Genomic DNA, 55,085 nt, shown 5'->3' with positions numbered 1-55,085 from the left:
CCCCAGAAGAACAGGCAGGTGCCGAGGAGGTCGCCGGAGGTGCCCAGGACGGTGCCGACGGCGTTGTGCGAGGGTGCGGGGATCTCCACCAGCAGTGCGAGGTAGCAGACCAGCAGCGCGAGCCAGATGACGTGCCGCCACATGGTGTGCCAGCGGGCGGTCGGCAGGTCCCAGACCTTCTCGTACCCGGTCTGCACCGCCGAGCCGAAGGTGAGGCCGAAGACGGCGAGGGCGGCCAGACCGAACGCGGTGGTCCGCTCCAGCGCCAGGTCCGCTGCCCCGAACAGCATCTCGACCCGCGCCCGTGAGAACTCCGCCACGCCGAGGGCCTGGCCGAGCCAGCGGCCGAAGCCCGAGCCGCTGCCGGGGGAGGCGGCCGCGACGACCACCAGCAGCGGCACGAGGGTGAGGAACCCGAGGGCGGCGAAGCCCATGGCCCGGTGCATCAGCTCCATCTCACGCCCACGGCTCCAGGCCAGCCCGACGTGGGAGGCCTGGAGCCGTTCGTACAGCGTCCGGGGCTTCGGGGTCACGGGCACTGGCCTACCCGGGAGCGCCCCGCGCGCCCCGGTGGACACCGGGTATTAGGCCCGAAGGGGTGGTTTCCCGCGTCCGCGCGGCCGGACGGGCGGTCACGGCGGTGCCGCTCCCGCTCATCGCCTACCGCTTGTTGCGGCGTCGGTACTCCTCGGTCGGGACGCCGCCGACGCCCCAGTCCTCAAGGGCGACCTCGTCGATGAGGACGAAGGTGGTGGCCGGGTCCTTGTCGAGGACCTTGACCAGGAGGTCCGTGACACCGGCGATGATCTCGGCCTTCTGCGCGGCGGTGGCGCCCTCGCGGGTGATCTTCACGTTGACGTACGGCATGACACGTCCTTTCGGGACGAGGAGTGAGGTGAGGGAGGAATGAGGGTGAGGGAGGGGTGGGGGAGCGAGATCAGGAGCGGCCGATGACGTGGCCGCCGTCCACGCGCAGGGCGTGGCCCGTGATGAACTCGGCCTCGGCGAGGTAGAGCACCGCCTCGGAGATCTCGGAGACCTCGCCGACGCGGTTCAGCAGTGCGAGCCCGCCGAAGGAGTCGACGTCGGAGCCCTTGTGCAGGGGGGTGCGGATGATGCCCGGCGCCACCAGGTTGACGCGGATGCCGTCGGCGGCGAGCTCGGCGGCCAGGCTGGTCGTCAGGCCGTGCACGCCGGCCTTGCTGACGACGGGCGCGGAGGCCGGGAAGCCGGCGAGGCCGTGGTCCACCAGGACGGTCCCGATGTTGACGACGCTCCCCCCGATCCCCTGCTCGCGCACGGCGCGGACGAAGGCCTGGGTGGTGATGTAGGTGCCCTTGAGGTTGCCGGTCAGGAAGCCGTCGAGCTCCTCCTCCGACACCTCGGTGAAGGGGCGGGACGCGAAGGTGCCGGCGTTGTTGACGAGGACGTCGAGGCCGCCGAAGCGGTCGAGTGCCGTACGGACGAGGGCCTCGCCGGTGCCGCGGTCGGCGATGCTTCCCGCGACCCGGGCGGTGCGCTCCGGGTGGCCGAGCCCGGCGGCGGCCTTGGCCAGCCGGTCGGCGTCGCGGCCGCTCAGGACCACGTTGTACCCGGCCGCAAGGAACGCGCGGGCGATGTCCAGGCCGATGCCGCTGGAGGAGCCGGTGATCAGGGCGGTGCGGGTGCGTGCGGAGGTGCTGGTGTCGGCCATGGTTCATCTGCCTTTCGGGCTTTGCGAGTTCGGTTCTTTGGTGACACCAGAAACGTAAGAGACCCGAACTCATAACACCACGACGGATTATGAAGCATGAGATAATCCAGCGTTATGGATGTGGATCTGCGCGACCTCGAACTCCTGACCGCGACCGCCGATGCCGGTTCGCTGACCGCCGCCGCCGAGCGGCTCTTCGTGAGCCAGCCCGCCCTCAGCCAGCGGTTGAGCCGGCTGGAGGACCGGCTGGGGATGCGGCTCTTCGACCGGGTCGGCCGCCGCCTGGTGCCGAACACGGCCGGCCGCCGGATGCTGGTCGCGGCACACCACATCCTGGGTGAACTGGAGTCGGCCACCCGCGACCTGCGGGAGTTGCGCGACGGCCGGGACCGCCGGGTGCGGTTCACCGCGCAGTGCAGCACCACCTTCCAGTGGCTGCCTCCGGTGCTGCGCGCCTTCCGGGAGCGGGAGCCGGACGCCGAGGTGCGCATCGAAACGGTCGCCGACGACGAGCCGATCCCGGCGCTGCTGGCCGACCTGGTCGATGTCGCCCTGGTCACCAAACCGGACGCGCAGATGGACCGGGTGGAGCTGACGCCGCTGTTCGAGGACGAGATGGTGGCCGTGGTTCCGGCCGGGCACCCCTGGGCCGCGCGCAAGCACGTCACCGCGGCGGACTTCAACGGAGTCGACCTGGTCCTCTACGACGTGTACGACCAGAACCGCATCCCGTCGATCCCGCTGCCGATCCCCCCGCAGGCGCGCCCCGCCCGGATCACCACCATGCCCCTGGTGACCGACCTGGTGATCGAAATGGCGGCGGGCGGCCAGGGGATCGCCGTCCTGCCGAACTGGGTGGCGGCGCCGTACACGGCGTCGCACGGCGTCGCGCTGGTCCGGATCGGGTCGCGAGCCGCGACGCGCACCTGGTACTGCGCCACGCGCCCCGGCCCCAGGCCGCCCCACCTGGACGTCTTCGTGGAGGAACTGACGGCCCGCCTCACCGGCCCCCTGACCGGCCCCCTGGCTGCCTAGGCTCTGTCGCGCGCCTCCTTGGGCTCGCGGAGGTCCACGAGTCGCTTGATCTTGCCCACCGAGCGTTCCAGCGTCTCCGGGTCGACGACCTCTACTCCGACGGAGACTCCGATGCCCTCCTTGACGGCCCGGACCACGGCCGCCGCCGCGGTCTGCCGGTGGGCGGTACCGGTCTCCCGGCGGGCCTCCACTCGGACCGTCAGGGCGTCCATCCGGCCCTCCCGGGTCAGCCGCAGCTGGAAGTGCGGGGCCAGGCCGGGCGTCCGGAGCAGGATCTCCTCGATCTGCGTCGGGTACAGGTTCACTCCGCGCAGGATGATCATGTCGTCGCTGCGGCCCGTCACCTTCTCCATCCGCCGGAAGGACGGGCGGGCCGTACCCGGGAGCAGCCGGGTCAGGTCGCGGGTGCGGTAGCGGATGACCGGCATGGCCTCCTTGGTCAGCGAGGTGAACACCAGCTCCCCGGACTCGCCCTCCGGCAGCACCGCGCCGGTCAGCGGATCCACCACCTCCGGGTAGAAGTGGTCCTCCCAGATGTGGAGCCCGTCCTTGCTCGACGCGAACTCCTGTGCCACGCCCGGTCCCATCACCTCGGACAGCCCGTATATGTCCACTGCGTCGATGCCGAGCCGCTCCTCGATCTCGCGGCGCATCTCCTCGGTCCACGGCTCCGCGCCGAAGATCCCCGTACGGAGGGAGGTGGTGCGGGGGTCGATGCCCTGGCGCTCCATCTCGTCCAGCAGGGTGAGCATGTAGGACGGGGTCACCATGATGACCTCCGGCCGGAAGTCCTGGATCAGCCGGACCTGGCGGTCCGTCATGCCCCCGGAGGCGGGGACCACCGTACAGCCGAGGCGCTCCGCGCCGTAGTGCGCGCCGAGGCCGCCGGTGAACAGGCCGTACCCGTAAGCGATGTGCACGGTCTGGCCCGGTCTGCCGCCCGCCGCCCGGATGGACCGGGCCACGACGTCCGCCCAGGTGGACAGGTCCCCGTCGGTGTAGCCGACGACCGTGGGCCGGCCCGTGGTGCCGCTGGAGGCGTGGACGCGGCGTACCTCGGAGCGGGGTACGGCGAACATGCCGAAGGGGTACTGGTCGCGCAGGTCGGCCTTGGTGGTGAACGGGAACAGGGAGAGATCGGCAAGCGTGCGGCAGTCGTCCGGGTGGACGCCGGCCTTGTCGAAGGCCTGCCGGTAGTGCGGCACCCGCTCGTAGGCCCGGTGCAGCGTCGCGCGCAGCCGCGTCAGCTGGAGCGCGGCCAGCTCGTCGCGGCTCAGCCGCTCGCTTTCGTCGTGGACATCCGCGAATGCCGTCATGTCGTCACCTCGCCCTTGAGTCAACCGACCGATCATTCGGTAGAGTGCCGGACCTCGGCGGCTAAATCAATGACTCGAACGAGTGATCGCATGATGGGATGGCCCCATGCCGATCTTCGACACCTATGACGGAACCGAACTCGCCTACCACGTACGGGGAGAGGGCGAGCCGCTCATCTGCCTCCCGGGCGGCGCCATGCGGGCCTCGGCCTACCTGGGCGATCTCGGAGGGCTGGCCTCCGGGCGCGGCCTGATCCTCCTCGACCTGCGCGGTACGGGGGACTCCGCCATACCGGCGGACGAGTCGACGTACCGCGTCGACCACCAGGTCGCCGACGTCGAGGCGCTCCGGATCCACCTGGGCCTGGAGCGCGTGGACCTGCTGGCCCACTCAGCCGGCGCCAACCTCGCCCAGCTGTACGCGGCCGCGCACCCCGAACGCGTGCGCCGGATGGTCCTGGTGACCCCGACCGCCTGGGCCGTGGACCTGCCCGTGACCGACGAGCAGCGGCTGGAGGGTGCCCGGCTGCGGGCGGGCGGGGAGCCGTACGACACGGCGATCGCGGCCTACGAGCGCATCCTGGCGGGCGGGACCACGGACGCGGACCTGGACGCGGACTGGGACCTGGCGGCGCCGCTGTTCTACGGCGTGTGGGACGAGAGGGCCCAGGCCGATTACCGGGCGGGCGCGTGGCAGCAGAACGAGAAGGCGGCCGCGGCCTTCGCGGGCCCCGGAGCGTTCGATCCGCCCGCCACCCGGGCCGGGCTCCGGCAGGTCGGGGCCGAGGTCCTGGTGCTGGCGGGGGAGGTGGACGGCAACCCCCGCCCGGCGCTGGCGGCCCGGCTCGCGGAACTCTTCCCGAAGGGCTCGGTGGACGTCCAGGCGGGCGCCGCGCACTTCCCGTGGCTGGACGACCCGCGGTGGTTCGCGGCCCGCGTCGAACGCTTCCTCGCCGACGGAGCCTGACCCACGGCCGGCGGGCTGACGACAGACCACTCAGCGGGCCGGGTCCGCGTCAGCCCGGGTCGCCACCGACTTCGCCCAGCGGTAGTCCGCCTTGCCGCTCGGGGAGCGCTGGATGGCGGAGGTGATGACCAGCTGGCGCGGGATCTTGTACCCCGCCAGCCTGGTGCGGCAGTGGCTCTGGATCTCTTCCAGCGTCGGCTCCGGCGAGCCCGCCCGCAGCTGGACCACCGCGGCCACGTGGCTGCCCCACTTCGGGTCCGGCACCCCGGCGACCAGCGCGTCGTACACGTCCGGGTGGGACTTCAGCGCCTGCTCGACCTCCTCCGGATAGACCTTCTCGCCGCCCGTGTTGATGCACTGCGAGCCGCGCCCGAGGACGGTGACGATGCCCTCCTCGTCCACCGTGGCCATGTCCCCGAGCAGCACCCACCGCTCCGCGCCCTTCTGGAAGAAGGTCTCGGCGGTCTTCGCCGGGTCGTTGTAGTACCCGAGCGGTACGTGGCCGCGCTGCGCGAGTCGCCCCGGTACACCCACCGGCACCGCCTCGTGCGTCACCGGATCCACCACCTGCGTACGGTCGTTGACCACGAGGCGGAAGCCCTTCTCCGGGCCGGCGTCGTCGGTCGCCCTGCCGTTGGAACCGGACTCGGAGGACCCGAAGTTGTTGAGGAGCTGCACATTCGGCACGAGCCGCTGGAACTCGGCCCGTACCGTCTCCGACATGATCGCCCCCGACGAGGAGACGCTGAACAGCGAGGACAGGTCGGTCCCCTTGAGCGGGCCGTTCAGGGCGTCGATGAGCGGCCGGAGCATCGCGTCGCCCACCAGCGACACGCTCGACACCTTCTCCTTCTCGATCGTACGGAGCACCTCCTCGGGCGCGTACTTCCGGTGGATGACCACCCGCTGCCCGTAGTTGAAGGCGATGAACGAGGTCAGCGTCGAGGTGCCGTGCATCAGCGGGGGCGCGGGGAAGAAGGTGAGTCCGGCGCCGCGCGCCGCGACCCGCTCGGCCAGTTCCTCGGGCCGCTTCACCGGTTCGCCCGAGGGCTCCCCGCCGAACAGCCCCGCGAAGAACAGGTCCTCGGCCCGCCACATCACGCCCTTGGGCATGCCGGTGGTGCCGCCCGTGTAGATGATGAACAGGTCGTCGGGGGAGCGGGGCGGGAACCCGCGCGCGGGGGAGCCGGCCGCCTCGGCGTCCGCGTAGGAGAGGGGCGCCACCGAGGGCCGCGGGGCGCCCTCGGAGGCGGACCCGACGCGGATCAGGTGGCGCAGCCCCGGAGTCTGGGGGAGCGCGGCGGCGACCCGCTCCGTGAACTCGCCCTCGAAGACCAGCGCGGCGAGATCGGCGTCGTTGTAGAGGTAGACCAGCTCCTCCTCCACGTACCGGTAGTTGACGTTCACCGGCACCAGCCGGGCCTTCAGGCAGGCCAGCACGGTCTGCAAGTACTCGATCCCGTTGTAGAGGTGCAGGCCCAGGTGCTCGCCGGGCTTCAGCCCGCTGTCCAGCAGGTGGTGCGCGACGCGGTTCGCCGCGGCGTCCAGCTGCGCGTACGTCAGGCGCCGCTCGGCGCCGGTGCCGGGGTGGTCCACGTAGACGAGGGCCTCGCGGTCCGGGACCACGTCCACAACCGACTCGAACAGGTCGGCAAGGTTGTACTCCACCGTTCCTCCTGACCCGAAGTTCCCATGGCTTGACCCCGTGAGTGGTCTGCTCGGCGGTCATTAGAGCGCCGCTCAGCACAAGGGGGAAGGGCGAGGTCCAAGAAATCTGACTGAGTGTCAGAAAACTATTGAACTGCACTCTCCCCTCCTGCAACCTGTTCTAGGTCTTGAGACGGGAGGACGGCAATGGGTGGGACGGAACACCTGACCGTGGAACGCCACGGCGCCACGCTGGTGCTCACCATGAACCGGCCGGAGGCGAAGAACGCGCTCTCGCTGCCGCTGCTGGTGGGGCTGTACGACGGCTGGCTGGAGGCGGACGCCGACGACACGATCCGCTCGGTCGTCCTGACGGGCGCGGGCGGGGACTTCTGCGCGGGCATGGACCTGAAGGCGCTGGCGGGGAAGGGGATGGCGGGCGACCAGTACCGGGACCGCCTCAAGGCCGACCCGGACCTGCACTGGAAGGCGATGCTGCGCCACCACCGGCCGCGCAAGCCGGTCATCGCCGCCGTGGAGGGGTACTGCGTGGCGGGTGGGACGGAGATCCTCCAGGGCACCGACATCCGGGTGGCGGGGGAAGGGGCCACCTTCGGCCTCTTCGAGGTCAAGCGGGGGCTGTTCCCGATCGGCGGCTCGACGGTGCGGCTGCCGCGGCAGATTCCGCGCACGCACGCGCTGGAGATGCTGTTGACGGGGCGTCCGTACTCCGCCGAGGAGGCGGCGCGGATCGGGCTCGTCGGGCAGGTCGTCCCGGACGGGACCGCGCTGGCGAAGGCCCTGGAGATCGCCGAGCGGGTCAACGCGTGCGGGCCGCTGGCGGTGGAGGCGGTCAAGGCCTCGGTCTACGAGGCCGCCGAGCTGACGGAGGCGGAGGGCCTGGCGGCGGAGCTGAGGCGGGGGTGGCCGGTCTTCGACACCGCCGACGCGAAGGAGGGGGCGCGGGCGTTCGCGGAGAAGCGGCCCGCGGTGTATCGGCGCGAGTAGCCGTGCGGGTGCGGGTGCGGCGCCGTCGCCGGGGCGCTGCCCCGGACCCCGCGCCTCAAACGCCGGCGGGGCTGGATTTGCCCGGCGCACAAGCGGAATCAACCCGATCGGAGAGCCACCATGACCGCTGCCTCCCCACCGGAGGTGCTTCGCGCGCCTCTCGTCGTCGAGTTTCCCTTCACCCGGTCCCTCGGGCCCGTGCAGAGCGCCTTCCTCACCGGGCTGCGCGAACGCGTTGTCCTCGGCGTCAGGACCTCCGACGGGAAGGTGATGGTCCCGCCCGTCGAGTACGACCCCGTCACCGCCGAGGAGATCCGCGACCTCGTCGAGGTCGCCGCCACCGGCACCGTCACCACCTGGGCCTGGAACGGCGCCCCCCGCCCCCACCAGCCCCTCGGCACCCCCTTCGCCTGGGTGCTGGTCAAGCTCGACGGCGCCGACACCGCGATCCTGCACGCCCTCGACGCGCCCGGCCCCGAAGCCGTCCGTACCGGTATGCGGGTCCGGGTGCGGTGGGCCGCCGAACGTACCGGGGCCATCACCGACATCGCCTGCTTCGAGCCCCGTGCGGACGAGGCCGGACACCACACGCCCGCCCCGCACGACGGGGTCTTCGCCGACGCCGTCACCGGCATCGTCGCCGAGGCCCGCCTCGACTACACCTACAGCCCCGGCCGCGCCCAGACCGCGTACATCAACGCCCTCTCCGAGCAGAAGACCGTCGGCGAGCGCTGCCCCTCCTGCCGCAAGGTGTACGTCCCGCCCCGCGGTGCCTGCCCCACCTGCGGGGTCGCCACCACCGAGCGGGTCGAGGTCGGCCCGTCCGGCACCGTCACCACGTACTGCATCGTCAACATCAAGGCGCGCGGCCTCGACATCGAGGTCCCTTACGTCTACGCCCACATCGCCCTCGACGGCGCCGGCCTCGCCCTCCACGGCCGGATCGGCGGCATCCCGTACGACCAGGTCCGCATGGGCCTGCGCGTCGAACCCGTGTGGACCGCGGGCAGCCGCCACCCCGACCACTACCGCCCCACCGGCGAGCCGGACGCCGACTACGACGCGTACAAGGAGCTCATCTGATGCCGAGGTACGCCCGTGACGTGGCCGTCGTCGCCTTCGCGCAGAGCGACCACCTGCGCCGCACCGACGAGCTCAGCGAAGTCGAGATGGTCATGCCGGTCCTCCACCAGGTGCTGGCCCAGACCGGTCTGAAGGCCGGGGAGATCGGTTTCACCTGCTCCGGCTCCAGCGACTACCTCGCCGGCCGGGCCTTCTCCTTCACCATGACCCTCGACGGGGTCGGTGCCTGGCCGCCGATCTCCGAGTCGCACGTCGAGATGGACGGCGCCTGGGCCCTGTACGAGGCCTGGGTAAAGATCCAGACCGGCGAGGCCGACACCGCGCTCGTCTACGCGTACGGCAAGTCCTCGCCGGGGTCGGTACGGGACGTCCTGACCCGGCAGCTCGACCCGTACTACCTGGCGCCGCTGTGGCCCGACCCGGTCGCCCTGGCCGCCCTCCAGGCCCAGGCGCTCATCGACGCGGGCGAGACCGACGAGAGCGCCCTCGCCGCCATCGGCGCCCGCAGCCGGGACGCCGCCCGGTCCAATCCGCACGCCCAGCTCAGCGGCGCCGTCCCGCAGGGCGGCTACCAGGTCGCACCCCTGCGGACGGGGGACTGCCCGCCCATCGGCGACGGCGCCGCCGCCGTCGTCCTCGCGGCGGGCGACACCGCGCGGCGGCTGTGCGAGCGGCCCGCCTGGATCACCGGCATCGACCACCGCATCGAGGCCCACGGCCTCGGGCTGCGCGACCTCACCGACTCCCCGTCCACCCGGATCGCCGCCGAGCGCGCGGGCTTCTTCGAGGGCCCGGTGGACACGGCGGAGCTGCACGCGCCGTTCTCCTCCCAGGAGGTCGTGCTCCGCAAGGCACTCGGAATCGCCGAAGGCGACGGCGTGGCCGTCAACCCCTCCGGCGGGTCCCTCGCGGCCAACCCCGTCATGGCCGCCGGCCTGATCCGGATCGGCGAGGCGGCCGCGCGGATCCACCGGGGCGCGTCCGACCGGGCCGTCGCCCACGCCACCTCCGGCCCCTGCCTCCAGCAGAACCTGGTCGCCGTCCTGGAAGGGGACCGAGCATGAGCAAAGAGCCAGTTGCCGTCGTCGGCATCGGCCAGACCAAGCACGTGGCGGCCCGCCGCGACGTCTCCATCGCCGGACTCGTCCGGGAGGCCGCCGTGCGCGCCCTCGGCGACGCCGGGCTGACCTGGGCGGACATCGACGCGGTCGTCATCGGCAAGGCCCCCGACTTCTTCGAGGGGGTGATGATGCCGGAGCTGTACCTCGCGGACGCCCTCGGCGCGGTCGGCAAGCCCATGCTCCGCGTGCACACGGCCGGTTCGGTCGGCGGCTCCACCGCACTGGTGGCCTCCCAGCTCGTCGCCGCCCGCGTCCACCGCACGGTCCTGACCCTCGCCTTCGAGAAGCAGTCCGAATCCAACGCCATGTGGGGCCTCTCGCTGCCCGTGCCCTTCCAGCAGCCGCTGCTGGCGGGCGCCGGCGGCTTCTTCGCCCCGCACGTGCGCGCGTACATGCGGCGGACCGGCGCGCCCGACACGGTGGGCTCCCTCGTCGCGTACAAGGACCGGCGCAACGCGCTCAAGAACCCGTACGCGCACCTGCACGAGCACGGCATCACCCTGGAGAAGGTCCAGGCCTCGCCGATGCTGTGGGACCCGATCCGGTACTCCGAGACCTGCCCCTCCTCGGACGGCGCCTGCGCGATGATCCTCACCGACCGGGCGGGCGCGGCCCGCTCGCCGAGGCCGCCGGCCTGGGTGCACGGCGGCGCGATGCGCAGCGAGCCGACCCTGTTCGCGGGCAAGGACTTCGTCTCCCCGCAGGCGGGCAAGGACTGCGCGGCCGATGTCTACCGGCAGGCCGGGATCACCGATCCGCGCCGCGAGATCGACGCGGTGGAGATGTACGTGCCGTTCTCCTGGTACGAGCCGATGTGGCTGGAGAACCTCGGCTTCGCGGAGGAGGGCGAGGGCTGGAAGCTCACCGAGGCCGGAGTGACCGAACTCGACGGAGACCTTCCGGTCAACCCGTCCGGCGGCGTCCTGTCCACCAACCCGATCGGCGCCTCCGGCATGATCCGCTTCGCCGAGGCGGCCCTCCAGGTCCGGGGCCAGGCCGGGGAGCACCAGGTTCCGGACGCCCGACGGGCCCTGGGGCACGCGTACGGAGGCGGGGCGCAGTTCTTCTCGATGTGGCTGGTGGGGGCGGAGGAACCCGCTTCCTGACCGGAACATCCAGGTGCCGGACCGGTCGCGAGTGACGCACCGTGGCCTGTGCGACACCCACTGCGGTGGTTACCCTGGCCCCCGGACGACGTACCGGGAGGAGCACGCACGTGGCCGAGAGCATGACTTCGCAGCCTCTGGCCGGCTGGGGCAAGCCGGACCTCGATCTCAGCGGGGCGGACTGGCAGTCGAGCAGCCGGGGAGCGGGCGACGTCCAGATCGCCTTCGTCGAGGGGTTCATCGCGATGCGCAACAGCGAGCATCCCGAGAGTCCTTCGCTGATCTTCGCGCCGGACGAGTGGCGCAAGTTCGTGGTGAACGCGCGGGGCGGGGCGTTCGATCTGACATGACATGACATGACATGACATGACATGTGATGGCTGACCGGCCGGACGCGGTGCACCACCGGGCGCGGAGCCGCCGCCCCGGTGGCGCCGCCCCGGAGCCGCCGCACGTCGCCGCTCGACCGGCGGAATACGAAAATCCGGAAAAGCATCTGATCTTTCCCGGCCACAGGCCTTCCCCCGCACCTACTCGGGCGTACGCTGATCCCCCGAACAGGCCTGGGGGGTACCAGCCATGACGGATCGCCGGACCCGCATACGGCGCACGATGTTCGAACGCGAGGCCGAACTCGCCACCGTGGACGAGGCCCTGGACCAGCTCACCGGCGGCGGTACGGGCGGACCCGGCGCCGGCGGCGCCCTGCTCGCCTTCTCCGGCCCGGCCGGCCTCGGCAAGACCACCCTCCTCGCCGAAGTGGGCCGCCGCGCCCACGCCCGCTCCTGCACCCTCCTCGCCGCCCGCGGGGGCGAACAGGAACAGACCCAGCCCTTCCACGTCGCCCGCCAGCTCATCCAGCCCCAGCTCGCCGACCGCTCCGAGGACGAACTGCGCGCCGCCCTCGGCAGCTGGTACGCCATCGTCGGCCCCGCACTCGGCCTGTGCGCCCCGGAACAAGGGGCGCCGCCCGACCACCAGGGCCTGCGCGACGGACTCGACTGGGTGCTCACCCATCTCGCCGTCCGGCGCGGCCCCGTCGTCCTCGTCCTCGACGACGCCCACTGGGCCGACCCCGAGTCCCTCGGCTGGCTCGCCGCCTTCGCACCACGCGCCGAACACCTCCCGCTGCTGCTCGTCGTCGCCTACCGTCCCGACGAACTGCCCGCGCACGCCGACGCCTTCCGTACGCTGCCGGGCCGGGCCGGACAGCGCCCGCTCGCCCTTGCCCCGCTCACCGCCGGTGCCGTCTCCACCCTCGTCCGCGAGACGGTCGGCGAGCACGCCGACGACGCCTTCTGCCGGGAGGCCTGGGCCGTCACCACCGGCAACCCCTTCGAGGCCGTCGAACTCACCGCCAAGGTCCGGGACAAGTGCCTGGAACCGGTCGAGGCGAGCGCACCGCTGCTGCGCGACCTCGTCGCCGCCCAGCGCGGCAGCGGCCTGGTGGCCCGGCTGCAGAGCCTCGGCCCCTCCACCGTCCGCTTCGCCTGGGCCTGCGCCGTCCTCGGCACCGCCATTCCGCAGGACCTCGCCGCCCGCGTCGCCGGCCTCGGCGCCGAGGAGGCCGCCGACTCCACCGCGCGGCTGCGGGACGCCCGTATCCTCGCGGGCACCGCGACCACCACGGGCAGCGCGCGCCCCACGGGCACCACGGACCCCGCCGGGGCGGTGACCGCCACGGGCCCCGCCCTCGCCGCCGTCACCGCGGCGGACACGGACTCCGGGCTGGAGTTCGTCCACCCCCTCATCGCCACCGCCCTCTACCGCTCCATCCCCGACGCCCTCCGGGTCGCCCTGCACGGCCAGGCCGCCGCGGCCGTCGTGGACGCCGGACTCGGCCCCTCCGCCGCCGCCCGGCACCTGCTGGAGACCCACCCCGAGAACGACCCCTGGGTGGTACGGACCCTGCGCGAGGCCGCCGCCGAGAACCTCCGCGCCGGCGCCCCCGAGGCCGCCCGCCGCCAGCTCGCCCGCGCCCTGCGCGAACCCCCGGACTTCGACGAACGCGCCGCCGTGCTCTACGAACTCGGCTGCGCCTCCCTGCTCACCGAGCCCGCGAACACCGTGAACCACCTGCGGGCCGCCCTCGCCGAGCCCTTCGACGACCCGGCCCTGCGCCAGGGCATCGTCATCCGGCTCGCCCAGGTCCTCGCGCACAGCGACCGCCTCGCCGAGGCCTCGGAATCGCTCGCCCGGGAGATCCCCTACACCCAGGACGTACGCGCCCGGCTGCGGCTCCAGTCCGAGCAGTTCATGTGGGACGCCTTCAACGCGTACGAACCCGGTTCCCCGGCCCGCTCACGCCGGCTCGCCAGGCTCGCCGACCGGCTCATCGGACGCGACCTCACCGAGCGGTACGTGATCGGCCTGCGCGCCTGGGACGCCTGCCTGCGCGGCGAGCCCGTGGACACCGTCCTGCACCACGCGCGGCGCGCCCTGGACGGGGGCTTCAGCTGGGCGCACGAGGACCGGGGCTTCGAGGTCCCGGTCCTGGCCGCCCTGGTCCACATGTACGCCGACCGGCCCGGACGCGCGGAGGAACTCTTCGAGGCGGGCACCGCCGAGTTCGAACGGCAGGGCTGGCGCGGGGCACACCTGTCCTTCGCCTACAGTCTGCGCGCGTACATCCGCTACCGGCGCGGACGGCTGGTGGAGGCCGAGGAACTGGCCCGGGCCGGGCTGCGGCTCGCCGAGCGCGTGGGACGACGTACGCCTGTGCACTGGTACGCCATCGCCATCCTGGCCACGACCCTGCTGGCCCGGGGCCGGGTGGACGAGGCCTGGGAACTGGCGCGGGAGCACGAGTTCGCCGAGCCCTTCCCGGCGGCGGTGGTCTTCCCCGACTGCCAGACGGTCTACGCCGAACTGCTGCTCGCCCGGGGCCGGACGAAGGCGGCCGCGATCGAACTGGAGGCCGTGGACCGCAGGCTCACCCCGCGCGGCATCCAGAACCCGTCCTGGTGCCCGTGGCAACTGCACCTGGCCCGGGCGCTCGCCGCCGACGACCCGGAGCGTGCGCGCGCCCTGGCGGCGGACGCGGTCCGCCGGGCCCGCGCCTTCGGCGCCCCCTCCGGCATCGGCCAGGCGCTGCGGGTGGCGGCGGAGGTCGCCGTTCCGGGCGACCGCGCGGGGCTGCTGGGGGAGGCGGTGGAACTGCTGTCGGCCTCCCCGGCGGGATACGAGCTGGCCTGCGCGCTGGCCGCGCTGGGTGCGGAGCTCAGGGACACGGAACTGCTGGCACGCGCGGTGGCCACGGCACGGGAGTGCGGGGCGGACGGCCTCGCGGCGAGCGCGACGCAATCCCTGCTGGGGCTGGGCGGCGCCCCGCCCAGCGGCTCGTCCTGGCAGGGCGCCCTGACGGCGCGGGAGCGGCGCGTGGCGGAGCGGGCGCGCGACGGCGACCCGGTGACGGCGGAGCCGGAACGGGCCGTGCTGTCGTCGGTGTGCCGCAAGCTGGGCACCGACCTCCCCGGACTCGCGGACGCGCTGACCGCATCCGGCCTCAGCCGAACCTGAGGGGCGACCCCCGCCGGCGGGGCAGCGTCCACCGCCCCGGTCCGCCGCACCTGGCGGCCGTCACCGGCGCGGACTCACTCGTCTAGGGGGCGTCCGGTGGGCGGAGCGTGGCGATCGCGGCGCGTTCCGCCGTGCGCAGTGGCGGTACGGTCAGCTGCTGGCGGCGTGGTCCCAGTACGGCGGCCAGCAGCACCGGCGGGGTGAACAGCCGGGCGGCGGGGCGCTCCAGGGTCACGACATCGGTGACGGCGCGGGCGACCCGCCCGTTGCCGGTGCTCGTCAGGAGCAGGCGGCGCACATAGGCCGAGCCGATCCTCTCGGCCAGGGTCGGGCCGCTCTCCGTCGCACCCGGGTAGAAGACGTCGTTGCCGGTGGACAGGGCCCAGGCGGCCCCGACCGGCCCGGAGATGGCCTTCTGGGCGCGGGCGCCGAGACGGGGGGCGGACCACCCGAGACCGCGGACGGTGTCCCGCAGTGCGACGGCGCTCTGCGCGGCCACCGACATGCCGTGGCCGTACACCGGGTTGTAGGCGGCCGCGGCGTCCCCGAGGACGACGAACCGCTCCGGGAGCGCGGCCCGTTCGTAGGAGTGCCGGCGGTTGACGGTCGTACGGGTGACCACCACGTCCGTCAGCGGCTCCGTGCCCGAGATCAGTTCGGCGACGATCGGGTGCCGTACCGACGACCGGGCGAAGGCCTCGAACAGGTCCGGGGCCCCGGTGGGTTCGCCGCCCCGGGTCCCGGAGAGGGTGACGAGCCAGCGGTCGCCCTCGATCGGCACCAGCACCGCCGACCGGCCGGGGCCGGACGCGCGGGGGTCGGCCTGGATGCCCACGATGACGGGGAAGCTGCTCCCGAGGTCCTCGGGGGCGCGGAAGACCCGGCTGGCGTAGACGAGGCCGGGGTCCACCGTCCGTACGGCCGCGGCCGGAACGCCGAACTCCCGCAGCCAGACGGGCGTACGCGAGGAGCGCCCCGACGCGTCGACGACCAGCCCGGCGGCGAGGACGCGCTCCGCCCCGTCGGCGCCGCGCAGCCGGACGCCGGTGACGCGGCGGGAGTCGCCCTCCAGGCCGAGGACCTCCGTCCGGTCGGTGACGGTGACCCTCGGCAGGGCCCGCACGGACCGGCGTACGTGCCAGTCGAGGAGGTCACGGCTGGCGAGGACCACGTGGTGCGACTGCTCCTGCCAGCGGCGGAACCAGCCGACGGGGGAGTAGCCGACCATGTTGGTCGGGAGCGCGATCCTGTGCGCGCCGTCGGCCAGGAGCCGCTCGACGGTGCCGGGCAGCAGGGCATCGATGGCGCGGGCTCCGCCGGACCACAGCAGGTGGGCGTGGTGGGCCTGGGGGAGCCCTTTGCGTGGCTCGGGCCCCTCGGGCAGTACGTCGCGCTCGACGACCACGACGTCGGCGAACTCGGCGAGCGCGGCAGCCGTGAGCATGCCGGCGAGGCTGCCTCCGATGACGACCGCCGTGCGCGGGCGCGGGGAGGAGGGCGATTCGCTCATGAGGTCACGCTCTCTGGGTAGTCGGCCGGCCGCCCGTACCGGGCGCGGTGGGCGTGGACGGCCGGAGAACGGCGCAGGGCCCTGGAGACGGCGACTAGATCCGGGGAACGCATCGCGCCCGCCGGGTCCGTGAGCGTGCCCGGGCCCGCATGTGCGTCTGGTCCGTCTGTTCCGTTCTCGGGTGCTGTTTCGGCGGAGAACTCGATGCCGCGGCGCATGCGGTCGATCGCGGCGATCACCGCCACCGCGTCGGCCGTGGCGGCGGCCCGCGCGGGGCACTCCTCGCGCTCGGCGGCCTCGGCGAGAGCACGCTGCCGCACCCCCGGGTCCATGTAAGGCTGCAGCCGCAGCAGCCCGTCGCTGATCTGTGTCCTGCGCTGGACGAGGCGCCGGCTCATCGGGGACCGCCTCGACAGCCGGAGGCTCCCGGTGTCGAGGGCTGCCAGTTCCTTCACGAACGGCCCGAGGGACCGGTAGTGCCGGAAGTCCGCCCAGAGACCCTGAACCGCCTCTCCGGCGTGGGGGAGGATGAAGCCCACGGCGACGAACACCGCGCAGATGGACGCCAGGGGCGGGGCGACGTACGTACTGAGCCAGTCCAGGTTGTTGCCCGTCCAGCGGCTCACCACCGCGATGAGCTTCACGGTGTCGTAGCCGAGGTTCAGGACGAACCCGATGACCAGCAGCACCAGGCCGGCCCGCAGCCAGCCCGACACCTGGCGCAGCCAGGTCCACGTGACCACGGACGTGATCGCACAGGCCGTGGTGTGGGCGAGCAGGTAGAGCATGATGTGCTCGCGCATCCACGGCGTGTTGGCGTAGTACGTGTCCAGGTCACGCAGCCGTTCGACGGGCACGTCGGCGAGGGCGAAGGTGCCCCAGAGGCCGGCGACGACGGCGGAGTAGATGACGCCGATCGTCCAGGTGGTCCGCCGCACGCGCCGGGGGTCGCCGCCGCGCCAGTGGATGATCATCACCAGGCAGGCCGCGCAGAACAGGGTGAGCACCGTGTACACGACCGGCGCCGCGAAATTGCTGATCCCCGTACCGCGGTTCATCGCGGCGATGGTCTCGGGCCGGCCGAAGTAGAACACGGAGGAGCCCAGGAGCAGCAGCCCACCGACGTTGCGCACGTTGGGATCGTTGCGCCAGAACCTCATCATCACCGGAAGCCGGATCACGAACGCCAGGGTGAGGATCGCGGCGGGGATGAAATAGGGGATGTAGTACTTGTCCGAGGTCACCGTCAGCCGTTCGGTCCGCGATAGCCGAGTGTGTTGCCGATACGCCCGGCGACGTCATCGCGCCGGACGGAGCCGGGGGCGCCGCCGCCGGACAGCCAGGCCCGGCACCTGTCGCCGAGGAGGAGCCCGAACGTCTCGGCCTCGATCTCCTCGGAGTCCTCGTGGTGCGAGCGCGCGGCGACGGCCGCGTAAGTCAGGTCGGGGCCGCCCGGCAGGGACTGGGCCGCCGCGACCGCGCCGGGCCCGTGCGGGGCCGAATGACCGGCCTGCATGTGCCACAACTCGTGCCCGAGGATGACGAGTTGATGGTCGGGGGTGGTGAACTTCTCGACGACGACGATGTCATAGTCCGCCATGTCCAGCCACAGGCCCGAGGTGGTGAGCTGCGAGGGGAAGCGCTCGAAGCGCAGGACGATCGGCCTGCCGCCGCGCCGCGCGCTCATCGCGTCGCACAGCTGCCGGAAGAGCGTGTGCGGCTCGACGGGGGATTCGAGGTCGAGTGAGGAGGTCAGCGCGGTGCACAGCTTGCGCATGGAGCGGGCGACGCTCACGCGGCCCCCTCGGACGACAGAATTCCAGTGATCATGCCGAGGATCAGTGTCTCCTGTGTACGGGAGAGGGTCTTGCCCGGGGTGGCGCTCCGGGTGGAGAGGGAGACGAGCCCGTACCGGCTGACGAGCCCGGCCAGCGGGTCTCCGCCGGATACGTGGCGCAGGGAGCGGAGCGTGGGCTGGAGCGCCCGGCTCAGCGCCTGGGACGGGGTGTCCGTCAGAAAGCTGCCGTCGCGGCCGAAGAAGGCCGCGATCCGGTGGGTGGGCGATGGCTGGTTCCCCGCCCTGCCCGAGATGAGGTCGGCGACGCTTTGGGCGGTTGCGCCGATCGCCTCGGCGATGTGCTCGGGCCGGTACGGGCGGCCGTCGGCGTCGCGGGAGTTCACGCAGAGGAACGCCGCCCGGCGGCGGGCGATCGCCTCGGCCGCCGCGTCCGATGCGGGGGTGGGCGCGTCGGACTCCTCGCCGCGGAGCAGGGCGGCCGTCTGCTGGACGGGGACCCCGGTGCTGGCCGCGAGGTCCCGCGCGTCGAGGATTTCGTCCATGTCGAGTTGTCTCTCCGTGGCGAGCGCGCGGATCTGAGCGAGCGTCACGGCGAGGGAAGGAACAGACTCGATCATCTGCCTGCACTTCCTGTGTCCGAGTGTCCGAGGGCAACCAGCCTGCCTGCGCGTCGGCGGCAAGCCTAGGGTGCCGAAAATACAAGATCCATATTGAGCCAACGATTGTTGTCGAATCGAAAGCGACCGCCGGTTCCCTCCGGGGAAGCGGGGGACATCGCCGCGTGTGCGTCCGCCGGCGCTTCGCCGCCGGCCCCCTCCCTCGCCACCACCGCGCCCGCCGCATCGGAGGCGCTGCCCGCTCACGCCCCGGCGAGCCGTCGGCCCGGTCCCGGGCCCGGCGTGCGGGTCGGGGCCCTGGCGGGCGAGGGGTCGCGGCCCGTCGGGGCGGCGGGCGCGGCGAGGGTGGGACCGGGGCGGCGGGCGCGGCGGGGGCCGGTCCGGAGCGGGGGTCGCGGCCCGTCGGGGCGGCGGGGTCGGCGGGGGCGGGGCCGGACCGGGGGGATGAGGGGGGTAGGGCCGGGAAACGCGCTCGGCCACGTACCATTGCGGCATGTCCTTCCTCCGCCGCCACCGCGCCGCCACACCCGCCGGCCCGGACTTCGACGTCCTGGCCATGGACCCGGGGGACTGGCCGGGCAACCTCGGGGCCGGGCTGCTCCCCGCCCCCGACGGCAGCTGCCAGGGCGTCTTCCTCCGCTACGACCTGTTCGGCGGACGCGGCCCCGCGATGATCATCGGAAACCTCCCCGAGGGCTCCCCCGCCCGGGACCTCGTCGACGGTCAGGTCCCCTTCGAGGTGGCCCAGCTCCTCGACGCTCTGGAGAACGACGAGGACGTCGAGGTCACCGGCATGGAGGACTGCCCCGTCATGCAGGGGGACAACCTCCTCATCGTCCGGAAGATCAAGCTCTCCGAGGGCCGGATCAGCTGCGTGCAGTTCGACCGCAGTGACAACGTCCTGGTCACCATCGCCAGCTGGGACCGGCCCATCACCGATGACCTCTACGCCCTCCTGAAGCCGCTCCCCGCCGAGCTCTTCCAGCAGGGGTAGCAGGTCACAAGGCCTACGCGTCGGACTGCGTCGGAACTACGCGTCCGCGATGTCATTGGCCGCCACGTAGCCGAACGTCATCGCGGGCCCGATCGTCGATCCGGCGCCCGCGTAGCTGTGGCCCATCACCGCCGCGCTCGCGTTGCCCGCCGCCCACAGGCCCGGGATGACCGAGCCGTCCGGCCGCAGCGCCCGCGCCCTGGCGTCCGTGACGATGCCGCCCTTCGTCCCGAGATCCCCCGGCACGATCTTGAACGCGTAGAACGGCGGAGCCCAGACCGGCGCCAGGCACGAGTTCGGCTGCACGTTCGGGTCGGTGTAGTAGTGGTCGTACGCCGTGTCGCCCCGGTGGAAGTCGGCGTCGGTCCCGCTCCACGCCTGCGCGTTGAACCGGTTCAGCGTCGCCCGCAGCGCGGCCGCCGGCACCCCGATCTGGCCCGCGAGCGCGTCCCACGTCCACGCCTTCTTCGCCGCCCCCGCCTCGTACCACGCGTCGGGGAAGGGAAGCGTCGGCAGGATGTCCTTGAACAGGTACTTGCTGCGGTAGCTCTGATCCACGATCAGCCACGCCGGGATGTGCGACCCGGTCGCACCCCGGTCCTTCTCGTACATCACGTGCACCACATCGCTGTACGGCGCCGCCTCGTTGACGAACCGCGCGCCGTTCCCGTTCACGATCAGCCCGCCGGGCAGGGTGCGTTCGGCGAGACAGAAGTACGGCTCCCCGGGCAGCGGGATCGACGGCCCCCACCACGCGTCGTCCATCAGCCCCAGCGCCGCCCCGGCCCGCTGCCCCGCCCGGATCCCGTCGCCCGTGTTCTCCTTCGCGCCCACCGACCACTGGGTGCCGATCGGCTGCTGCTGGTACTGCGTCCGCATCTCCGCGTTGTGCTCGAAGCCGCCCGAGCCGATGACGACACCCTTGCGGGCGCGTACGACGCCCCGTACGCCCTCCTTCTCCACCACCACCCCCGTGACCGCCCCGTCCTCCCGCACCAGATCGACGAGGGGACTGTTCAGCCAGACCGGCACCCCGGCCCGCTGGAGCCCCGCCCGCAGTCCGGCGGCCAGCGCCTGGCCCATGGTCAGCGGCTTCTCCCCGCGCAGCGCGGCCTTCGTACCGCGCGCCAGGCACTCGGTGGACACCGCCAGCCCCTTGGCGGTCACCGCCGCGAGGTTCAGCCACTTGTAGTCCTGGCTGAACACCACCATCCCGGCCGGCACCGGCATGTACGCCGGGTTCAGGCGGGCGAGTTCGGCGCCCAGGATGTTCCCGTCGATCTGGTCCGGCTCGATGGAGCGGCCGTTCGGCAGACCGCCGGGCAGATCGGGGTAGTAGTCGCTGTAGCCCTCCATGAAGCGGAACCTCAGCGGACTGTTGGCCATCACGAAGTCCAGCATGCGGGGACCGTTGGCGAGGAAAGCCTGCTGCCGGTCGGCCGGCACCTCGGGCCCGACGACGGCCGACAGGTACGTGGCCGCCTTCGCCGGGGTGTCCGGCACGCCGGCGCCCAGGATCACCGAGTTGTTCGGCAGCCATATGCCGGCGCCGGAACGCGCGGCGGAACCGCCGAAGGTCGGGGCCTTCTCGACCACCAGCACGCTCAGGCCCCGCTGGGCGGCGGTGAGCGCGGCGGTCATCCCGGCCGCCCCGGACCCGACCACGACGACGTCGTACTCGCCGAGCGGAACCCCGCCCTCGAAGCTGTCGGCGCCGTCGGCCCGTGCGACGGCGGTCGGCAGCACGGTGGCGGCGAATAACCCCGCCCCCGTCCCGGCGAGGACGGCCCGGCGGGAGGGGAGGGTGCCGGGGGTGGTGCGGGAGGGGCTCGCGGACATGGGCAGGCTCCAGTGAGGTTGGGAGGAAGGGGATGACTCCAGCATTTCTGATGCTAAATCAGAAAAGGTGTTCGGGGGATCATGTGATGTCAAGGCATCCGGCGCCACCGTCGCCTCCTGCGCGCCGCCGTCGCCCCCAGCGCGCCGCCGCCTCGAACAGGCCGCCGCCTCCCGTTCGCGCGCGGCGTGCTTCGGGCCCACGCTGGAAGGGATGGTCATCACGCGGGGATCGGAAGATCCGGCGAGGAGGAACCATGGCAGCTCACACGCGGGAGGGCACTCCGGTCGCGATCGAGGGCGGGGGTGTGGAACTGCGCACCCAGGAAGTCGGGGGAGGCCTGTCGGTCGCGTGGGTGCGGCTGCCGCAGGGCGCCGACATGCGTCCGGCTCTCGTCGGCATGCCCGACACCTTGTGCCAGTGCCCCCACTGGGGCTACCTGCTCAAAGGCCGACTCAGGATGCACACCGCGGACGGCGAGGAGATCTACGAGGCGGGGCAGGCCTTCTACTGGCCGGCCGGTCACGCCCCGGAAGCACTTGAGGACTGCGAGTACATCGACTTCTCGCCGACGAAGGAGCTCAACGAGGTGATCGATCACGTCAAGGCGCGGATGGCCGGCTGAGTCGGGCGAGCGTCTCAGTCGGACGACCGCCTGAGACGGGCGGCCGCCCGACAGCACACAGCCGCACACACGCGCGAGGTCCCGCGGCGACAGCCTCGGGACCTCGGGGCGACGGGCCTGGGAAGGCCGTCGGTGCGGGATCAGCGCGTACCCACCGCCGCGCGGACCGCTCTGCGGGCCATACCGCAGTCGTCGTGCAGGCGGCGCAGCAGCAGGCGCTGCTCCTCGCCGGAGGACAGGGCGCCCGCCGGCAGCGGCTGAGTCGGGGCGGTCGCCAGCATGGAGCGCTGGACCGCCGTCTCGGACATCCGGATCTCCCGGGTCAGTACCAGCATCAGGTTCACCAGGAACGCGTCCCGGGCCGCCGGCCCGGCCGACTGTGCGAGGCGGCTGATCTGGCCGCGGGCGGCCGGGGCGTCGCCCAGTACCGTCCACAGCGTGGCCAGGTCGTACCCCGGCAGGTACCAGCCCGCGTGTTCCCAGTCGAGCAGCACCGGACCCGCCGGGGACAGCAGCAGGTTCGACAGCAGCGCGTCACCGTGGTTGAACTGCCACGGAGTCCCGGCCGGCTTCAGCCCGTGCAGCAGCTTCTGCAGGTCACCGAAGTCCCGGTCGGTCAGGAGCCCCAGCTCGTGGTCCCGGGTGATGCGCCGGGCGTAGTCCATCGGGTGCCCGAACAGCTCGGCCGGCGGACGCCACTGGTTCAACCGGCACACCGCGCCGAGGGCCGCCCGTAGGTCGGGCCGCGGCGGGGCCTCCACGGGATGGCGCTGCAGGGCCGCCACCCGGCCCGCCATCCGCTCGACCACCAGGGTGCAGTTCTCCGGGTCGGCGGCGATCAGCCGCGGCACCCGGACCGGTGGACGGTGCCGGACGAACGTCCGGTACGCCGCTATTTCGTGCCGGTACCGCTCGCGCCACTCGGGCGAATGATCGAGTAAAACCTTCGCGACGGCGGTCATCCGTCCTGTGGTTCCCAGCAACAGGACCGACCGGCCGCTCCGCCGCAGTACTTGTACCGGCGTGAACTCCGGACAGATCCGCTGCACCGAGGCGAGCGCGGTGCGCAGCTGCGCACCCTGCGGCCCCGACAGGTCGATTCTTCCGCTGAGCGGCTGCGACCCGGTTGCCGGCATCCGTCGCGCCCGTACGGCGCCCTGCGCCGGGGCCGCCGGTCGGCCGGGGTCGAGGTAGGGGCCGCCGCCCGCCTGGATGGTGCGGTGCGGCCGGACCGGGGCGGACACGGAGGACGTTGCTGCGTACATGGCGGTTACGGTTCCCTTCGTGCGCCGACGAGTTACGTACGCCGCCCCGCCGGATCCCGTACTTCACCCTGGGGAGTTCCGCCGGTGACCGGGTCGGGGAGGCGCATTCCTACCTGACACCCGGCTGTGGGTGGCACACCATCTGGCGGACCCTGGCGGACCCTGGCGAATAGTCGCTCGGCATCTGACGGGGGGCTACTGTCAACTCAGCCGAGAACCTGGGGGCTTGACGTGAGCAAAGGTCCAAACACCCGTCTGAACGACTTGTTCGGCCTGGCCGGCTGGTCGAAGGGCGAACTGGCGAGGATGGTCAACCGGCAGGCGGCGGCCATGGGCCACCACCAGCTGGCCACCGACACCTCGCGGGTGCGGCGCTGGATCGACATGGGGGAGACCCCGCGCGAACCGGTGCCCACGGTACTGGCAGCACTGTTCACCGAGCGGCTCGGTCGTGTCGTGACCATCGAGGACCTCGGGTTCGTACGGCAGCGGCGCACCTCCAAACGGCAGCCGGACGGGGTGAAGGAGAACCCCGACGGCCTGCCCTGGGCGCCCGAACGCACAGCCGCGGTCCTCACCGAATTCACGGGAATGGACCTCATGCTCAACCGTCGCGGTCTGATGGGCGCGGGAGCCGCGCTCACCGCCGGCTCAGCCCTCAGCAAAGCCATGCACGACTGGCTCCGTACCGACCCCGCCCCCGCCAAGGCGACACCCGCCTTCGGCGATTCCTTCCAGGCCGACCAAGCGGGCTACGACCGCTACGAGGCCGCCCCGATCGGCTCGCAGGAGATCGAGGCCCTGGAGCGTTCCGTGGAGGTCTTCCGGGCCTGGGACGCCTCCAGAGGCGGCGGACTCCAGCGCAAGGCCGTCGTGGGCCAGCTCAACGAGGTGGGCGGGATGCTCGCCTACCACCACCCCGACCACCTCCAGCGGCGACTGTGGGGGGTGGCGGCCAACCTGGCGGTACTGGCGGGCTGGATGTCGCACGACGTCGGCCTCGAACCCACCGCGCAGAAGTACTTCGTCATCGCCGCGCACGCGGCCCACGAGGGCGGCGACCGGCCGCGCGCGGGCGAGGCCCTCTCCCGCGCCGCCCGCCAGATGGTCCACCTGGGCAAGCCCCACGAGGCCCTCGACCTCATGAAGCTGGCGCAGTCCGGCTCCGGTGAGGAGACCCTGCCGCGCACCCGCGCCATGCTGCACACCATCGAGGCGTGGGCGCAGGCCGCGATGGGCAAGGGCCAGGCGATGCGCCGCACCCTCGGCGAGGCCGAGGACCTGTTCGTGTCCGACAAGGGCGATGTACCGCCGCCGAGTTGGATGCAGAACTTCGACGAGGCCGACCTGCACGGCATGCAGGCGCTGGCCTTCCGCACCCTCGCCGACCACGACCCCTCGGCCGCCCCGATCGCCCAGCGGCACGCCATGGCGGCCCTTCGGCTGCGCGCCCAGGGCCACCAGCGCTCACAGATCTTCGACTACCTCTCCATGGCCTCGGCCTGCTTCATCGCCGACGACCCGGAGCAGGCCGACCGCTACGCGCGGCTCGCCCTGGTCTCGATGAACGAGACGTCTTCGCACCGGACTTGGGACCGGCTGCGCGAGATGTACCGGCTCACCGGACAGTACGCCGGGTACGCGCGCATCGAGGACCTGCGCTCGGAGATCAAGCTGGCCCTCCCCAACAGCCCGACACCGCAGCACGTGGTGTAGGAGGTGTCCGGCGGATCGCGGCCGGGCCCGGATCCCACCGAGCGAACGCGCGGGCAGACGAGCAAGGCGCGGACGAGCAAGGCACAGACGAGCAAGGCACAGACGGTAAGGCCGCGCCTTCCGGCGCGGCCCTGATGTCCGTACGGCCGTCGGCCGCGGCGGCTACTCGCCGACCCGCGCCACCAGCACGCAGGCGTCGTCCTCGCGCTCGCTCTCGCCGAACTCCTCGATCACCATCCGTACGCAGTCCTGCGCCGACCGCGCCGCCGAGAACCGCGGCGCGAGCGCCAGCAGCCGCTCGGTCCCGTCCGTCCGGCTGAACTCGATGCTGCGCGGCGTCAGTCCGTCCGTGTGCAGGACGAGGACGTCGCCCGCTTCGAGCCGCTCTTCCGCCTGCCCGTACGTCGCCCCGGAGGTCGCCCCCAGCAGCACGCCCTCCGGCGGTTGCAGCGCGCGGCCCTGGCCGCGGCGGAACAGCAGCGGCGCCGGGTGACCGGCCTGCGCCCAGGACAGTACGCGGCGGGCAGGATCGTAGCGACAGCAAACGGCCGACCCGAGGGCCGGTTGTACGGAGGTCTCCAACAGCTGGTTGAGCCAGCCCATGAGCGGGCCCGGCTCGATTCCCGCCATGGCCATTCCGCGCAGGGCGCCGAGCATCATCGCCATGCCGGAGGTGGCGGTCACCCCGTGCCCCGTCAGGTCACCGACCGTCAGCATCGAGCGGCCGTCGGGCAGTTCGAGTGCGTCGTACCAGTCGCCGCCGATGAGCGCGCTGGTCGCGGAGGGCAGATAGTGCGCGGCCGTGTCCAGCGCGCCGGTGCTGTTGTGCGGGAAGCGCAGGGAGCCGCCCCACGGGGGCAGCACGGCTTCCTGGAGTTCGACCGCCAGCCGGCGCTCGGTCTGCGCGATCTCCCGCCGGCGCTCCAGCGAGTCGCGGGATTCGCGCACCGCCCGCTGGCTCCGGCGCAGGTCGCTCACGTCCCGCAGTACGGCCCACATGGAGGCCGTGCAGCCGTCGGCGTCGAGGACCGGCTCGCCCCTCATGTGCAGGGTACGGACCCGGCCGTCGGCCCGGACGATGCGGAACTCGCCGTCCATGGGCCGGCCGTCGACGAGACAGGCGGTGACCATCGCCGTCAGCAGCGGCTGGTCCTCGGAGAACAGGGTGGAGCCCAGTTCGTCCAGCGGCGGCGCGCCCGCCTCGGGGGACCGGCCGAAGATCTGGAACAGCTCGTCGGACCAAGAGACCTCGTCGGTGAGCAGGTTCCACTCGGCGCTGCCGACGCGGGTCTGCCGGTCCTCGGTCGCGGTCTCGGGTTCCGCCCGGGGGAGTTCGACGAGCTCGGGCGCGGGCGGCAGGCCCTCTTTGAGCTGGCCGAGGTGCTCGCCCAGGTCGTCGAGGTGGTGGACGGCGAGATCGCACAGTGCGCGCTGCCAGCGGCCCTGGGCGTCGTCGTCGTCCACGACGGTGTCGCGGCGCACCGCGTCCACTTCCCCCCGCAACCGCCGGGTCTGCGAGATCAGCGCGTCCACCGATCCCGGCTCGGGCGGCTGCGCGGGACGGTCCGCGAACAGGTGGGACGGCATGAGAACTCCGATACAGGCGCGGCGCGACCAAATCTGAAGGAAGGACCGTTAACGACTGTGGCACAGCCGACGACTGCCTGTAAGGCGTTTGGCAACATCCGTAACGGGGTTGCTTATGGCATATGCCAACGGCCTCCCTGAGGCCCCGTGCCCGTGCGAACAATTCCGGTCAGCCGTTCCCCGGGGCGGCGCCGCCCCGTCCGGCCCGGGCGCCTCACACGCTGAGCGGCACCGGGTGGATCTCGCTGGCCGGGTGCCCCGTGCGGGTGTGGATCCGCTGGACCGCCTCCGCCGAGGGTGCCTCGGACAGGCAGTAGACCGTCCCGGACGCGGGGTCCGCCCAGGCGCGTTCGAAGTGCACCTTCTCTTCCGCCTCGATGGCCAGGTCGGCCCGGTGGGCGGCCGACAGCTGCTCCTTCGTGATGCCGTTCATGCCGTGGTGGACATCCATGAACTTCGTCATCGCCGCACACCTCCTCACTCTCTCTCGGTGTGCTGAACCGTTCCCTTTCATCTTCCCCCCGTGGCCGGAAACCGGCCCTTCCGCTGGGCGGTGTCGAGCGTACGACCGAGGTGTACGAGCCATCCGCGCCGTCGTGCGGGGGCGACACGCCGTTCACGGCCCCCAGGGGAGTACCCCCCGAACGGAGGACCCCGTGCCGCGCCGTGACGCTTCCCGCCGCACCGGCGGTACCAGTTCGGAACCGGCGCTTCCCAGTCCATCCGGTGATCGCTACTCTACGTGTCGGTAATGAGCCGGGAGGTCCGCACCGCGGGCCCGCGCAGCTTGGGGACACGACGACATGACCGCGCACACCGGCACCTCCGGACAGCCCGACACGCCCGGGCAGAGCCGCCGCTCCTTCCTCACGTACCTCGTCGCGGCCCCCACCCTCGCCCTCGTCACCCGCGCCGGGGCCGACGCCCTCGCCCCGCAGTCCGCCCACGCGGTGATCCCGAGCCTGCCCGCCCCCGCCGACCTGATCGACCTCGGCGACCTGTTCATCCTGGCCGGCGCGCCCACCTCCGCCCTGCTCGCGCTCGCCGTCGAGGCCGACGGCAACGTCCGCTTCCGCCTCCCGCGCGAGGAAGTCGGCCAGGGCCTCACCACCGCCGTGGCCATGCTCGTCGCGGAGGAACTCGACGCGCCGCTGGCCGACATACGCGTGGAGCTGGACGACGCGCGACCCGAGCTGCTGTTCAACCAGCTCACCGGTTCCTCCAACTCCATCCGCTCGCTCTACGGTCCGGTCCGCCAGACCGCCGCCACCGCCCGGGCCCGCCTGGTCGCGGCCGCCGCCCGCCGCTGGAACCTCTCCGCGGGCTCGCTGACCACCGCGGCCGGCGCGGTCCACGCCCCCGACGGCCGCACCGCCGACTACGGCAGCCTCGCCGCGGCCGCCGCCGACCCGGGCCTGATCGCCCTGGGCGCGGCCCCGAAGCCGGCCGCCCGCCACACCCTGGTCGGGAAACCGACCGGGCGGATCGACGCCCGCGCCATGGTCACCGGAGCCCAGCGGTACACCCTCGACCTCGACATCCCCGGCGCGAAGCCGTGCGTGGTGCGCCGCCCGCCCACCCTCGGCGGCACCGTCGGGGCCGTCGCCAACCTCGCCGCCGTCCGGGCCATGCCCGGCGTCCTGCACGTGGTGACCGTCCCGACCGGGGTCGCCGTCGTCGCCGAGACCTTCGGCCAGGCCCTCGACGCCAAGGCCGCCCTCCAGGTGAGCTGGGGTCCCGGCCCCGCCGACCAGCTGTCCGACGCGCAGATCCGTACGAAGCTGCGCGTCGCCACCCCGCCGCTGCTGGTGCCGCCGCTGCTCACCCCGTACGTGGACGCCGAGTTCGACTTCGCCTTCGTCAGCCACGCCCCGATGGAGACCAACTCGGCGGTGGCCGACGTACGGGACGACCGCGCGGAGATCTGGTCCGGGCTCAAGTCCCCCATCGTGGCCCGCGAGACCATAGCCGCCGAGCTCGGGCTGCCGCTCGACAAGGTCACCGTCCACGTGGTCCAGGCCGGCGGGTCCTTCGGCCGGCGGCTCTTCTTCGACGCCGCTCTGGAGGCCGCCCGCGTCTCCAAGGCCTGCCGCCGCCCGGTCCGCCTGATGTGGACCCGCGTCGACGACACCCGGCACGGCCGGATGCGCCCCGCGACCCACCACAAGATCCGGGCCACCCACCTGCTCGGCGAGGTGCTCAGCTTCGAGCACCGGGTCGCCGCCGCCGAGACCGACTTCCGGCACGGGCTCGGCGAGATAATCACCGCCACCGCCGCCAGCCTCCCGCTGGGCCTGGGCAACGCCACCCTCGCCCAGACGCTGTTCCTCACGACCGTCAAGTCCCCGTACCACTTCGGGCTCACCACCCAGGCGCTCACCGAGGTCCCGACCGGTATCCCCACCGGCTCCTGGCGCTCCGTCTACTCCGCCAACACCCGGGGGGCCGAGGAGATCGTCGTGGACGAGCTGGCCGAGCGCACCGGCAGGGACCCGTACCAGTTCCGCCGGACCTTCCTGAAGACCGTCGCCCAGCGCGCGGTGCTCGACAAGGCCGCCGCCGAGGGGAACTGGGGCCGGGCGATGCCGGCCGGCTGCGCGCAGGGCATCGCCTTCCACGAGGAGTACAAGTCCCGCACCGCCTGCCTCGTCGAGATCGACACCCGGGACCCGGAGCACATCCGCGTCACCAAGGCGGTCATCGCCGTGGACGTCGGCCTGCCCGTCAACCCGCGCGGACTGGAGGCCCAGATGATCGGCGGCCTCACCGACGCCATCTCCACCACCCTGCGGGCGGGGCTGCACCTGGACAAGGGACTCCCGCTGGAAGGCAGTTACAGCCAGTTCCACTGGGCGCGTTAGCGCGACACCCCGCGTGACGTACGGGTCTTCGTGCTGCCGGCCACCGGCGCCGAGCCGGGCGGCGCGGGCGAGCTCGGCGTCCCGGCCGCCGTGGGCGCCATCGCCAACGCCTACGCCCGGGCCACCGGTACGAAGCCGCGCAGCTTCCCCCTCGACTTCGACGTCGACTTCACCCCATACCCGCGCTAACCAGCAGGAGTACGCCGTGCCCTCGCACACCTTCACCGTCAACGGGCAGAGCGTCACCGTGGACGCGCCCGACGATCTGCCCCTGCTGTGGGTGCTCCGCGACATGCTGGGCGTCCGCGGCCCCAAGTACGGCTGCGGAGTGGACGTCTGCAAGGCCTGCACCAGCCACCTCGACGGCGCGGACATCCGGCCGTGCGTGGTGCCCGTGTCCGCGTGTGCCGGGAAGACGGTGACCACCATCGAGGGACTGGCGGACGGGGACGACCTGCACCCCGTGCAGGAGGCCTGGCTCGAACAGGACGTCTCCCAGTGCGGTTTCTGCCAGCCGGGTCAGATCATGGCCGCCGTCGCCCTCCTGAAGCGCACCTCCACGCCCACGGACGAGGACATCGACGCCATCGCCAACATCTGCCGCTGCGGTACCTACTTCCGTATCCGGGAGGCGATCCGCAGCGCCGCCGCGAAGATGTGAGCGCGGCCCGACCGCCGCGCCGACCGTTCACGCCGGGGGCCGCGGAGATCGGCGTACCGTACCCGCTGGAATCGGCGAAGCCGACGGGGGCGGAAGCGGAGGCGCGGGTGACCGGCCCGGCGCGGTGGCGGCGGCCCGCTGGACCACGGCCGCGTGGGCCAGGGCCAGCTCCACCACGTGAGCCGGATCGGACAGCGAGCGCCCGGTGAGCTGCTCCAGGCGCCGCAACCGGTTCGAGACGGTGTTGCGGTGGCAGTACAGCCGCTGCGCGGCGTACGTCGTCGAGCCCTGGCAGGCCAGCCAGGTCCCCAGCGTGGTCAGCAGCACCCGGCAGTCCTCCGGAGCCAGTGCCAGCACCGGGCCGAGCACCACATGACGCAGCCGGTCCGCGAGTTCGGCGTGGGCCGCGACGAGCGCCGCCGGGAGCCGTTCGTCCAGCACGGCCGTGCGCGGGCCGCCGCCGGACGCGGGGGCGGTGCGCAGCGCGAGTTCGGCCAGTCGGCGGGCCCGGGCCAGGTCGGCGGGGTCCTCCACGACCGGGCTGATCCCGGCTCGGACGTCGAGGGGCGCGAGCCGCTCCCGTACGGACTCCAGCGGGAGGTGGCCCAGCTCCACCAGGGCGCTCTCCCCGTCGGCCCGGATCCGCCGGAGCACGCGCGGGGCGCCGGGGCCGGTCTCCAGGCCCGCGCTGCCGGAGCCGCCCGGTCCCAGGACGACCACCGCGAAGCGGCCGCGCTCCGGAAGGCCCAGCCGCGCGGCGGCCTCCGAGGGCGTGCCGGTGCCGTCCAGCAACGCGTCCAGCAGGATCGCCCGGTGCTCGCGTTCGCGTTCGCCACGCTCGGCCTCGGTGTGCCGGTACGCCTCCGACGCGGCGTCCGTCAACTGGTCCAGTACGTCCCACAGCCCGGCCGCGCCCGGCAGCAGCCGGGGCAGCGCCGCCCGGTCGTACGCGGCCACCGCCTCGACGAGGGTCTGCCACAGCATGCGGCCGCTGCGCCGGTAGGTGCGCAGCAGGGAGTCGAGCGGCAGCCCCTGTTCGGCCCGGAGGCGGCCGGTGGCCCGGGCGTCGGCCAGCTCCACCGGCAGCCCGCGCGAGCCGCGGACCACGCCTTCGACGGCCTGGCGGAGGGTGAGGTGGATCCGGTCGCGCAGTTCGGCCCGCCCGAGCAGCGCGGCGTACGCGGGATCCTCGGCCAGGGTGCGGTCGGCGAGCCGGTCGGCCGTCACGGCGATCCGGCGGGCCAGGTCCTCGCGTATCTGCTCGATGATCCGATCCATGACCGGCAGAGTGACACGGGGGAGGGGGCGGTGGGGAGGGCCCGGACCGTGCCACGTCCGCTAGCGTGTGCGAAGCACTGCATATGCAGTGCTTCAACGGGGCTCCGCGCCGTGCTCGCCGTGCTCTACACCTCAGGGATCCGCCCATGCGCCAGAATCCGGAACGCCGCGCCGCGCTGCTCGACGCCGCCATCGAAGTCCTGGCGCGCGAGGGCTCGCGCGGCCTGACGCTGCGTGCGGTGGACGCGGAGGCGGGCGTTCCGACCGGCACCGCCTCGAACTACTTCGCCAACCGCGCCCAGCTGCTCGTCCAGATCCTGCACCGCACCCGCGAGCGGCTGATCCCGGACCCGGCCGACCTGGCCGGCCCCCTGGACACCAAGGTGCTGCTCGAACAGCTCCTCGCGCGGATGCGGCGCGAGCGCAGCGTGCACATCGCGATGCTGGAGCTGCGACTGGAAGCCACCCGGCGCCCCGAGCTCCAGCAGGAGGTCGCCGGGTTCCAGGCCGCGGAGCTGGAGGCGAACATCGCCTGGCACCTGGAGGCGGGACTGCCCGGGGACCGGCAGGGCGTCGTCCTGCTCTACCTGGCGATGCTGGGCCTGATCGTGGACGATCTGACCGTGCCGACGATCCTGGAGCCCTATCCGGTGGAGGGGCTCATTGAGGCAATGGTCGAGCGCCTCCTCCCGGAGAGGTCCGGGGACTGACTATCGTGCCGGTGGGGGTACCGGACACGGGAGGACACCGTGCGGATCGTGGATCTCACAGACATCACAGGCAGCGCGGGCACCACCGGCGGCGCGGGTGGCGGCATCCAGTGGCTGGCCCACTGGGACTGCTGGTTCCCAGCCTCACCTTCGCCCGGGGCATAGGGCCCGAGGAACTCGCCGCGCGGCTCGGCGCGCTGCCCGACATCCACCCGGGACCGCTGGCTGCGAGCGACGCCTGGAGCATGGTCACCGAACCCGTCGACGGTGACGGCGTCGGCGACGGTGACGGCGTGGCCCGGGTCGGTACCTGGGGCAACTGGTCCTTCGCCGTCGAACACGGCATGCCGGCCGGGGCGGAGCGGCTGGCCGAGATCTCCCTCGGCGGCGTCGAGGCCGTCCACCTGGACCCGCAGCCGGACCACCCGCCCCGGCAGTTCGCGTACGCCCGGGACGGCGAGCTGGTGTGCTGCTTCGGCCTCGGCGAGGAGTGCTGGCGCGGCGGCCACCAGCCGGACTTCCTGCTCCCCGAACTGGTGGCGGCCAAGATCCTCTCGCCCGACGGCGCGTACATCCGCCCCGAGGACGAGCCGTACGAGGAGCGCGACCGCCTCACCCTCGCCGTACTGGAAGCCCGCTTCGGCCTGTGCCTCCCGAGGCACCTGGTCGAGGAGGCCGCCCTCCCGGCGTTCGTGACCTGCACGAAGTAGACCCGGGCGGAGCCGCTGTCCCCGAACCGGCCGCCGGGCGCCGGGCGGTGTGGGTGTGCGGTGGGCTGACGTGCGGTGATCTTATGCTCAGGTTTAAGCGCGTCCGCTGGTTTTGCGGCCTGTGACCGACTTTGATGGGTTCGCCAGGCCTCGTACCGGACCAGGGGGACACTCATGGGCGCCGATCACAGCCAGAAGGACAGCACTCCCACCCTCATCGGTTCCGTACAGCGCGCACTGCGCCTGGTCGAGGCCATGCACGCGGAGGGCGGGGTCACGGCGAAGAGACTGTCGCGCATCACCGGCATCCCGCTGCCGACCGTCTACCACCTGCTCCGCACGCTCAGCCACGAGGGCTATGTCCAGCGCGAAGGCGGGGCCTTCAGACTCGCGGACGATCTTCCGCTCGCTTCGTGATCAAAAGGCGACCGGTTCCGGCCAAGCTGCCATGTCCATCCGTGCATGTTCCAGCGGAAAATGCCAGAACGCCCTTTCGCCCTGGGGAACATGAGTAAGTTCCCTCCTGTCGCGCCGTACGACTGTGCACCCAGCACGTCCGGCCGGGAGGGGAGCCAGCGTGCCCGGGATCGACGAATGCCTGCTCGAAGCCATGACCCTGCCCGGGGCGCGGGGGGCGGCGCTGATCGACTGGAGCAGCGGACTGGCTCTCGGCACCGTCGGGGAATCACCCACCGGGGACCACGAGACGACCGCCGCCGAGACCGCGGAACTGGCTCGGGCGGCCGCCGAGTACGAGTCCTTCGCCCCGGCCCCGGAAGCCGGAACGGGTAACTCCGCCGGTCCGCCCGTGGAGGACCTGATCGTCACCACCCGCACCGGCTACCACATCCTCCGCTTCGTCGAGACGAGCTTCGACAGCAGCGTGTTCCTCCATCTGTGGCTGGACCGGGCCGACGGCAACCTCGCCCTCGCCCGGCACAGACTCCGCTCCCTGGCCGAGGGGTTGGTGCTCAGATGACCTCCGCCACCCTCTCCGGCAGCCCCGGCAGCCCCGGCAGCCCCGTCGAGGTGTCGCCGCTGCTCACCCGGCTCGCCGCCGAGCGCGCCACCGGCGCCCTGCTCCGCGAACGCGGCACCCTCTTCCTCGAAGACGGCCGCATCGTCCACGCCGAGAGCCCGGCCACCCCCGGACTCGACGTCCTGCTCACCACCGGCGGCGCTCTCGCGCCCGAGCGCTGGCGCGAGGCCGTGGACCAGGCCGGTGCCCGCCGGCAGGTCGCCCGGTTCCTCGTCGACAGCGGCGGGCTCGCGGGCGGCGAACTGGAGATCTGCCATCTCGCCGCCATATTCGACGCCGCCTTCTTCGCCCTCTCCCCGGGCAGCGGACCCTCCCGCTTCCGCCGCGGGGCCACCCACTGGATCGGCACCGTACGGTCCGTCCCGGCCGCCGCCGTAGAACGCGAGACGCGGCGCCGGCGCGAGCTGCTCGACGCGGTCTGGCCGTACCCGCTGCTCGACACCGCCGCCGTGGTGCCCCGTACGGCCGCCCCCGGGCAGACCGTCACCGCACGGCAGCGACTCCTCCTCGCCCAGGCCGACGGCATACGCACGCCGGCCGACCTCGCCTGGGTGCTCGGCCGGCCGGCCTTCCACACGCTGCTCGACGTACGAAGACTCGCGGCGGCCGGACTCGTCGAAACCCCGCACGCCCCCGCGCCGGCGCCGGTGGAGACCCCCCTGCCCGACTGGATGACCCAAACCCAACCCCCGGACGTGGCGTTGCTCCGCCGGTTACGCGACGCACTGGAGGCAAGCCTGTGAGGCTCCCGATGCGACCGGTCCTGCGCGCCGACCGCTCCGAGCGGAGGCAGCCCGAAGGGATAAAAGCCGACATGAGCACGGCGATGGTGCCCGCCGAGGCCGAAGTCGAGATACTCGCCGAACTCCGGCGGCTGCGCGCCCGAGTCCCCCAGCTCACCGGCGCCCTCGCCGCGAGTGCCGACGGCCTGGTCCTCGCCCAGGACAGCGCCGCCGCCGAGGCCGAGGCCGTGGCGGCCCTGACCGCCGCCGCCCTCGGAGTGGCACAGCGGCTCAGCGACAGCACCGGCCAGGGCGGCTTCCGCGAACTCCTCGTACGCGGCGAGCACGGATACGTCGCCACGTACGCCGCGGGCGAGGTAGCCGTCCTCACCCTGATGGCGGAGCCGCGCGTCAACGTCGGCCGTCTCCATCTGGAGGCGCGGCGCTCCAGCCTCCGCGTCGCCGAGTTGATAGAGCACAGCCTCGGCCGAAGGGGGCCGCGCGCCCACATCCCCGGCGCCCCGCCCGCCTGAGCCCCCAGACCACCCCTCGCAGCAACCGAAATTCAGGACAGTTCGAACGGAAAGAGGAACCTCTCATGGTCAACGTGGAGACCGCCCTCAAGGAAGCCACCACCACCATCGACGGCGCGCTCGGCGCGGCCCTCGTCGACTACGGCAGTGGCATGGCCCTCGGCACCCTCGGCGGCGGCAAGGACCTCGACCTCGCGGTGGCCGCCGCCGGCAACACCGACGTGGTGCGCGCCAAGGTCCGCGCGATGGAGATGCTGGGCCTCAAGGACGAGATCGAGGACATCCTGATCACCCTCGGCAACCAGTACCACCTGATCCGGCTGATGAAGAGCCGGGGAAACGATGGGTTCTTCCTCTATCTGGCGCTCGATCGGAGCCGGGCCAACCTCGCGATGGCACGGCACCAGCTGAAGAAGATCGAGACCGACCTCGAGGTGTAGGGGCCTCGCCGGGGCCGCCGGAGTGCAATCCGGAGTGAATACGGACCGGTCCCGGGGCGGCCGATGAGTTTCGGTCCCGGCGCCGGTCTGTATGTGCGGGACGGTATCCCGCACTCACTCTGGAGGCAGTCATGAGCAGCAACGGATTCACCACGTGCCTGTGGTTCGACGGCAACGCGGAGGCCGCGGCCGACTACTACGTGTCCGTGTTCAAGGACGGCCGGATCGGCCGGATCGGCCGCTACACCGAAGCGGGCCCCGGGACGCCCGGCTCGGTGATGATCGTCGAGTTCGAAATCAACGGACAGAAGTTCGTCGGCCTCAACGGCGGACCGGAGTTCACCTTCACCGAGGCCATCTCCTTCCAGATCCACTGCGCCGACGACGCGGAGGCGGACTTCTACTGGGACGCCCTCACGGCGGACGGCGGCCAGGAAGTCGCCTGCGGCTGGGTCAAGGACAAGTTCGGCCTGTCCTGGCAGGTCATCCCCGCCGGGGCGATCGAGCTGATCAGCGACCCGGACCCGGGGCGGGCCGCCCGTGCCACCGCCGCCATGATGAAGATGAAGAAGCTCGACGTGGCGGAGATGCGCCGCGCGGCCGACGCGGCGTAGGGGCCGACGCGGCGTAGCGGCCGATGTTGGCACAGGGGAGCGGCTTCCCGGCCCAGGAAACCGGTTGCCCCGGACCGGTGACGGCGCGGAAGATCGTCGGCTGTGAGCACCAGCCGTATCTCCGCGATCCTGCCCGACCTGTCCCCCTGGCGTTCCAGCGGGGACTTCCGGCTGCTGTTCTACCAGGGCACCGTCACCTACTTCGGCAGCTTCATGGCGATGATCGCCCTGCCGCTGCAGATCAAGCACCTGACGGACTCGCCGCTGGCCGTCGGCGCCATGGGTGCGGTGGAACTCGTCCCCCTCGTGGTCTTCGGGCTCTACGGGGGCGCGCTGGCCGACGCCGTCGACCGGCGGCGGATGATCCTGCTGACCGAGGCGGGGCTGGGTGTCCTGGCCCTGATACTGCTGGTCAACGCCCTGCTGCCGCAGCCCCCGCTGTGGCCGCTGTACGTGGTGGCGGCCGGGGTGTCGGCACTGACCGGGCTCCAGCGGCCCGCGCTGGACTCGCTGATGGCCCGGATCGTGCCGCACGACCAGCTGACCGCCGCCGCCGCGCTCAACGGCCTGCGGTACCAGATCGGCGCGATCGCGGGCCCCGCCCTGGCGGGCCTGGTCGTCGCGTACGCCGGATTCGCGCCGGCCTACGTCGTGACGGTCCTGGGCTTCGCGGTCTCGGTCGCCCTGTGTACGCGGCTCAGCCCCGCGCCGCCCTCGCACGACGCGGAACGGCCCTCGCTGCGCGGGATCGCGGAAGGGGCCCGCTACGCGTGGAGCCGTCCCGTGCTGCTGGGGACGTACGCCGTCGACCTGGCCGCGATGCTCTTCGCCTTCCCGAACACGATCTTCCCCTTCCTGGCGGAGGAGTTGCACGCGGAGTGGTCGCTGGGCCTGATGTACGCGGCCGGCTCGGTCGGCTCGCTGGTCCTGGGACTGACCAGCGGCTGGACCTCGCGCGTACGCCGGCACGGGCTGTTGGTCGTCTGCGGCGCGGCCGCGTGGGGTGGGGCGGTCGCGGCGGCGGGCTGGTTCACGAACATCTGGCTGGTGCTGCTGTGCCTGGCGGCGGCGGGTGCCGGGGACATGCTGAGCGGTCTGGGCCGCGGGACGATCTGGAACCAGACGATCCCGGAGGAGCTGCGCGGGCGTCTCGCGGGCATCGAGGTGCTCTCGTACAGCGTGGGCCCGCAGCTCGGGCAGATGCGGGCGGGCGCCATGGCGGGCTGGACGGGCACGCGCCCGGCGTTCTGGAGCGGCGGCCTGGCCTGTGTGGCCTCGGTGGCCGTCCTGGTGGCGCTGCTGCCGAAGCTGGTCTCCTACGACGCGGCCACGGACGAGGACGCCCGCCGCCGCCGCGAGGCGAAGGAGCGGGCCGCGACCGCGTCCGCGTGACCCTGGGCCCCTCAGCCCTCAGCCCCGAGGCGGGCGAGGAGTGCCGGCAGGGCGGTGCCGATCGGCTCGCGGATCACCTCGTCGGCGAGCGGATCGTACGGGGTCTCCTCGGCGTTCACGATGATCAGCCGGGCCCCCGCCTCCGCGGCCATGCCGGCCAGCGAGGCGGCGGGCTGCACCTGGAGCGTCGTCCCGACGGCGATGAACACCTGACACCCCTTGGCGACGGCCACCGCCTGCCCCAGCACCTGGGGGTCGAGCCGTTCGCCGAACATCACGGTCGCCGCCTTGAGGATCCCGCCGCAGGACAGGCAGGCGGGATCGGGCTCCCCGGCGGCGACCCGCGCCAGCGCCCCGTCCATCGCCGACCGGGCGTGGCAGGCCGTACAGACCACCGCCCGGGCGCTGCCGTGCAGCTCGAACACCTTGCGCGCGGGCATCCCCGCGAGCTGCTGCAGCCCGTCCACGTTCTGCGTGACGACCCGGACCGGGGTGCCGCCGCGCTCCAGCTCGGCGACGGCCCGGTGCGCGGCGTTGGGCTGCGCCCCGAGGGCCCCGAGCTCGGCGCGCATCAGCCAGGACCGCCGCCGGATCTCCGGGTCGGCCATGTAGTACGCGTACGTCACGAGCTTCTCGGCGTCGGGTTCCCGCCGCCACAACCCCTGCGGACCCCGATAGTCCGGAATCCCGGAATCGGTGGACATCCCGGCCCCACTGAACACGGCGACAAGCGGCTTTCCCATACGCCGACCCTACGTACTGCCCACGCGGCCCCGCGAACGTATTAACGCGCCGCTCAACGCGCCGCCGGATGGTCGTTTCTGTGGTGAATCCCGCCCCCCACAGGAGTGAGATCCGCCCCGCGCCCCTCTCGCGCCCCTGCCCAGGCGGTAAAGAAACCGGACATGAAGCCCATGTCGTACGCCCTCGGCGCCCTGCTCGTGACCGCGCTCGCCCTGCCGGCCCCGGCCGCGGGCCCCGCCCTCGCCGCAGGCCCCTCCGCCGCCCCCGCGCCCACGCCGCCGCTCCACTCCGCCGGCCAGATCAGCGGCTTCCTCGCCGCCTTCTACGGCCAACACGGCCCCTCCGACCACTACCGCGAGTACCGGATCTCCCAGGCGCTCAAGGACAAACAGCAGCTCACGGACTTCGACGTGCTGCTCTGCTCCCAGAACACCCCGCAGAGCATCGGCATCGGCCCGGTCACCGTCGCCCAGTCGGCGGGTGTCGGGTGGGCCACCGTCACCACCCACTGGGACGGCGACGCCGAGGCGGACACCGGCGCCGAGGCGGATGCGGGCACCGAGGCGGACACCGACACCTTCACCGCGTACGTCCGCCTCGACTCCCGGCCGATCAAGCTCGACGACGTGATCTGCGCGGGCTGATACGCGTAGTAGGGCGGCGGCCATGCCGACGACGACCGTGCTCTTCTGCGCCGACCCGCTGAAGGAGCGGCGGCGCGCGGGCGCCGGTCCCGGGGCGCCCGTCAGTCTTCTGACGGCCGATCAGGGGCTGCTGCGCGCCCCTTGCGCATCTGGTACAACACCGGGCATGACGGCATTCGAGATCTTCGAGATCAACGGCGCGAGCGCCGCGGACATGGAGCTGTTCCGCGCCTGGGCCGACGCGGAGGGCTGGAATCCGGGCGACACCGACCGCTTCGCCTTCGCGGTCGCCGATCCCGCGGGCTTCCTCGTCGGCCGGCTCGACGGTGAACCGGTCGCCTGCATCTCGGCCGTGCGCTACGGGGCCGGCTTCGGGTTCATCGGCTTCTACATCGCCCGTCCGGCCTTTCGCGGCCAGGGTTACGGGATCCAGCTGTGGCGCGCCGGGATGGACCGGCTGGCCGGGCGGCTCGTGGGGTTGGACGGGGTGGTCGACCAGCAGGACAACTACCGTAAATCCGGCTTCCGTTCGGCCTGGAACAACGTCCGCCACGAGGGTGTGCCGTGCGGGGTACCGCGGAGCGGGGGCGGCAGCGGCGTGGAGATCGTGGACGCGGCCACCCTCCCCTTCGGCCAACTCGCCGCGTACGACCGGAGGTTCTTCCCGGAGTCGCGCGATGCCTTCCTCTCCGCCTGGACCGGCCTCCCCGGCCGGACCGCCCTCGCCGCCGTCCGTGACGGGAGGGTCGAAGGGCTCGGCGTGATCCGCCCGTGCAGCGGCGCCTCCCGGATCGGCCCGCTGTACGCCGACGCCCCGGAGGTGGCGGCCGCCCTGCTCGGGCGGCTCGCGGAGCACGCCCCGGGCGGGGAGGTCGCCGTGGACGTACCGGACGGGAACCAGGCAGCCACCGCGCTGATGTCCGGCCTGGGCCTGACCCCGACCTTCGAGGCGGCCCGCATGTACACGGGCCCGGCCCCGGACCTCGACCTGGCCGGGCTGTACGGGGTGACGAGCCTCGAACTGGGCTGACTGGCAAAGGCGGCTGCCCCGCTCGGCGCCGGGGCGGGCGCGCCTTCGCTCCGGAGGCCGGGGCCGGGGCCGGGGCCGAGTCCGGGGCCGGGACCGGACGGCGGTCGCACGGCGCCGCCCGGCCCTGGTGCTTCACGGGGTGTCAGAAGCCGAAAAGCGCTCCGCTGGTGTGGCGCAGGCCGCACGGGTTGCCGAACGTGTACGAGTAGTTCAGCCGGCGCCCCTGCCACACCCCGTCCGCCGTCACCGTCATGGGGTTCCACTCCTTCGTACACGGGACGGACGAGCCGCGCTCCGTCAGCGCGTCCAACCGGCCCGCGTTCGCCTGTAATTCGGTGCACGCGGCGGCGGGGGACGGGTGCGTGCCACCCGGCGTCGGCGCGCATACGAGGGTCACCGCGCGCAGTACCGTACCGGTCGCGGTGTCCTCACCGGCCGTGATGCCGAGCACGAGGGCCGACGGCGCGTACAGGCTCTCGGTGGCGGACGGCGCGGCGCCGGCCGTTCCGGGCCAGGCCAGCGCGGTGAGCGCGGTGAGCGCCATGGCGGCGGAACCGAGGCCGAGACCCTTTGCGATGGACTGCATTTCGAACACTCCCTTGGGTTCGTGTTACGGATAACGGACGGGAGTCTTGCCCAACCGGGTCGTGAACGCCCGTTCGCCCCGCGATTTCACGTCACCGATTGTGAGCGCATGAGTGCAGTCCGCAGCGATGCCACGGTGTTGACCTGTGCGGGAGCGCACGGCGGAATCGGCTGAACACACCCCCCAACAGGGCTGGGCGGGCGCCTCAGCCCGCCGCCGCCCGGGGGGCGTACAGGTCGATCAGGCGGGTACGGGTCTGGTGCAGCCGGAGCGCGAGGACGCGCCCGACCCAGTGCCCGATGGCGGAGCCGAACGCGGGGTCGGCGTCCATGAGCACGCGGACGGTGGTCGCGTCGAACTCGTACGAGCGGACCGGTGTCATCGCCTCGGCGCTGAGCTGCCACACGAACGGCGGGAACAGCCAGGACCATCCCACCAGCTCACCGGGGCCGAGGTTCTCGATGGGGGCGGGCCGACGGCCGGGCACCGGGAGCTCCAGCGTCACCGTGCCGGAGCGCACGATCCAGAAGGAATCCGCCCGCTGTCCTTCTTCGAAGATCCGGGCCCCTTCGGGGAAATTGACCTCGCGGGCCTGCGACATGAGCCGTCCGCGGTGCTCGGTGGACAGGACGGCTGCGATCCGGACGGGGGAAGGTGTGCTCACGACGGCCTCCGATCACGACCCCCCAGGGCGCTCCTGCTACCCCCAGTGTGGCCGACTTCCGGCCGATCGAGGGTCCGCGGGTCGATGATCGGAGCGTCGCCGGTCATCGGCGGTACCCGACGGCCGCCGGCGGGGCGGTCGGGGCGGTCCTCCCGGGACCGGCGACCTGTGCGCCTACACCCCTCCAGCGGTCCCGGAGACCGCTCAGTCCTCGGCGTTCGCCTCCAGGCAGGCCAGCTCCATCGCGTCGAGCACCGCCTCGTGGCTGCGCCGGCTCAGCTCGGCGACGTTCTCGATCTGGGCGGTCGCCCAGGCGGCGAGGGTCATCACGAGGACGCGGAGGCCGTCGGTGCCGTGCTCGGCGAGGATCGCGTCGGCGACGAGCATGGCCTCCTCGGGCACCTGCTCCGGAGGCTCCAGCCCGGCCAGCCCGCGCAGCATCGCGAGGGTGCGGCGGGAGATCTCCGGCGTCATCCTCGCCAGCCGCATGTCTTCTTCGTCGTCCATCCGCCCCACCCTCCCGTGCCGTGCCCGACCCTGAGGGCACGGTAGAGGGGCGGGACGCCGCGTGGGGCGGTTTCGCCAGGGTGACCCTGTGTGAAGGGGTGGCCGGGGCTCCGCCCGGTTGACGGGGCGCGGCAGCGTGAGCGGGCGCGAGCGCCCCGCCGGGCGGCCGCTCCGAGCCGGTTCGGGACGTACGCCCAAGCCGGTTCGGGACGTACGCCCAAGCCGGTTCGGGACGTGCGCCCGAGCCGGTTCGGGACGTGCGCCCGAGCCGGTTCGGGACATGGGCCCGAGCCGGTTCGCGACGTACGCCCGCCAGGCCGGCGCTCGTCCGAAAGCGCCGGCGCCCTTGGCTTCCCCTGTCGCCGACCGACCGGTAACTTGACCGCGGCAGCCGTCAGCCGACCGCAGTCAGCCCCGTGTGTGGCCCCGGCAGGAGCGAGATGAAGAACCTCTTACGCGCGATCCCGGGCGTCCTCCTGCTGATGATGGGCCTCCTGCCCGCAGTGGTGGCCGCCCCCTCGGCCGCGGCCGCCGCCGGGGTGGAATCGTGGGCCGCGCCGCTGTCCACCAGCGGCCGCTACATCGTGGACGCGAACGGCAACCGCTTCCGCCTCCGCTCCGGCAACTGGGACGGCGCCCAGGGCTCCTGGGGCGGCTCCGGCGACCGCGACGACCCCGCCACACACCACAGCGGCCAGGACTCCCACGGCATCCCCCTCGGACTCGACCGGGTACCGCTGCCCACCCTGCTGGCCGACTTCCGCGCGCTCGGCCTCAACAGCATCCGGTTGCCCTTCTCCAACGAGATGCTCCGCACCACCACCCCCGTCCCGGACGCGGCCGTCGCCGCCAACCCGGCCCTTCGCGGCCGCACCCCGCTCCAGGTGTACGACGCAGTCGTCGCCGCCCTCACCGACGCCGGGTTCGCCGTCATACTCAACAACCACACCGTCACCACCCGTTGGTGCTGCGGCCTCGACGGCAACGAGCGGTGGAACAGCGGCCGTTCCACCGCGCAATGGGCCGACGACTGGGTGTTCCTCGCCCGCCGCTACCGCGACAACCCGCGCGTGGTCGGAGCCGACCTCTACAACGAGGTCCGCCGCGACTTCCTCGACGACCCCAACTGGGGCCTCGGCGACGGCCACGACTGGCACGCCGCCGCCCAGGAAACCGCCGACCGCATCCTCACCGAGGCCAATCCGAACCTGCTCATCGTGGTCGAGGGCATCAACTGGACCGGCATCCCGCTCGACGGCCTGCCCCACGGCCGCCCGACCCTCACACCCGTCCGCACCCTCTCCCACACCCTCGCCGTCTCCCGCAAGCTGGTCTACTCCGCCCACTTCTACGGCTACACCGGCCCCCACCACAGCGGCGCCACCGGCATGGGCGAGACCCACGACCTCCGCTACCAGGACATGACCCAGGCCCAACTGGAGCAGACCCTTTACGACCAGGCCTTCTTCGTCTCCGCCGAGACCGGTACGCACTTCACCGCCCCCGTCTGGATCAGCGAGTTCGGCATCGGCGCCGACGAGACCGGCGCGGCCCCGCGCACCTGGTTCAACCGCCTCACCGCCTATCTGACCGACGCCGACGCCGACTTCGCGTACTGGCCCCTGGTCGGGTGGAGCACCACCGCGCAAGGCGCCCCGGGCGGCGACAGCTGGGCGATGCTCCGCTACGACAACACCGGCCGCCGGTCCGGCGCCCTGGACCCGGCGGACTGGCGTACGGGGCCGTGGACCGCCCTCGCCGCCACGCCGGGCCGTACCGGCGCGGTGCCCGCCACCTCCGCCTGGTACCAGCTCGACATCGACCACCGCGACCACAACGCCTCGCTGCTCACCCGGGCCGCCGGCGACTGGGACAGCGGCGCCCGCAAGGCCGTCTGCCCCGACGGCTCCCGGCTGGCCGGCCTCGGCCACACCGGCGGCCGGGGCCTGTGCGCGAGCTCGGACCTGCGCGCCCCGACGGGCGGGCACACGGTGGTCCGCGACGAGGCGTACGTCCCTCCGGGCGGGGACTGGGCCACCGGATACACGAAGTTCCAGTGCCCGGCCGGGCAGTACGCGATCGGGTACAGCCTGCGGGGCGCGCGCGTCTCGGCGGCCCTGTGCGCGCCCGCCCGGACGGCCCTCCCGGCCTCGGGCGGCCGTACGGTGTGGTTCGACCGCGGCGGCAACCGCCCGCCGGGCGCCTCCGGCGGCGATTTCGCCCACGGCCACTACAAGGGCCAGTGCCTGCCCACCGAGTACACGGCGGGCATCGCCTTCACCACCCGCGCGGCTGCCCGCCCCGGCCCGGCGGCGCTACTCTGCCGACCCCTCCCGGCGGCATGAACGCGCCCGCCATCCGGTACCGCCCCCGGAGCCGTACGCGCGAGCGCGCCGGACTCACGCGGCCCGCTCCCGGGGGCGTGAACGCGCCCGCCAGCTCGTACCGGCCCCGGAGCCGTACGCGGGAGTGCGCGGGACTCACGCCGACCCGTCCCGGGCGTGAACGCGCCCGCCACCCGGTACTGCCCCCGGGGCCGTACGCGCGAGCGCGCCGGGCTCACGCCGACCCGTCCCCGGGGGGTGTGAACGCGCCCGCCACCCGGTACCGCCCCCGGAGCCGTACGCGCGAGCGCGCCGGACTCACGCCGACCCATCCCCGGGGGGTATGAACGCGCCCGCCACCCGGTACTGCCCCCGGTGCCGTACGCGCGAGCGCGCTGGAATTACGCGGCCCGCTCCCGGGCCATCCGCTCCCGCAGCAGCCGGGCGGCCTCCGCGTGTGCGCCGCGCAGCGCCCACTCCAGCGGCGTGAGCCCGGTCCCGCCGTCCTCACGCAGGCCCGGGTCGGCGCCGTGCGCGAGGAGTTCCCGCACGGACTCCGCGTGACCCCAGCTGGCGGCCGCGCACAGCGGCGTCCCGTCCGTGGGGCCCCGGCTCTCGGCGTCGGGGTCGGCGCCGTGCGCCAGGAGCAGCCGGACGATCTCGGGCCGGCCCTGAACGGCGGCCGCGTACAGGGCGGTCGTGCCCTCCGCGTCCGCGGCGCCGGGATCCGCGCCGGCGCGAAGCAGGGCCGCCACCCGGGAGGCCGGTCCGTAGCCGGCGGTTTCGACGAGCTGCCGGGAGAGCCGCTTGCGCGTACGGCGGTTCACGAACCGGTCGCCCCGCCCTCGGCGCCCGCGCCCGCGCCCGCGTCCGCTTCCGGGCCCGCGTCCGCTTCCGGGCCTGTGCCCGCGCCTGCGCCTGGGCCTGTGCCCGCGCTTGCGCCTGGGCCTGTGCCCGCGCTTGCGCCTGGGCCAGCGCCCCGGCCTGGGCCTGTGCCCGCGCCTGCGCCTGGGCCTGTGCCCGCGCCTGCGCCTGGGCCAGCGCCCCGGCCTGTGCTCGCGCCCGTGCCCGCGCCAGTGCCCACGGTCGCGCCTGAGCCCGGGCCCGCGAGCAGTCCGGGCAGTTCGCGCATGTCGGAGAAGACGACCGTGCCCGGGCCGGCGAGGGCGGATGCCGGGGTCAGGCCGCCCGCGTAGCCGAAGGAACGCATGCCCGCCGCGCGCGCCGCCTCGACGCCCGGCCGGCTGTCCTCGACCACCACGCAGGCCGACGGTTCGACGCCCATGCGCCGGGCCGCGTACAGGAAGAGGTCCGGCGCCGGTTTCCCCCGGGGGACCTCGGTCGCGCTGTGGATGCGGCCCGCGAAGCGCTCGTACAGCCCCGTGCGGCCGAGGGTGTGCCGCATCTTCTCGTGAGACCCGCTGGACGCCACGCAGGTCGGCAGGGAGATCGCGTCGAGCGCCTCGGGCAGGCCCTCGACCGGGTCGAGCCCGGCGTCCACGGCCTCCGCGTGCATCCGGACGAACCGCTCGTCCCACTCCCGGGCCGTCCCGGGCCCGAGCCGCGCGGCCACCTGCTCCCGAACGGAGGCGCTGGAGCGGCCGATGAACCGGCTGATCACCTCGGCCTCGGTGAGCGGCCAGCCCAGTTCCGCGCCGAGGGCGACCTGGACGCGGGCCGCGATGCGCTCGCTGTCGACCAGCACCCCGTCGCAGTCGAATATCACCAGCCCGATGGGCTCGTTCGCAATGATCACGAGGGAAGAATAGGCCGCTCCCCACGTCCCGTCGGTATCCGAGTCGGTATCCGATACGTCAAGTGTGGTGACCGGGCTCCCGATTCGTCCTAGGGTGCGCCCGTACGTATGACCGCCCGGCCGGCCGTTTCCGCCGATCCCGGCCGACGGCCATGCGGCCGTGCGCCGCGCGCCTCGTGCGCCGCACGCGCACCACTCGGTACACCGAACTGGGGGGTTCATGCGTAGATCCAGAGGGCTGGCGGCCGCTCTCGCCCTGTCCCTGGCCGGCACCGGCGCGGTCGTAGGCCTCGGCCTCGGCCTCGTCCCGCCGGCGGCGGCACTCACCCCGCCCGTGGCCTTCACAGCCGACCCGCTGGCGACCTGGCAGCCCAACGGCGTCGTCTGGGCCCTCGCCGAGGCGGGCGGAGTGGTCTTCGCCGGCGGCACCTTCTCGGCCGTTCGCCCGCCCGACGGCGACGGCGCCGGAGGCAGCGAGAGGCCGGCGGTGAACTTCGTGGCGCTCGACGCCGCGACCGGCGCGCCGACCTCCTGCGAGCTGTCCTTCACCGTCGGCGGCGGCACGGCCACCGTCCGCGCGCTGTCCCTCTCGCCGGACAAGAAGACCCTGTACGCGGGCGGCTACTTCGGCGCCGTCAACGGCACCCCGGTCTCCAGCCTCGCCGCCATCGACGTGGCGACCTGCACCGTGAAGGCCTCCTTCCGGCCGGCCTTCGCGGCCACCGTACGGGCCCTCGCCGTCACCGCCGACACCGTCTACGCGGGCGGCGACTTCCTCAGCGTCTCCGGCCGGCAGCGCGAGCGTTTCGCCGCCGTGGACGCCACCGACGGGGCGCTCAAGCCCTTCACCGCCGACGCCGACGAGCCGGGCCGCGCCGTCGAGGTCACCCCGGACGGCGCCAACGTCGTACTCGGCGGCGACTTCTTCACGGTGAACGGTACGAACACGCACGCGCTGGCCGTCGTCGACGCCACCAGCGGTGCCCTCACCAGGTCGTACCCGGGCTTCATCGAGACCAACTCGGTCGTCAAGGACATCGCGACCGACGGCACCGGCTTCTACACCGCCAACGAGGGCACCGGCGGCGGGGTCTTCGACGGCCGGATCGCGCTCAACCTCGCCGACTTCAACCAGCGCTGGCGCGACACCTGCCTCGGCGCCACCCAGGCTGTGCTCCCGTACCAGAGCGTGCTCTACAGCGCCTCGCACGCGCACGACTGCTCCAGCGTCGGCGAGTTCCCCGACGGCCAGCGCCACCACCTGCTCGCCCAGCCGACCACCGGCACCGGCACCGGCACCGGCACCGGCACCGGCAAACTGGGCTGGGCCCCCGACACCAACGACGGCATCGGCGAGGGCATCGGCCCGCGCGTGATGGCGGTCGGCTCCAAGGGCGGCGTCCAGTACCTGTGGGTCGGCGGCGAGTTCACCACCGTCAACGGGGCGGCGCAGCAGAGCCTGACCCGCTTCGCCTCCACCGGTGACACCGGAGCGCCCACGGTCCCCGTCGCCAGCGCCGTCAGCTTCAAGCCAGGCGAGGTCCAGGTGCGCTGGCGCACCAGCCTCGACCTGGACGACAGCGCGCTGACGTACCGGATCTACCGGGGCGGCGCGGCCACGCCCATCGCCACGGTCACGGCGGACTCGCTGTTCTTCTCACGCCCGCAGGCCTCCTGGACGGACACCACCGTCACGCCGGGCCAGTCGTACACGTACCGGGTCACGGCCACCGACGCGGCCGGCAACACCAGCGCCCTGTCAGGGACGGCGAGCGTGACGGCTGCGACCTCGGTGGACGGCTACCCGAACGCGGTCCGCGCGGACGGCGCCCAGCTGTTCTGGCGCTACGACGAGTCGGCGCCGCCCTTCGTCGCCGACTCCTCCGCCGGCGGCAACGAGAGCGGCGTGCACCTGAACGCGCCCGCCCTGCGCCAGACGCCGGGCGCGGTCACCGGCGCGAGCACGGCGATCGGCTTCAACGGTACGGACACCCGGGTCTACGGGGACAAGCGCCGGACCGTGGGCGCCGCCTACACCATCGAGACCTGGTTCAAGACGAACACCACCCGGGGCGGCAAGCTCTTCGGCTTCGGGAACAACCAGGCTCGCGGCAGCAGTCAGTACGACAAGCACATCTATATGACCAATGACGGCCGGCTGGTCTACGGTGTGTACACCGGAGCCACCCGCACCATCACGACCGGCGGCACCGACCGGTACAACGACAACACGTGGCACCACGTCGTCGCCACCCAGGGACCGGGCGGGATGACCCTGTACGTGGACGGCGTCCAGAAGGGCACCCTGGGCGTCACCACGCACGAGAACTTCGCCGGCTACTGGCACGCGGGCGGCGACAGCCTCGGCGGCTGGCCCGACCGCCCCACCAGCGAGTTCTGGGCGGGCCAGCTCGACGAGACCGCCGTCTACCCGAGCGTCCTGAGCGCGGCGCAGGTACAGAACCACTACAACCTGGCCTCCGCCCCGGCCGATTCGGTCGTCCAGGTGACCGCCGCCGAGGACACCTACGCCAACGCCGGTGCCCCCGGCACCAATTACGGGACCTCGGGCTCGCTCGCGGTGCGCGGTACCCCGCTGTACGCGAGTTATCTGCGCTTCAACCTCCCGGCGGCGCCGGCGGGTACGGTGCTCAAGTCGGCCACGCTCAGCGTGAAGACCAGCACCATGAGCGGTGCCGGTACGGCGGACACCGTCTCGGTGGTCCCCGTCACCGGGTCGTGGACCGAGGCCGGGACCACGTACAACAACCGCCCGGGAGTGGGCGCTCCGGCGCTCGGCGCCTTCGCCGGGATCCCGGACGGCTCGGCCGTCCACACGACCGGGCTGACCACGGGGACGATCGCCACGGCCCTCGGCGGCAGCTACGGCCTGGCGCTGACCAGCGGTGGGACGGACGCGCTGTGGTTGTGGTCCTCGGAGGCCGCGGCCAACGAGGGCACACCACGGCTGACGCTGACGTTCGGCGCGCCGTGACGCCCGGCTGAATCCGCGCCGCGGTCGAGCTGCCGCTCCTCACCCTGAACCGATCCCGGCACGGTCTCACGTCCTCACGTCGTCCTCACGTCCTCACGTCGTCCTCACGTCCTCACGTCGTCCTCGCGAACTCCCAGCGGATCTCCCCGTCCTGGCGGTGCCGGGTCGGGGAGAGCCCGCAGGCCGCGGCGACCGCCGCCGACGCGTGGTGGTCCGGGTGGATGTGCGCCACGAGCCGCCCGACGGGAATGTCCGCGAGGTGGCCGGCCAGTGCCCGCGCGGCCTCCGTGGCGAAGCCTCGGCCCTGCCAGGGCGTCCCGAGGACCCACGCCATCTCGGCCTGGTCCCGCGCCGGGGTGAGGGTGGCCTGGACCGTGCCGATCAGGCATCCGTCCCGGCGCAGCCGCACGACCCAGTTGCGCCAGAGGACCGCCGGGTCGGGCGAGCCCGCCGCCAGCCGGGCATAGCGGGCCCGGAGCGCGTCGGGCGGCAGCGGAGCGCCGCCCGTGAAGGCGTACAGCGCCGGATCGGACAGTACGAGGGCCATCTCATCGGCGTGACCGGCGGCCAGCGGGATCAGGTCGAGGCGGCCGGTGGCGAGCCCGGCGGGGACCTGGCCGACCGGGTCGGAGAGTGAGTCGAGCATGCCCATCGGATGAGTGTGCCCGGGCGTTACCGTTGCGGGGAAACGGATTTCGGTCCGGCGGGCTCCACCTCCAGGAAGCGCCGACGTCGCGGGCCCCGGTACAGCAGGCACTCCCACCCCATCCGTTCCAGCGCCGCCGCGCAGGCCGTCAGGCGCTCCTGCTCCTCCTCGGCCGCGCCGCCGCCCGGCGGGCCGAGCCAGGTCACCTCCACCCGTCCGGGATCCGCGGCCGGGGCCACCCGATAGCCCGTGTGGGTACGCCGCCCCCGCGCGTCCACGGCCGACGGAGCGATCCCCGCCGCCTCCAGTACGAGGGCCACCGCGCGCGGCATCTGCCGGAGCTCCCACGCCGCGGGAACCCCGGCGCCCGCCCCGGCGTTCATCAGACGGCGGATCTGCAACAGCCCCTCGTACGCCGTCCTCAGCTCGCCGGCCCGCGCCGCCGGGTCCCCGATGGCCGGCCCGTCGCCCGTCGCGGCCTCGAACCCCTGCCCGGGTGCCGTCATCCCCCACCGCCTTCCCCACCCAGGTCCCGACTGAGTACCTCACGCCCAACGGACTGAGTATCCGCTCCGATTCCCCGCCGCGCCGCCGGTGATCGAATAGGGGCATGACTTCCGACGCCCCGCGCCCCGCGAGCCGCCCGCGCATACAGCACGTCACCACCGCCGGCTCGGCGCTGGCCGTGGCCCTGGTCCCGCTCTTCGTCGGGGTCCTGGTGGCCAAGGGCCTGGGCGCGGATCCGTTGACCCCGGTCAACGCCCTGATCAGCGGCGGCGGGCAGCGGGCCGGGCTGCCGCGGGGCGAGTGGCGCCGCCGCAGGTACGACACGATGCACCGGCTGCGCACCGCCCGCCGGGGCACGGCCCGGCGCTGCGCCTTCGTCTGCGGCCGCCGCCCGTCGGCCTCCTGAAACTGAAGTCAGGCACGTCAGAGTCAGGCACGTCAGAGTCCGTGCGAGCCGTACTGGCGCACGCACAGGTCCACGATCGACGGCGGTACGGCGCCGCCCTCGGTGGCCGCGCAGAGATCCTCCACCCGGGGCAGCCGGTCCGTCGGCCGAGGAAGCCGGGGCGGCGCGGGCTTGGGCGGCCGCACCCGGCGCGGCGGTGCCGCGGGCTTCGCGGGCCGTTTGGCCGGCGGCCGGGCCGCCTTGACGGCGGCTTGCTTCCGGCCTGGCTCCGGCTCGGGTTCGGGTTCCGCCTCCGGCAGGACGCCGAGCGGCACGGGGAGGGGCAGGGGGACGGACAGCGCGGGCGGCGGGGCGGCGGCCCCCGTCCCGCCCGCCGGGCCGGGGGCGCCCACGGGCGGTACGGAACCCCGTGCGGGAGCCGGGGACCCAGGGCCGACGGAGACGCATCCGGCGCTCGCGAGGAGCGCGAGGAGAGAGAGGGGCACGGCCCGGCGCAACTGCATCGCCCCACCATGCCCCACCCCCGGCCCGCCCGAGTGCCGGGCTCACGCGTCCGGGTGACGCCGACTCAGGGGCCGGGGCGGGCTTCGAGCGCGTGCAGGGCCTTGTCGAGGCGCGCCCGCCGGGTCCGCGGGGTGCCGGCCTGGAGCAGCGGCAGGATCAGCAGGTAGCGTCCGGTCTTGTCGAGCGCCTCGAACGCCTTCCCGGCCTCCGGATTCGCGTCGAGCGCCGCCGCGAGGTCGGGCGGCACCGCGGCCGTCTTCTGCGACTCGTAGGCCCTCGCCCAGCGGCCGTCCTCCTGGGCCTTGCGCACCTCGGCGAGCCCGGGTTCGCGCATCCGGCCGGCCGTCGTCAGCATCGCGACCTTCTCCACGTTCACCCGCGACCACAGGCTCCTGGGCCGACGCGGCACGTACTTCTGGAGGTAGTGGCGCTCGTCGTACGACCGACGCTGGCCGGAGATCCAGCCGTAGCAGAGCCCGATGTCGACCACCTCGTCGTCGGTGACCGTCGGGATCCCGGACTTCTTCTTGGCCATCTTGATCCACACGCCCTCGTGACGCGTGTGGTGCTCGGCCAGCCAGTTCTCGAACGCCTCGGCGTCCGCGAAGGCGATGATCTCCACTCCGTCGAGCTCGTCCATACGGCTCAGGCTAACCGGGAATCAATCCGGGCCGCCCGGGAATTGGAACGACAGTGCGAGGCGACGGGGGAGGCGCGACCCCCGGCGCTCCGTGCTGCGTGTCCCGTTCACCGCCTGCCCTGTACGGAGTGCCGCTTCATGACCGATGCCGATGCCGATGCCGATACCGGGGCTGCCGCTCCCGCGCACAGCAGCCACGCGCCGACGCCCTGGAAGGGCTGGGCGGCCGTCTGGGCCGTCTCCCTCGGGATCTTCTGCCTGGTCACCTCCGAGTTGCTGCCCGTCGGGCTGCTCACCCCGGTCGGGGCCTCGCTCGGGGTGTCCGACGGCACCGCCGGGCTGATGGTCACCGTGCCGGGGCTGGTCGCCGGTTTCTGCGCGCCGCTCGTCACCGTCGCCGCCGGGCGGCTCGACCGGCGGCTCGTGCTGTGCGTCCTGCTCGCCCTGATGGCCGCCGCCAATCTCGCCGCCGCCCTCGCGCCGGACTTCGCCGTGGTCCTCGCGGCCCGGCTGCTCGTCGGCGTCAGCGTCGGCGGCTTCTGGGCCGTAGCGGGCGGGCTGGCCGTACGGCTGGTTCCCGAGCGCCACGTCGGCCGGGCCACCGCCGTCGTCTTCGGCGGGGTCCCCACGGCCTCCGTGCTGGGTGTCCCCGCCGGAACCCTGCTCGGGGAACTCGGCGGCTGGCGCATGGCCTTCGCGGCCGTGGGCGCCCTCGGCTTCGTCACGCTCGTCGCCCTGCTCCTGCTGCTGCCCGCGCTGCCTCCTGATCGGAGCATCAGCTTCCGGGAACTTCCCGCCCTGCTGCGCGACAACCGCGGCGTGCGCGCCGGAGTGATCGTCACCTTCCTCGTGGTCACCGGACAGTTCGCGGCCTACACCTTCGTGCGGCCGATCCTGCGGGACGTCTCCGGCGTCGACGCCGAGTACGTCAGCACCCTGCTCCTCGGGTACGGGGTGGCCGGGGTCGCCGGGAACTTCCTGGCCGGGGCGCGCGATGCGCGCCGTACGCTGTTCGTGGTCGGCGCCACCCTCACCGTGGTGCTGGCGATGATCGCCACCCTCCCGGGCGCGGTCGCCGGCACGGCGCTGCTGCTCGTGTGGGGGCTCGCGTACGGCGGGGTCTCGGTGAGCCTGCAGAGCTGGATGATCAAGGCGGCGCCGCGTGCGGCCGAGGCCGCCTCCTCCCTGATGGTGGCCATGTTCAACTTCGCCATCGCCGCCGGGGCGCTCGTCGGCGGCCTCGCGGTCGACGGAATCTCCGCGCCCGCGGCCCCGCTGACCGGAGCGCTGCTGATGCTGTCGGCCGCCGTCGCGACAGGGGTCACCTCGATGCGCCGCCGGGAACCGGGCTGCCCGACGACGGGGGTTCCCGACCACCCGCTCGGCGTCGCGGCCGAGGGGCAGAGGAAGGTCCCGCAGGAAGAAGCACCGCACAAAAGGGATGGATAGGGCGGATCGGATGCCCGGCTTGACCGGGGCCGGCCCGGGGGGCAAGAGTGCGCCCGATCAAGAACCACCGCTTGAGCCGCACACCGGAGATCCCAGCATGCGCATATCCAGTCGCTCCACGCTCGCTCCGGCCGTGACCGGCGGTTCTCTCGCGATCGGCGGCACCGCCGTGCCGGCCGCCGCCACAGGCACGGTCCTCGTCGCGCGGCGGCGCGGGGCCTGACCGGCCGGGTGGGGGCCGGCACCGCACCGCCGCGCCGGCCTCCGCCCCCGCCGGGAGACAACGTGTCCCCCCACCCCGATGAGAGCGGGATCGTCCCCGACGACGACCGCCTGCTCGTACGCCCTTACGTCGCGCCCCCGGGCCGCCCGTCCTCGTCGACGGCCCCGGAGTGGCCCCGGACCGGGTCTCCGGTCTCCTCCTTCGCTCCCGAACCGGCGTCGGCCCCCGCCGCCGTGCCGGGTCCCGCTTCCGGTCGCGCTTCCGGTCCCGGTTCCGCTTCCGCCGGCCGAGCGGGGGCCCACCGCAAGCGGGCCCGCCGCAGCCGCCCGCCGGTGGCGGTACTCGCGCTGCTCGGGCTGGGTGCGGCGGGCGGCCTGGTGTTCCTGCTGACCGGGTCGGAGGACCCCGAGCCGGACCGGGCGATGGCGCCACCCGGGCTGTCCGTTCCGGAGCTCCAGGCGCGCGATCCGGGCGCCGGCGAGCCGTCGCCCGCGGTGTCCGCGCCGCGCTCCGGGGCGGCCTCCGCCTCACCCGGCGCCTCCGCGTCGGCTTCGGTCTCGCCCGGGCCGTCGACTTCCGCGAACCAGGGCGAGGCCTCCGGGGCCCCGTCCGGTGGGTCCGGCAAGACGTCGGCCGACGGGTCCGGGACGCTGCGCCCTGGGGACCGCGGGCCGGAGGTGCGCGACCTCCAGCAGCGGCTCGTCGGGCAGGGGTTCACGTACGTCAACGTCAACGGGGTCTACGACGGCCAGACCCGGCGCGGTGTCGCCCAGCTGCAGAGCGACCGGGGCATCACCGGCGACCCGAAGGGCGTCTACGGCCCGGCCACCCAGGCGGCCTTCGGAGCCGGCGGCTGAGCTTCCGGTCAGCGGCGGGGCGGCGACGAGGCGGCGGCTGAGCTTCCGGTCAGCGGCCGCCGGAGACCCGGAGGACGGCCCCCGTCGTGTACGAGGCGTCGGGCGACAGCAGCCAGGCGATGGCCCCGGCGATCTCCTCGGGCTGTCCGGGCCGGCCGAGGGGAATTCCGGCGGCGGCCCGGGCCGGGCGGTCGGGGTCGCCCATCGCCGCGTGCATGTCGGTCTCGATGATCCCGGGCGCCACGGCGTTGACCCGGATCCCGTCCGGGCCGAGTTCCTTGGCCAGGCCCAGGGTGAGGGTGTCGACGGCGGCCTTGGTGGCCGCGTAATGGACGTAGTCCCCGGGGCTGCCGAGGGTGGCGGCCGCCGAGGAGACGTTCACGATGACCCCGCCGGAGCCGCCACCGGCCTCGGACATGTCCCGGGCGGCCCGACGGCAGCAGAGCAGCACCCCGAGGAGGTTCACCTCCACCACGCGCCGCAGGTCCTCGGTGGTGGCGTCGGCGAGTCGGCCGAGCGGTCCGGTGACCCCGGCGTTGTTGACGAGCCCGGTGACCGTGCCGAGTTCGGCCCCGGCGATGTCGAAGAGCCGCTCGACGCCGCACTCCTGGGAGGTGTCGCCCCGTACGGTCACACACCGGGCGCCGGCCGCCCGGACCCGTTCGGCGGTGGCCTCGGCGGCCGCGTCGTCGTGGGCGTAGCCGAGCACCAGGTCATGGCCTTCGGAGGCGAGCCGCACGCAGGTCGCCGCGCCTATGCCCCTGCTGCCTCCGGTGACGACGGTGACCGGGCGACGTGACATGCGAGCCTCCTGTGTGACGCGTGGCGCGTGGCGCGTGGCGCGTGGCGCGTGGCGCGTGGCGCGTGGCGCGGCGCAGGTTAGCAGGGGGATAACGGCTGGACCACCGCAAATGGCGGCCCGGAGAGTGGTCGGGTTCGACAACCGATAACCGATAACCGATAACCGATGTCCGAGGAGCCCGTCATGTCGACTCTGCGCGTGACCGTTGAAGAGCTGACCGTCCATGACCACCCGAACGCCGACGCCCTGGAGCTGGCCCAAGTGGGCCTCTACCGCGCCGTCGTCGCCAAGGGTGTCTACCGTACGGGTGACTTCGCGCTCTACATACCCGAACAGGCGGTGCTGCCCGCCGCCTTGATCGAGGAGCTGGGCCTGACGGGACGACTGGCCGGAAGCG

56 protein-coding genes and 1 pseudogene (2 of these 57 cut by a window edge) are annotated in these 55,085 nt (G+C 73.1%); 32 read left to right on the top strand and 25 right to left on the bottom strand.

Translation table 11 applies throughout. The features are described from left to right. The 3 genes from MTF65_RS05365 to MTF65_RS05355 all read right to left on the bottom strand — a co-directional run. Positions 1-533 carry the 5' portion of a YhjD/YihY/BrkB family envelope integrity protein gene (locus MTF65_RS05365; RefSeq protein WP_374207157.1) on the bottom strand. It extends 289 nt beyond the left edge of the window, so the window shows 533 of its 822 coding nt (coding positions 1-533); it begins with the start codon at positions 531-533; its stop codon lies off the left edge, out of view. A gap of 127 nt (positions 534-660) precedes the next feature. Next, positions 661-867 carry a 4-oxalocrotonate tautomerase family protein gene (locus MTF65_RS05360; protein WP_243627022.1) on the bottom strand — a complete coding sequence of 69 codons (207 nt, stop codon included), beginning with the start codon at positions 865-867 and terminating at the stop codon, positions 661-663. 70 nt (positions 868-937) lie between these two features. After that, the gene (locus MTF65_RS05355; protein WP_243627021.1) at positions 938-1,693 is read right to left on the bottom strand and encodes an SDR family NAD(P)-dependent oxidoreductase; all 756 of its coding nucleotides are present in this window, start codon (positions 1,691-1,693) and stop codon (positions 938-940) included. Between the two features lie 114 nt (positions 1,694-1,807). Between MTF65_RS05355 and MTF65_RS05350 the strand changes: the two genes are divergently transcribed. Next, a complete protein-coding gene (locus tag MTF65_RS05350) occupies positions 1,808-2,728 on the top strand; it encodes a LysR family transcriptional regulator (RefSeq protein WP_243627020.1) in 921 nt (306 codons plus the stop codon). Here MTF65_RS05350 and paaK read toward each other — a convergent pair. Further along, positions 2,725-4,044 (bottom strand): phenylacetate--CoA ligase PaaK, encoded by a 1,320-nt coding sequence (gene paaK / locus MTF65_RS05345; RefSeq protein ID WP_243627019.1) that lies wholly within the window; start codon positions 4,042-4,044, stop codon positions 2,725-2,727. The two genes, MTF65_RS05350 and paaK, sit on opposite strands and share 4 nt — an antisense overlap. 106 nt (positions 4,045-4,150) lie before the next feature. On the opposite strand from paaK, the gene MTF65_RS05340 reads away from it, so the two are divergent. Further along, positions 4,151-5,011: an alpha/beta fold hydrolase gene (locus MTF65_RS05340; protein ID WP_243627018.1), complete on the top strand. Its 861-nt coding sequence runs from the start codon at positions 4,151-4,153 to the stop codon at positions 5,009-5,011. A 30-nt stretch (positions 5,012-5,041) separates the two neighbouring features. Here MTF65_RS05340 and MTF65_RS05335 read toward each other — a convergent pair whose 3' ends face one another. Then, complete coding sequence (locus MTF65_RS05335; RefSeq protein ID WP_243627017.1) at positions 5,042-6,679, bottom strand: acyl-CoA synthetase; 1,638 nt, start codon at positions 6,677-6,679, stop codon at positions 5,042-5,044. 186 nt (positions 6,680-6,865) lie between these two features. Between MTF65_RS05335 and MTF65_RS05330 the strand changes: the two genes are divergently transcribed. The 6 genes from MTF65_RS05330 to MTF65_RS05305 all read left to right on the top strand — a co-directional run bounded on the left by MTF65_RS05330 (position 6,866) and on the right by MTF65_RS05305 (position 14,495). Next, entirely contained in the window at positions 6,866-7,666 is an 801-nt protein-coding gene (locus MTF65_RS05330; protein ID WP_243627016.1) for a crotonase/enoyl-CoA hydratase family protein, read from the top strand. 120 nt (positions 7,667-7,786) lie between these two features. After that, on the top strand, positions 7,787-8,749 hold the full coding sequence (locus tag MTF65_RS05325; RefSeq protein ID WP_243627015.1) for a Zn-ribbon domain-containing OB-fold protein: 963 nt from the start codon (positions 7,787-7,789) through the stop codon (positions 8,747-8,749). Continuing rightward, positions 8,749-9,813 (top strand): thiolase domain-containing protein, encoded by a 1,065-nt coding sequence (locus tag MTF65_RS05320; protein WP_243627014.1) that lies wholly within the window; start codon positions 8,749-8,751, stop codon positions 9,811-9,813. Before MTF65_RS05325 ends, MTF65_RS05320 begins: the two co-directional genes overlap by 1 nt. Beyond that, entirely contained in the window at positions 9,810-10,976 is a 1,167-nt protein-coding gene (locus tag MTF65_RS05315; protein WP_243627013.1) for a thiolase domain-containing protein, read from the top strand. The genes MTF65_RS05320 and MTF65_RS05315 overlap by 4 nt, the downstream gene beginning before the upstream one ends. A gap of 122 nt (positions 10,977-11,098) precedes the next feature. Continuing rightward, on the top strand, positions 11,099-11,326 hold the full coding sequence (locus tag MTF65_RS05310) for a DUF397 domain-containing protein (protein WP_279398731.1): 228 nt from the start codon (positions 11,099-11,101) through the stop codon (positions 11,324-11,326). A gap of 229 nt (positions 11,327-11,555) precedes the next feature. After that, positions 11,556-14,495 carry an AAA family ATPase gene (locus tag MTF65_RS05305; RefSeq protein WP_243627011.1) on the top strand — a complete coding sequence of 980 codons (2,940 nt, stop codon included), beginning with the start codon at positions 11,556-11,558 and terminating at the stop codon, positions 14,493-14,495. An 82-nt stretch (positions 14,496-14,577) separates the two neighbouring features. On the opposite strand, the gene MTF65_RS05300 is transcribed toward MTF65_RS05305, so the two are convergent. Genes MTF65_RS05300 through MTF65_RS05285 form a run of 4 tightly spaced genes read right to left on the bottom strand, consistent with a single transcriptional unit; the run spans position 14,578 to position 18,420 of the window. Further along, the gene (locus MTF65_RS05300) at positions 14,578-16,005 is read right to left on the bottom strand and encodes an FAD-dependent monooxygenase (protein WP_243627010.1); all 1,428 of its coding nucleotides are present in this window, start codon (positions 16,003-16,005) and stop codon (positions 14,578-14,580) included. Then, on the bottom strand, positions 16,002-17,249 hold the full coding sequence (locus MTF65_RS05295; RefSeq protein ID WP_243627009.1) for an MAB_1171c family putative transporter: 1,248 nt from the start codon (positions 17,247-17,249) through the stop codon (positions 16,002-16,004). The genes MTF65_RS05300 and MTF65_RS05295 overlap by 4 nt, the downstream gene beginning before the upstream one ends. A 2-nt stretch (positions 17,250-17,251) precedes the next feature. After that, entirely contained in the window at positions 17,252-17,782 is a 531-nt protein-coding gene (locus tag MTF65_RS05290) for a toxin-antitoxin system, toxin component (RefSeq protein ID WP_243627331.1), read from the bottom strand. Positions 17,783-17,796: 14 nt separating this feature from the next. Beyond that, the gene (locus tag MTF65_RS05285) at positions 17,797-18,420 is read right to left on the bottom strand and encodes a hypothetical protein (RefSeq protein ID WP_243627008.1); all 624 of its coding nucleotides are present in this window, start codon (positions 18,418-18,420) and stop codon (positions 17,797-17,799) included. A 493-nt stretch (positions 18,421-18,913) separates the two neighbouring features. Here MTF65_RS05285 and MTF65_RS05280 point away from each other — a divergent pair, with 493 nt between their 5' ends. Continuing rightward, positions 18,914-19,414 carry a hypothetical protein gene (locus MTF65_RS05280; RefSeq protein WP_243627007.1) on the top strand — a complete coding sequence of 167 codons (501 nt, stop codon included), beginning with the start codon at positions 18,914-18,916 and terminating at the stop codon, positions 19,412-19,414. Positions 19,415-19,450: 36 nt separating this feature from the next. Here MTF65_RS05280 and kstD read toward each other — a convergent pair whose 3' ends face one another. Further along, complete coding sequence (kstD, locus tag MTF65_RS05275; RefSeq protein ID WP_279398557.1) at positions 19,451-21,253, bottom strand: 3-oxosteroid 1-dehydrogenase; 1,803 nt, start codon at positions 21,251-21,253, stop codon at positions 19,451-19,453. Positions 21,254-21,507: 254 nt separating this feature from the next. Between kstD and MTF65_RS05270 the strand changes: the two genes are divergently transcribed. Next, positions 21,508-21,876, top strand: coding sequence for a hypothetical protein (locus MTF65_RS05270; RefSeq protein ID WP_243627006.1), 369 nt, complete (start codon positions 21,508-21,510; stop codon positions 21,874-21,876). A 140-nt stretch (positions 21,877-22,016) separates the two neighbouring features. Here MTF65_RS05270 and MTF65_RS05265 read toward each other — a convergent pair whose 3' ends face one another. Beyond that, the gene (locus MTF65_RS05265; protein WP_243627005.1) at positions 22,017-23,141 is read right to left on the bottom strand and encodes an aminoglycoside phosphotransferase family protein; all 1,125 of its coding nucleotides are present in this window, start codon (positions 23,139-23,141) and stop codon (positions 22,017-22,019) included. Positions 23,142-23,372: 231 nt separating this feature from the next. Here MTF65_RS05265 and MTF65_RS05260 point away from each other — a divergent pair, with 231 nt between their 5' ends. Beyond that, positions 23,373-24,857, top strand: a complete 1,485-nt coding sequence (locus MTF65_RS05260; RefSeq protein WP_243627004.1) for a hypothetical protein — start codon at positions 23,373-23,375, stop codon at positions 24,855-24,857. A 162-nt stretch (positions 24,858-25,019) separates the two neighbouring features. Here MTF65_RS05260 and MTF65_RS05255 read toward each other — a convergent pair whose 3' ends face one another. Further along, positions 25,020-26,444, bottom strand: a complete 1,425-nt coding sequence (locus MTF65_RS05255) for a PP2C family protein-serine/threonine phosphatase (protein WP_243627003.1) — start codon at positions 26,442-26,444, stop codon at positions 25,020-25,022. 214 nt (positions 26,445-26,658) lie between these two features. After that, entirely contained in the window at positions 26,659-26,907 is a 249-nt protein-coding gene (locus MTF65_RS05250; RefSeq protein ID WP_243627002.1) for an SCO4226 family nickel-binding protein, read from the bottom strand. A gap of 340 nt (positions 26,908-27,247) precedes the next feature. Here MTF65_RS05250 and MTF65_RS05245 point away from each other — a divergent pair, with 340 nt between their 5' ends. From MTF65_RS05245 to MTF65_RS05235, 3 genes are read left to right on the top strand one after another with little or no spacing between them, the layout of a single operon-like run. Then, positions 27,248-29,305 (top strand): molybdopterin cofactor-binding domain-containing protein, encoded by a 2,058-nt coding sequence (locus MTF65_RS05245; RefSeq protein ID WP_243627001.1) that lies wholly within the window; start codon positions 27,248-27,250, stop codon positions 29,303-29,305. 30 nt (positions 29,306-29,335) lie between these two features. Continuing rightward, positions 29,336-29,494, top strand: coding sequence for a hypothetical protein (locus MTF65_RS05240; protein WP_243627000.1), 159 nt, complete (start codon positions 29,336-29,338; stop codon positions 29,492-29,494). A gap of 16 nt (positions 29,495-29,510) precedes the next feature. After that, entirely contained in the window at positions 29,511-29,966 is a 456-nt protein-coding gene (locus tag MTF65_RS05235) for a (2Fe-2S)-binding protein (RefSeq protein ID WP_243626999.1), read from the top strand. 27 nt (positions 29,967-29,993) lie between these two features. On the opposite strand, the gene MTF65_RS05230 is transcribed toward MTF65_RS05235, so the two are convergent. Continuing rightward, positions 29,994-31,244: a CdaR family transcriptional regulator gene (locus tag MTF65_RS05230; RefSeq protein ID WP_243626998.1), complete on the bottom strand. Its 1,251-nt coding sequence runs from the start codon at positions 31,242-31,244 to the stop codon at positions 29,994-29,996. A 146-nt stretch (positions 31,245-31,390) separates the two neighbouring features. Between MTF65_RS05230 and MTF65_RS05225 the strand changes: the two genes are divergently transcribed. The 9 genes from MTF65_RS05225 (at position 31,391) to MTF65_RS05185 (ending at position 37,404) form a co-directional block, all read left to right on the top strand. Beyond that, positions 31,391-31,954, top strand: a complete 564-nt coding sequence (locus MTF65_RS05225) for a TetR/AcrR family transcriptional regulator (RefSeq protein WP_243626997.1) — start codon at positions 31,391-31,393, stop codon at positions 31,952-31,954. Positions 31,955-32,064: 110 nt separating this feature from the next. Beyond that, entirely contained in the window at positions 32,065-32,664 is a 600-nt protein-coding gene (locus MTF65_RS05220; protein ID WP_243626996.1) for a DUF6461 domain-containing protein, read from the top strand. Positions 32,665-32,838: 174 nt separating this feature from the next. Continuing rightward, positions 32,839-33,081: a helix-turn-helix domain-containing protein gene (locus tag MTF65_RS05215; RefSeq protein ID WP_308407108.1), complete on the top strand. Its 243-nt coding sequence runs from the start codon at positions 32,839-32,841 to the stop codon at positions 33,079-33,081. 160 nt (positions 33,082-33,241) lie between these two features. After that, positions 33,242-33,643: a hypothetical protein gene (locus MTF65_RS05210; RefSeq protein ID WP_243626995.1), complete on the top strand. Its 402-nt coding sequence runs from the start codon at positions 33,242-33,244 to the stop codon at positions 33,641-33,643. After that, entirely contained in the window at positions 33,640-34,446 is an 807-nt protein-coding gene (locus tag MTF65_RS05205; RefSeq protein ID WP_243626994.1) for a transcriptional regulator, read from the top strand. The genes MTF65_RS05210 and MTF65_RS05205 overlap by 4 nt, the downstream gene beginning before the upstream one ends. An 83-nt stretch (positions 34,447-34,529) precedes the next feature. Beyond that, complete coding sequence (locus MTF65_RS05200) at positions 34,530-34,958, top strand: roadblock/LC7 domain-containing protein (RefSeq protein ID WP_374207178.1); 429 nt, start codon at positions 34,530-34,532, stop codon at positions 34,956-34,958. Between the two features lie 65 nt (positions 34,959-35,023). After that, entirely contained in the window at positions 35,024-35,398 is a 375-nt protein-coding gene (locus MTF65_RS05195) for a hypothetical protein (RefSeq protein WP_243626992.1), read from the top strand. A gap of 131 nt (positions 35,399-35,529) precedes the next feature. Further along, a complete protein-coding gene (locus MTF65_RS05190; protein WP_243626991.1) occupies positions 35,530-36,012 on the top strand; it encodes a VOC family protein in 483 nt (160 codons plus the stop codon). Positions 36,013-36,114: 102 nt separating this feature from the next. Further along, positions 36,115-37,404 (top strand): MFS transporter, encoded by a 1,290-nt coding sequence (locus tag MTF65_RS05185; protein WP_243626990.1) that lies wholly within the window; start codon positions 36,115-36,117, stop codon positions 37,402-37,404. 11 nt (positions 37,405-37,415) lie between these two features. Here MTF65_RS05185 and MTF65_RS05180 read toward each other — a convergent pair whose 3' ends face one another. After that, positions 37,416-38,147, bottom strand: coding sequence for a Sir2 family NAD-dependent protein deacetylase (locus tag MTF65_RS05180; RefSeq protein ID WP_243626989.1), 732 nt, complete (start codon positions 38,145-38,147; stop codon positions 37,416-37,418). A gap of 162 nt (positions 38,148-38,309) precedes the next feature. Between MTF65_RS05180 and MTF65_RS05175 the strand changes: the two genes are divergently transcribed. After that, positions 38,310-38,792: a hypothetical protein gene (locus MTF65_RS05175; RefSeq protein WP_243626988.1), complete on the top strand. Its 483-nt coding sequence runs from the start codon at positions 38,310-38,312 to the stop codon at positions 38,790-38,792. Between the two features lie 166 nt (positions 38,793-38,958). Continuing rightward, the gene (locus MTF65_RS05170) at positions 38,959-39,822 is read left to right on the top strand and encodes a GNAT family N-acetyltransferase (protein WP_243627329.1); all 864 of its coding nucleotides are present in this window, start codon (positions 38,959-38,961) and stop codon (positions 39,820-39,822) included. Between the two features lie 142 nt (positions 39,823-39,964). On the opposite strand, the gene MTF65_RS05165 is transcribed toward MTF65_RS05170, so the two are convergent. The 3 genes from MTF65_RS05165 to MTF65_RS05155 form a co-directional block, all read right to left on the bottom strand. After that, positions 39,965-40,408, bottom strand: coding sequence for a subtilase-type protease inhibitor (locus MTF65_RS05165; RefSeq protein ID WP_243626987.1), 444 nt, complete (start codon positions 40,406-40,408; stop codon positions 39,965-39,967). Positions 40,409-40,613: 205 nt separating this feature from the next. Beyond that, on the bottom strand, positions 40,614-41,072 hold the full coding sequence (locus MTF65_RS05160; protein WP_243626986.1) for a Crp/Fnr family transcriptional regulator: 459 nt from the start codon (positions 41,070-41,072) through the stop codon (positions 40,614-40,616). Between the two features lie 204 nt (positions 41,073-41,276). After that, entirely contained in the window at positions 41,277-41,579 is a 303-nt protein-coding gene (locus MTF65_RS05155) for a hypothetical protein (RefSeq protein WP_243626985.1), read from the bottom strand. A 440-nt stretch (positions 41,580-42,019) separates the two neighbouring features. Here MTF65_RS05155 and MTF65_RS05150 point away from each other — a divergent pair, with 440 nt between their 5' ends. After that, positions 42,020-43,924 carry a glycoside hydrolase family 5 protein gene (locus tag MTF65_RS05150; RefSeq protein ID WP_374207156.1) on the top strand — a complete coding sequence of 635 codons (1,905 nt, stop codon included), beginning with the start codon at positions 42,020-42,022 and terminating at the stop codon, positions 43,922-43,924. Between the two features lie 380 nt (positions 43,925-44,304). On the opposite strand, the gene MTF65_RS05145 is transcribed toward MTF65_RS05150, so the two are convergent. Together MTF65_RS05145 and MTF65_RS05140 are read right to left on the bottom strand one after the other, a co-directional pair. Next, positions 44,305-44,730 carry an ankyrin repeat domain-containing protein gene (locus MTF65_RS05145; RefSeq protein ID WP_243626984.1) on the bottom strand — a complete coding sequence of 142 codons (426 nt, stop codon included), beginning with the start codon at positions 44,728-44,730 and terminating at the stop codon, positions 44,305-44,307. Positions 44,731-45,008: 278 nt separating this feature from the next. Then, positions 45,009-45,653 (bottom strand): annotated as a pseudogene (locus MTF65_RS05140) (HAD family hydrolase); the annotation flags it as partial. 226 nt (positions 45,654-45,879) lie between these two features. On the opposite strand from MTF65_RS05140, the gene MTF65_RS05135 reads away from it, so the two are divergent. Continuing rightward, on the top strand, positions 45,880-48,654 hold the full coding sequence (locus MTF65_RS05135) for a DNRLRE domain-containing protein (protein ID WP_243626983.1): 2,775 nt from the start codon (positions 45,880-45,882) through the stop codon (positions 48,652-48,654). A gap of 112 nt (positions 48,655-48,766) precedes the next feature. Here MTF65_RS05135 and MTF65_RS05130 read toward each other — a convergent pair whose 3' ends face one another. Further along, positions 48,767-49,306: a GNAT family N-acetyltransferase gene (locus MTF65_RS05130; protein ID WP_243626982.1), complete on the bottom strand. Its 540-nt coding sequence runs from the start codon at positions 49,304-49,306 to the stop codon at positions 48,767-48,769. Between the two features lie 20 nt (positions 49,307-49,326). Continuing rightward, positions 49,327-49,806 (bottom strand): hypothetical protein, encoded by a 480-nt coding sequence (locus tag MTF65_RS05125; protein ID WP_243626981.1) that lies wholly within the window; start codon positions 49,804-49,806, stop codon positions 49,327-49,329. Between the two features lie 104 nt (positions 49,807-49,910). On the opposite strand from MTF65_RS05125, the gene MTF65_RS05120 reads away from it, so the two are divergent. Then, a complete protein-coding gene (locus tag MTF65_RS05120) occupies positions 49,911-50,213 on the top strand; it encodes a hypothetical protein (RefSeq protein WP_243626980.1) in 303 nt (100 codons plus the stop codon). A gap of 32 nt (positions 50,214-50,245) precedes the next feature. On the opposite strand, the gene MTF65_RS05115 is transcribed toward MTF65_RS05120, so the two are convergent. Next, positions 50,246-50,716, bottom strand: coding sequence for a hypothetical protein (locus tag MTF65_RS05115; protein ID WP_243626979.1), 471 nt, complete (start codon positions 50,714-50,716; stop codon positions 50,246-50,248). A 65-nt stretch (positions 50,717-50,781) separates the two neighbouring features. After that, on the bottom strand, positions 50,782-51,357 hold the full coding sequence (locus MTF65_RS05110) for a YdeI family protein (RefSeq protein ID WP_243626978.1): 576 nt from the start codon (positions 51,355-51,357) through the stop codon (positions 50,782-50,784). A 138-nt stretch (positions 51,358-51,495) separates the two neighbouring features. Between MTF65_RS05110 and MTF65_RS05105 the strand changes: the two genes are divergently transcribed. The 3 genes from MTF65_RS05105 (at position 51,496) to MTF65_RS30445 (ending at position 53,886) form a co-directional block, all read left to right on the top strand. Next, positions 51,496-52,806, top strand: a complete 1,311-nt coding sequence (locus MTF65_RS05105) for an MFS transporter (RefSeq protein ID WP_243626977.1) — start codon at positions 51,496-51,498, stop codon at positions 52,804-52,806. 97 nt (positions 52,807-52,903) lie between these two features. Next, positions 52,904-53,029: a hypothetical protein gene (locus MTF65_RS30170; protein ID WP_279398556.1), complete on the top strand. Its 126-nt coding sequence runs from the start codon at positions 52,904-52,906 to the stop codon at positions 53,027-53,029. A gap of 62 nt (positions 53,030-53,091) precedes the next feature. Then, positions 53,092-53,886 carry a peptidoglycan-binding protein gene (locus MTF65_RS30445; RefSeq protein ID WP_243626976.1) on the top strand — a complete coding sequence of 265 codons (795 nt, stop codon included), beginning with the start codon at positions 53,092-53,094 and terminating at the stop codon, positions 53,884-53,886. A gap of 49 nt (positions 53,887-53,935) precedes the next feature. Here MTF65_RS30445 and MTF65_RS05095 read toward each other — a convergent pair whose 3' ends face one another. Continuing rightward, complete coding sequence (locus MTF65_RS05095; RefSeq protein ID WP_243626975.1) at positions 53,936-54,688, bottom strand: SDR family oxidoreductase; 753 nt, start codon at positions 54,686-54,688, stop codon at positions 53,936-53,938. Between the two features lie 183 nt (positions 54,689-54,871). On the opposite strand from MTF65_RS05095, the gene MTF65_RS05090 reads away from it, so the two are divergent. Further along, positions 54,872-55,085: the beginning of an RNA ligase (ATP) gene (locus MTF65_RS05090; protein WP_243626974.1), read on the top strand. It continues 863 nt past the right edge of the window; 214 of the gene's 1,077 nt are visible here — the first part of the coding sequence; the start codon lies at positions 54,872-54,874; its stop codon lies beyond the right edge, outside the window.

Source organism: Streptomyces sp. APSN-46.1 (assembly GCF_022815725.1).
Taxonomy (GTDB): Bacteria; Actinomycetota; Actinomycetes; order Streptomycetales; family Streptomycetaceae; genus Streptomyces.
The sequence above is the reverse complement of the archived record's forward strand: the minus strand, read 5'-3'. Positions and strand labels throughout refer to the sequence as shown.

Coding starts and splice junctions, on each gene's coding strand:
- MTF65_RS05360 (WP_243627022.1), bottom strand. CDS start 867: ATGCCGTACGTCAACGTGAAGATCACCCGCGAGGGCGCCACCGCCGCG.
- MTF65_RS05355 (WP_243627021.1), bottom strand. CDS start 1,693: ATGGCCGACACCAGCACCTCCGCACGCACCCGCACCGCCCTGATCACC.
- MTF65_RS05350 (WP_243627020.1), top strand. CDS start 1,808: ATGGATGTGGATCTGCGCGACCTCGAACTCCTGACCGCGACCGCCGAT.
- paaK (WP_243627019.1), bottom strand. CDS start 4,044: ATGACGGCATTCGCGGATGTCCACGACGAAAGCGAGCGGCTGAGCCGC.
- MTF65_RS05340 (WP_243627018.1), top strand. CDS start 4,151: ATGCCGATCTTCGACACCTATGACGGAACCGAACTCGCCTACCACGTA.
- MTF65_RS05330 (WP_243627016.1), top strand. CDS start 6,866: ATGGGTGGGACGGAACACCTGACCGTGGAACGCCACGGCGCCACGCTG.
- MTF65_RS05325 (WP_243627015.1), top strand. CDS start 7,787: ATGACCGCTGCCTCCCCACCGGAGGTGCTTCGCGCGCCTCTCGTCGTC.
- MTF65_RS05320 (WP_243627014.1), top strand. CDS start 8,749: ATGCCGAGGTACGCCCGTGACGTGGCCGTCGTCGCCTTCGCGCAGAGC.
- MTF65_RS05315 (WP_243627013.1), top strand. CDS start 9,810: ATGAGCAAAGAGCCAGTTGCCGTCGTCGGCATCGGCCAGACCAAGCAC.
- MTF65_RS05310 (WP_279398731.1), top strand. CDS start 11,099: ATGACTTCGCAGCCTCTGGCCGGCTGGGGCAAGCCGGACCTCGATCTC.
- MTF65_RS05305 (WP_243627011.1), top strand. CDS start 11,556: ATGACGGATCGCCGGACCCGCATACGGCGCACGATGTTCGAACGCGAG.
- MTF65_RS05300 (WP_243627010.1), bottom strand. CDS start 16,005: ATGAGCGAATCGCCCTCCTCCCCGCGCCCGCGCACGGCGGTCGTCATC.
- MTF65_RS05290 (WP_243627331.1), bottom strand. CDS start 17,782: ATGCGCAAGCTGTGCACCGCGCTGACCTCCTCACTCGACCTCGAATCC.
- MTF65_RS05285 (WP_243627008.1), bottom strand. CDS start 18,420: ATGATCGAGTCTGTTCCTTCCCTCGCCGTGACGCTCGCTCAGATCCGC.
- MTF65_RS05280 (WP_243627007.1), top strand. CDS start 18,914: ATGTCCTTCCTCCGCCGCCACCGCGCCGCCACACCCGCCGGCCCGGAC.
- kstD (WP_279398557.1), bottom strand. CDS start 21,253: ATGTCCGCGAGCCCCTCCCGCACCACCCCCGGCACCCTCCCCTCCCGC.
- MTF65_RS05270 (WP_243627006.1), top strand. CDS start 21,508: ATGGCAGCTCACACGCGGGAGGGCACTCCGGTCGCGATCGAGGGCGGG.
- MTF65_RS05265 (WP_243627005.1), bottom strand. CDS start 23,141: ATGTACGCAGCAACGTCCTCCGTGTCCGCCCCGGTCCGGCCGCACCGC.
- MTF65_RS05255 (WP_243627003.1), bottom strand. CDS start 26,444: ATGCCGTCCCACCTGTTCGCGGACCGTCCCGCGCAGCCGCCCGAGCCG.
- MTF65_RS05250 (WP_243627002.1), bottom strand. CDS start 26,907: ATGACGAAGTTCATGGATGTCCACCACGGCATGAACGGCATCACGAAG.
- MTF65_RS05245 (WP_243627001.1), top strand. CDS start 27,248: ATGACCGCGCACACCGGCACCTCCGGACAGCCCGACACGCCCGGGCAG.
- MTF65_RS05230 (WP_243626998.1), bottom strand. CDS start 31,244: ATGGATCGGATCATCGAGCAGATACGCGAGGACCTGGCCCGCCGGATC.
- MTF65_RS05225 (WP_243626997.1), top strand. CDS start 31,391: ATGCGCCAGAATCCGGAACGCCGCGCCGCGCTGCTCGACGCCGCCATC.
- MTF65_RS05215 (WP_308407108.1), top strand. CDS start 32,839: ATGGGCGCCGATCACAGCCAGAAGGACAGCACTCCCACCCTCATCGGT.
- MTF65_RS05205 (WP_243626994.1), top strand. CDS start 33,640: ATGACCTCCGCCACCCTCTCCGGCAGCCCCGGCAGCCCCGGCAGCCCC.
- MTF65_RS05200 (WP_374207178.1), top strand. CDS start 34,530: ATGGTGCCCGCCGAGGCCGAAGTCGAGATACTCGCCGAACTCCGGCGG.
- MTF65_RS05195 (WP_243626992.1), top strand. CDS start 35,024: ATGGTCAACGTGGAGACCGCCCTCAAGGAAGCCACCACCACCATCGAC.
- MTF65_RS05190 (WP_243626991.1), top strand. CDS start 35,530: ATGAGCAGCAACGGATTCACCACGTGCCTGTGGTTCGACGGCAACGCG.
- MTF65_RS05180 (WP_243626989.1), bottom strand. CDS start 38,147: ATGGGAAAGCCGCTTGTCGCCGTGTTCAGTGGGGCCGGGATGTCCACC.
- MTF65_RS05175 (WP_243626988.1), top strand. CDS start 38,310: ATGAAGCCCATGTCGTACGCCCTCGGCGCCCTGCTCGTGACCGCGCTC.
- MTF65_RS05170 (WP_243627329.1), top strand. CDS start 38,959: ATGACGGCATTCGAGATCTTCGAGATCAACGGCGCGAGCGCCGCGGAC.
- MTF65_RS05165 (WP_243626987.1), bottom strand. CDS start 40,408: ATGCAGTCCATCGCAAAGGGTCTCGGCCTCGGTTCCGCCGCCATGGCG.
- MTF65_RS05155 (WP_243626985.1), bottom strand. CDS start 41,579: ATGGACGACGAAGAAGACATGCGGCTGGCGAGGATGACGCCGGAGATC.
- MTF65_RS05150 (WP_374207156.1), top strand. CDS start 42,020: ATGAAGAACCTCTTACGCGCGATCCCGGGCGTCCTCCTGCTGATGATG.
- MTF65_RS05135 (WP_243626983.1), top strand. CDS start 45,880: ATGCGTAGATCCAGAGGGCTGGCGGCCGCTCTCGCCCTGTCCCTGGCC.
- MTF65_RS05130 (WP_243626982.1), bottom strand. CDS start 49,306: ATGGGCATGCTCGACTCACTCTCCGACCCGGTCGGCCAGGTCCCCGCC.
- MTF65_RS05125 (WP_243626981.1), bottom strand. CDS start 49,806: ATGACGGCACCCGGGCAGGGGTTCGAGGCCGCGACGGGCGACGGGCCG.
- MTF65_RS05120 (WP_243626980.1), top strand. CDS start 49,911: ATGACTTCCGACGCCCCGCGCCCCGCGAGCCGCCCGCGCATACAGCAC.
- MTF65_RS05115 (WP_243626979.1), bottom strand. CDS start 50,716: ATGCAGTTGCGCCGGGCCGTGCCCCTCTCTCTCCTCGCGCTCCTCGCG.
- MTF65_RS05110 (WP_243626978.1), bottom strand. CDS start 51,357: ATGGACGAGCTCGACGGAGTGGAGATCATCGCCTTCGCGGACGCCGAG.
- MTF65_RS05105 (WP_243626977.1), top strand. CDS start 51,496: ATGACCGATGCCGATGCCGATGCCGATACCGGGGCTGCCGCTCCCGCG.
- MTF65_RS30170 (WP_279398556.1), top strand. CDS start 52,904: ATGCGCATATCCAGTCGCTCCACGCTCGCTCCGGCCGTGACCGGCGGT.
- MTF65_RS05095 (WP_243626975.1), bottom strand. CDS start 54,688: ATGTCACGTCGCCCGGTCACCGTCGTCACCGGAGGCAGCAGGGGCATA.